Origin of the sequence: Pseudomonas sp. 2957 (assembly GCF_031456345.1) — a bacterium.
In the GTDB taxonomy this organism is placed as follows: Bacteria; Pseudomonadota; Gammaproteobacteria; order Pseudomonadales; family Pseudomonadaceae; genus Aquipseudomonas; species Aquipseudomonas siliginis.
Genome location: NZ_JAVDUL010000005.1, coordinates 346030 through 403700 on the forward strand (window position 1 = coordinate 346030; position 57671 = coordinate 403700).

50 protein-coding genes and 1 pseudogene (2 of these 51 only partly in view) are annotated in these 57671 nt (G+C 61.3%); 22 read left to right on the forward strand and 29 right to left on the reverse strand.

What is annotated here, in order from left to right; translation table 11 throughout:
- The 9 genes from gltB to J2Y39_RS19800 all read right to left on the reverse strand — a co-directional run.
- On the reverse strand, nt 1–2132 hold the 5' portion of the coding sequence (gene gltB, locus J2Y39_RS19760; RefSeq protein WP_056787352.1) for a glutamate synthase large subunit. It extends 2314 nt beyond the left edge of the window; only the first 2132 of its 4446 coding nucleotides appear in the window; its start codon is at nt 2130–2132; its stop codon lies beyond the left edge, outside the window.
- 614 nt (nt 2133–2746) lie between these two features.
- Complete coding sequence (locus J2Y39_RS19765; protein ID WP_056787348.1) at nt 2747–4333, reverse strand: AAA family ATPase; 1587 nt, start codon at nt 4331–4333, stop codon at nt 2747–2749.
- A gap of 10 nt (nt 4334–4343) precedes the next feature.
- The gene (aroB, locus tag J2Y39_RS19770; RefSeq protein WP_056787345.1) at nt 4344–5444 is read right to left on the reverse strand and encodes a 3-dehydroquinate synthase; all 1101 of its coding nucleotides are present in this window, start codon (nt 5442–5444) and stop codon (nt 4344–4346) included.
- A gap of 152 nt (nt 5445–5596) precedes the next feature.
- Nucleotides 5597–6115, reverse strand: a complete 519-nt coding sequence (gene aroK / locus J2Y39_RS19775; protein ID WP_024011270.1) for a shikimate kinase AroK — start codon at nt 6113–6115, stop codon at nt 5597–5599.
- A gap of 4 nt (nt 6116–6119) precedes the next feature.
- On the reverse strand, nt 6120–8198 hold the full coding sequence (pilQ, locus tag J2Y39_RS19780) for a type IV pilus secretin PilQ (protein WP_150638039.1): 2079 nt from the start codon (nt 8196–8198) through the stop codon (nt 6120–6122).
- Nucleotides 8199–8211: 13 nt separating this feature from the next.
- Nucleotides 8212–8736, reverse strand: a complete 525-nt coding sequence (locus J2Y39_RS19785) for a pilus assembly protein PilP (protein ID WP_041477571.1) — start codon at nt 8734–8736, stop codon at nt 8212–8214.
- Nucleotides 8733–9356, reverse strand: a complete 624-nt coding sequence (gene pilO, locus J2Y39_RS19790) for a type 4a pilus biogenesis protein PilO (protein WP_041477570.1) — start codon at nt 9354–9356, stop codon at nt 8733–8735. Before pilO ends, J2Y39_RS19785 begins: the two co-directional genes overlap by 4 nt.
- Nucleotides 9353–9919, reverse strand: a complete 567-nt coding sequence (locus J2Y39_RS19795; RefSeq protein WP_056787334.1) for a PilN domain-containing protein — start codon at nt 9917–9919, stop codon at nt 9353–9355. Before J2Y39_RS19795 ends, pilO begins: the two co-directional genes overlap by 4 nt.
- Entirely contained in the window at nt 9919–10983 is a 1065-nt protein-coding gene (locus J2Y39_RS19800) for a pilus assembly protein PilM (protein WP_252883035.1), read from the reverse strand. The genes J2Y39_RS19795 and J2Y39_RS19800 overlap by 1 nt, the downstream gene beginning before the upstream one ends.
- Before the next feature lie 219 nt (nt 10984–11202).
- Between J2Y39_RS19800 and J2Y39_RS19805 the strand changes: the two genes are divergently transcribed.
- Entirely contained in the window at nt 11203–13647 is a 2445-nt protein-coding gene (locus tag J2Y39_RS19805) for a penicillin-binding protein 1A (protein ID WP_371857552.1), read from the forward strand.
- Between the two features lie 320 nt (nt 13648–13967).
- Here the strand turns inward: J2Y39_RS19805 and J2Y39_RS19810 are convergent, their stop codons facing one another.
- From J2Y39_RS19810 to rpmE, 3 genes are all read right to left on the reverse strand, one after another.
- Nucleotides 13968–15236, reverse strand: a complete 1269-nt coding sequence (locus tag J2Y39_RS19810; RefSeq protein ID WP_016772053.1) for a malic enzyme-like NAD(P)-binding protein — start codon at nt 15234–15236, stop codon at nt 13968–13970.
- A 184-nt stretch (nt 15237–15420) separates the two neighbouring features.
- Entirely contained in the window at nt 15421–16203 is a 783-nt protein-coding gene (locus J2Y39_RS19815; protein WP_310219301.1) for a thermonuclease family protein, read from the reverse strand.
- A gap of 41 nt (nt 16204–16244) precedes the next feature.
- Nucleotides 16245–16466 (reverse strand): 50S ribosomal protein L31, encoded by a 222-nt coding sequence (rpmE, locus tag J2Y39_RS19820; protein ID WP_041477565.1) that lies wholly within the window; start codon nt 16464–16466, stop codon nt 16245–16247.
- 284 nt (nt 16467–16750) lie between these two features.
- On the opposite strand from rpmE, the gene J2Y39_RS19825 reads away from it, so the two are divergent.
- Nucleotides 16751–18970, forward strand: a complete 2220-nt coding sequence (locus J2Y39_RS19825) for a primosomal protein N' (protein WP_252887191.1) — start codon at nt 16751–16753, stop codon at nt 18968–18970.
- A gap of 119 nt (nt 18971–19089) precedes the next feature.
- Here the strand turns inward: J2Y39_RS19825 and J2Y39_RS19830 are convergent, their stop codons facing one another.
- Nucleotides 19090–19212, reverse strand: a complete 123-nt coding sequence (locus J2Y39_RS19830) for a hypothetical protein (RefSeq protein WP_016772057.1) — start codon at nt 19210–19212, stop codon at nt 19090–19092.
- Between J2Y39_RS19830 and argS the strand changes: the two genes are divergently transcribed.
- The 9 genes from argS (at nt 19211) to J2Y39_RS19875 (ending at nt 29885) form a co-directional block, all read left to right on the forward strand.
- Nucleotides 19211–20947: an arginine--tRNA ligase gene (argS, locus tag J2Y39_RS19835; RefSeq protein WP_310219303.1), complete on the forward strand. Its 1737-nt coding sequence runs from the start codon at nt 19211–19213 to the stop codon at nt 20945–20947. The two genes, J2Y39_RS19830 and argS, sit on opposite strands and share 2 nt — an antisense overlap.
- 1 nt (nt 20948) lies before the next feature.
- On the forward strand, nt 20949–21659 hold the full coding sequence (locus J2Y39_RS19840; RefSeq protein ID WP_041477562.1) for an SPOR domain-containing protein: 711 nt from the start codon (nt 20949–20951) through the stop codon (nt 21657–21659).
- Between the two features lie 290 nt (nt 21660–21949).
- Entirely contained in the window at nt 21950–22480 is a 531-nt protein-coding gene (gene hslV, locus J2Y39_RS19845) for an ATP-dependent protease subunit HslV (RefSeq protein WP_007968352.1), read from the forward strand.
- 55 nt (nt 22481–22535) lie between these two features.
- Complete coding sequence (gene hslU, locus J2Y39_RS19850; protein WP_122693250.1) at nt 22536–23873, forward strand: ATP-dependent protease ATPase subunit HslU; 1338 nt, start codon at nt 22536–22538, stop codon at nt 23871–23873.
- 153 nt (nt 23874–24026) lie between these two features.
- Nucleotides 24027–24404 (forward strand): gamma-butyrobetaine hydroxylase-like domain-containing protein, encoded by a 378-nt coding sequence (locus tag J2Y39_RS19855; RefSeq protein WP_133337328.1) that lies wholly within the window; start codon nt 24027–24029, stop codon nt 24402–24404.
- Between the two features lie 257 nt (nt 24405–24661).
- Nucleotides 24662–26341 (forward strand): class II poly(R)-hydroxyalkanoic acid synthase, encoded by a 1680-nt coding sequence (gene phaC, locus J2Y39_RS19860; protein ID WP_071174139.1) that lies wholly within the window; start codon nt 24662–24664, stop codon nt 26339–26341.
- 215 nt (nt 26342–26556) lie between these two features.
- Nucleotides 26557–27411 carry a poly(3-hydroxyalkanoate) depolymerase gene (phaZ, locus tag J2Y39_RS19865; protein WP_016772063.1) on the forward strand — a complete coding sequence of 285 codons (855 nt, stop codon included), beginning with the start codon at nt 26557–26559 and terminating at the stop codon, nt 27409–27411.
- Nucleotides 27412–27551: 140 nt separating this feature from the next.
- The gene (gene phaC, locus J2Y39_RS19870) at nt 27552–29234 is read left to right on the forward strand and encodes a class II poly(R)-hydroxyalkanoic acid synthase (protein WP_310219307.1); all 1683 of its coding nucleotides are present in this window, start codon (nt 27552–27554) and stop codon (nt 29232–29234) included.
- 30 nt (nt 29235–29264) lie between these two features.
- Nucleotides 29265–29885, forward strand: coding sequence for a TetR/AcrR family transcriptional regulator (locus J2Y39_RS19875; RefSeq protein WP_024011259.1), 621 nt, complete (start codon nt 29265–29267; stop codon nt 29883–29885).
- 254 nt (nt 29886–30139) lie between these two features.
- Here the strand turns inward: J2Y39_RS19875 and J2Y39_RS19880 are convergent, their stop codons facing one another.
- The 3 genes from J2Y39_RS19880 to J2Y39_RS19890 form a co-directional block, all read right to left on the reverse strand.
- Complete coding sequence (locus tag J2Y39_RS19880; RefSeq protein ID WP_252877282.1) at nt 30140–31021, reverse strand: phasin family protein; 882 nt, start codon at nt 31019–31021, stop codon at nt 30140–30142.
- Between the two features lie 10 nt (nt 31022–31031).
- Nucleotides 31032–31454, reverse strand: coding sequence for a phasin family protein (locus tag J2Y39_RS19885; protein WP_076565216.1), 423 nt, complete (start codon nt 31452–31454; stop codon nt 31032–31034).
- Nucleotides 31455–31685: 231 nt separating this feature from the next.
- A complete protein-coding gene (locus J2Y39_RS19890) occupies nt 31686–31961 on the reverse strand; it encodes a polyhydroxyalkanoic acid system family protein (RefSeq protein ID WP_056787308.1) in 276 nt (91 codons plus the stop codon).
- A 154-nt stretch (nt 31962–32115) separates the two neighbouring features.
- Between J2Y39_RS19890 and ubiE the strand changes: the two genes are divergently transcribed.
- The 11 genes and pseudogenes from ubiE to J2Y39_RS26585 all read left to right on the forward strand — a co-directional run bounded on the left by ubiE (nt 32116) and on the right by J2Y39_RS26585 (nt 40330).
- Nucleotides 32116–32886: a bifunctional demethylmenaquinone methyltransferase/2-methoxy-6-polyprenyl-1,4-benzoquinol methylase UbiE gene (ubiE, locus tag J2Y39_RS19895; protein WP_016772069.1), complete on the forward strand. Its 771-nt coding sequence runs from the start codon at nt 32116–32118 to the stop codon at nt 32884–32886.
- Nucleotides 32886–33509, forward strand: a complete 624-nt coding sequence (locus J2Y39_RS19900; protein WP_150741727.1) for an SCP2 domain-containing protein — start codon at nt 32886–32888, stop codon at nt 33507–33509. The genes ubiE and J2Y39_RS19900 overlap by 1 nt, the downstream gene beginning before the upstream one ends.
- Nucleotides 33506–35110, forward strand: a complete 1605-nt coding sequence (gene ubiB, locus J2Y39_RS19905; RefSeq protein WP_056787303.1) for a ubiquinone biosynthesis regulatory protein kinase UbiB — start codon at nt 33506–33508, stop codon at nt 35108–35110. The genes J2Y39_RS19900 and ubiB overlap by 4 nt, the downstream gene beginning before the upstream one ends.
- A 120-nt stretch (nt 35111–35230) precedes the next feature.
- Complete coding sequence (gene hisI, locus J2Y39_RS19910; RefSeq protein ID WP_007899278.1) at nt 35231–35632, forward strand: phosphoribosyl-AMP cyclohydrolase; 402 nt, start codon at nt 35231–35233, stop codon at nt 35630–35632.
- The gene (locus J2Y39_RS19915) at nt 35625–35957 is read left to right on the forward strand and encodes a phosphoribosyl-ATP diphosphatase (RefSeq protein WP_003220849.1); all 333 of its coding nucleotides are present in this window, start codon (nt 35625–35627) and stop codon (nt 35955–35957) included. Before hisI ends, J2Y39_RS19915 begins: the two co-directional genes overlap by 8 nt.
- Nucleotides 35958–35982: 25 nt before the next feature.
- Nucleotides 35983–36264 (forward strand): twin-arginine translocase TatA/TatE family subunit, encoded by a 282-nt coding sequence (locus tag J2Y39_RS19920; protein WP_016772073.1) that lies wholly within the window; start codon nt 35983–35985, stop codon nt 36262–36264.
- Nucleotides 36265–36274: 10 nt separating this feature from the next.
- Entirely contained in the window at nt 36275–36718 is a 444-nt protein-coding gene (gene tatB / locus J2Y39_RS19925) for a Sec-independent protein translocase protein TatB (RefSeq protein WP_095181038.1), read from the forward strand.
- Complete coding sequence (gene tatC / locus J2Y39_RS19930) at nt 36715–37506, forward strand: twin-arginine translocase subunit TatC (RefSeq protein WP_016772075.1); 792 nt, start codon at nt 36715–36717, stop codon at nt 37504–37506. The genes tatB and tatC overlap by 4 nt, the downstream gene beginning before the upstream one ends.
- Entirely contained in the window at nt 37503–38210 is a 708-nt protein-coding gene (locus tag J2Y39_RS19935) for a 16S rRNA (uracil(1498)-N(3))-methyltransferase (RefSeq protein ID WP_056787298.1), read from the forward strand. Before tatC ends, J2Y39_RS19935 begins: the two co-directional genes overlap by 4 nt.
- A gap of 320 nt (nt 38211–38530) precedes the next feature.
- A pseudogene (locus tag J2Y39_RS26580) lies at nt 38531–39475 on the forward strand (methyl-accepting chemotaxis protein); the annotation flags it as partial.
- A 141-nt stretch (nt 39476–39616) separates the two neighbouring features.
- Nucleotides 39617–40330, forward strand: a complete 714-nt coding sequence (locus tag J2Y39_RS26585) for a methyl-accepting chemotaxis protein (protein WP_370593502.1) — start codon at nt 39617–39619, stop codon at nt 40328–40330.
- 250 nt (nt 40331–40580) lie between these two features.
- Here J2Y39_RS26585 and mdoH read toward each other — a convergent pair whose 3' ends face one another.
- From mdoH to hutU, 13 genes are all read right to left on the reverse strand, one after another.
- On the reverse strand, nt 40581–43151 hold the full coding sequence (gene mdoH / locus J2Y39_RS19945) for a glucans biosynthesis glucosyltransferase MdoH (RefSeq protein WP_150638015.1): 2571 nt from the start codon (nt 43149–43151) through the stop codon (nt 40581–40583).
- On the reverse strand, nt 43144–44925 hold the full coding sequence (locus tag J2Y39_RS19950; protein WP_162098724.1) for a glucan biosynthesis protein G: 1782 nt from the start codon (nt 44923–44925) through the stop codon (nt 43144–43146). Before J2Y39_RS19950 ends, mdoH begins: the two co-directional genes overlap by 8 nt.
- A gap of 305 nt (nt 44926–45230) precedes the next feature.
- Nucleotides 45231–45668, reverse strand: a complete 438-nt coding sequence (gene dtd, locus J2Y39_RS19955; protein ID WP_310219321.1) for a D-aminoacyl-tRNA deacylase — start codon at nt 45666–45668, stop codon at nt 45231–45233.
- Nucleotides 45665–46636 carry a prolyl aminopeptidase gene (gene pip, locus J2Y39_RS19960; RefSeq protein WP_095181041.1) on the reverse strand — a complete coding sequence of 324 codons (972 nt, stop codon included), beginning with the start codon at nt 46634–46636 and terminating at the stop codon, nt 45665–45667. Before pip ends, dtd begins: the two co-directional genes overlap by 4 nt.
- Nucleotides 46637–46881: 245 nt before the next feature.
- Nucleotides 46882–47685, reverse strand: coding sequence for an N-formylglutamate deformylase (hutG, locus tag J2Y39_RS19965; RefSeq protein WP_310219323.1), 804 nt, complete (start codon nt 47683–47685; stop codon nt 46882–46884).
- A gap of 10 nt (nt 47686–47695) precedes the next feature.
- A complete protein-coding gene (gene hutI, locus J2Y39_RS19970; RefSeq protein WP_310219324.1) occupies nt 47696–48901 on the reverse strand; it encodes an imidazolonepropionase in 1206 nt (401 codons plus the stop codon).
- Between the two features lie 244 nt (nt 48902–49145).
- Nucleotides 49146–50678 carry a histidine ammonia-lyase gene (gene hutH, locus J2Y39_RS19975; protein WP_056787278.1) on the reverse strand — a complete coding sequence of 511 codons (1533 nt, stop codon included), beginning with the start codon at nt 50676–50678 and terminating at the stop codon, nt 49146–49148.
- 116 nt (nt 50679–50794) lie between these two features.
- The gene (gene hutH / locus J2Y39_RS19980) at nt 50795–52318 is read right to left on the reverse strand and encodes a histidine ammonia-lyase (protein ID WP_310219326.1); all 1524 of its coding nucleotides are present in this window, start codon (nt 52316–52318) and stop codon (nt 50795–50797) included.
- Nucleotides 52319–52502: 184 nt separating this feature from the next.
- Entirely contained in the window at nt 52503–53333 is an 831-nt protein-coding gene (locus J2Y39_RS19985) for a glycine betaine/L-proline ABC transporter ATP-binding protein (protein ID WP_016772086.1), read from the reverse strand.
- Complete coding sequence (locus J2Y39_RS19990) at nt 53330–54181, reverse strand: proline/glycine betaine ABC transporter permease (protein WP_016772087.1); 852 nt, start codon at nt 54179–54181, stop codon at nt 53330–53332. The genes J2Y39_RS19985 and J2Y39_RS19990 overlap by 4 nt, the downstream gene beginning before the upstream one ends.
- A gap of 70 nt (nt 54182–54251) precedes the next feature.
- Nucleotides 54252–55220 (reverse strand): ABC transporter substrate-binding protein, encoded by a 969-nt coding sequence (locus tag J2Y39_RS19995; protein ID WP_041477544.1) that lies wholly within the window; start codon nt 55218–55220, stop codon nt 54252–54254.
- Nucleotides 55221–55291: 71 nt separating this feature from the next.
- Nucleotides 55292–56764 (reverse strand): cytosine permease, encoded by a 1473-nt coding sequence (locus J2Y39_RS20000; RefSeq protein ID WP_310219328.1) that lies wholly within the window; start codon nt 56762–56764, stop codon nt 55292–55294.
- Between the two features lie 148 nt (nt 56765–56912).
- A protein-coding gene (gene hutU / locus J2Y39_RS20005; protein WP_310219330.1) for a urocanate hydratase crosses the window boundary here: on the reverse strand, nt 56913–57671 show its 3' portion. The gene runs 930 nt beyond the window's last position; only the last 759 of its 1689 coding nucleotides appear in the window; its start codon lies beyond the right edge, outside the window; the stop codon is at nt 56913–56915.

A 57671-nucleotide genomic window follows, 5' to 3' on the forward strand; every position in this document is an offset into this window, starting at 1 on the left:
TTGAGCAGGCCTTTGGTGATGCCCTTGCGGTAGTTCTTGAACACCTCATAGAGGTCGCCCAGTACTTCACCGGTACGGATCAGGTCACCCAGCACTTCGTAGGCCAGGAACGGATACACCGCCGAGGCGCCGAAACCGATCAGCACGGCGAAGTGATGCGGGTCACGGGCGGTCGCGGTTTCAACGAGGATGTTGGAATCGCAACGCAGGCCTTTTTCGGTCAGACGGTGGTGCACTGCACCGGTCGCCAGCGAAGCGTGGATCGGCAGCTTGCCCGGGGCGATATGACGGTCGCTGAGGACGATCTGGGTACGCCCGGCGCGCACGGCTTCTTCAGCCTGATCGGCAACGTTGCGGATCGCCGCTTCGAGGCCAAGGCTTTCGTCGTAGTTGAGGTCGATGATCGCCCGTTCGAAACCCGGACGGTCGAGGTTCATCAGCGAGCGCCACTTGGCCGGAGAGATCACTGGCGAGCTGAGGATCACGCGCGAGGCGTGTTCCGGCGACTCCTGGAAAATGTTGCGCTCGGCACCGAGGCAGATTTCCAGCGACATCACGATCGCTTCACGCAGCGGGTCGATCGGCGGGTTGGTGACCTGCGCGAACTGCTGGCGGAAATAGTCGTACGGCGTGCGCACACGCTGGGACAGCACAGCCATCGGCGTGTCGTCGCCCATCGAGCCCACGGCTTCGTAACCTTGCTCGCCAAGCGGGCGCAGCACCTGATCACGCTCTTCGAACGTGACCTGATACATCTTCATGTACTGCTTGAGCTGGTCGACGTCGTAGAAAGCCGAACCGTGGTCGTTGTCTTCCATGGTCGCCTGAATGCGCAGGGCATTCTTGCGCAGCCATTGCTTGTACGGATGACGGGATTTAAGACGGTTGTCGATCGCATCGGTGTCGAGGATCTGCCCGGTTTCGGTATCCACGGCGAAAATCTGGCCCGGGCCGACGCGACCCTTGGCGAGCACGTCTTCAGGCTGGTAGTTCCACACGCCGATTTCCGAGGCGAGGGTGATGAAACCATTCTTGGTGGTCACCCAGCGCGCCGGACGCAGACCGTTACGGTCGAGCAGGCACACCGCGTAGCGACCGTCGGTCATTACTACGCCGGCCGGGCCGTCCCACGGTTCCATGTGCATCGAGTTGTACTCGTAGAACGCACGCAGATCCGGGTCCATGGTTTCGACGTTTTGCCACGCAGGCGGAATGATCATCCGCACGCCACGGAACAGGTCGATGCCACCGGTGACCATCAGTTCGAGCATGTTGTCCATGCTCGAGGAGTCGGAACCGACACGGTTGACCAGCGGGCCGAGCTCTTCCAGATCCATCAGATCATTGGTGAACTTGGTCCGACGGGCCTGCGCCCAGTTGCGGTTACCGGTGATGGTGTTGATTTCGCCGTTGTGGGCGAGGAAGCGGAACGGCTGCGCCAGCGGCCATTTCGGCAGGGTGTTGGTGGAGAAGCGCTGGTGGAACACGCAGATCGCGGTTTGCAGGCGCTCGTCACTCAGGTCCGGATAGAACGCGGCCAGGTCGGCCGGCATCATCAGGCCTTTATAGATGATGGTCTTGTGCGAAAAGCTGCAGATGTAGTGGTCGGTGTCAGCGGCGTTGGCCACCGACGAACGGCGACGGGCGCTGAACAGCTTCACCGCCATGTCCTGATCGCTCAGGCCTTCGCCGCCGATGTAGACCTGCTCGATCTGCGGCAGGCGCTCAAGGGCCAGGCGGCCGAGGACGCTGGTGTCGATCGGCACTTGGCGCCAGCCGATCAGTTGCAGGCCTTCGGCGAGGATCTCGCGGTTCATGTTCTCGCGAGCGGCTTCGGCCTTGGCCGGATCCTGATTGAAGAACACCATGCCCACGGCATATTGCTTGGGCATTTCGACGCCGAAGCTTTCCTGGGCAATGGCTCGCAGGAAGGCGTCGGGTTTTTGAATCAGCAGACCGCAACCGTCACCGGTCTTGCCGTCGGCATTAATCCCACCGCGGTGGGTCATGCAGGTCAGGGCCTCAATGGCCGTTTGCAAAAGGGTATGACTGGGCTCGCCCTGCATATGAGCTATCAGGCCGAAACCGCAGTTATCCTTGAATTCATCTGGTTGGTACAGACCTGCTTTCATAGACACTTTCTCACCAGGCTGCCTCTACTCGAGGCAAATTTCTTTTCAATTCAACCACTTGCGTTCCGCGCCGAACGTACGCCGGCTTAGCGGGGGCAAAAGGGTGGTCATTGTACACAGCGACACAGAGGCTCACAAATTTGACGACGAACCGTCGCAAATTCATGTCGCATTTGTGAAAGGTTTAAAGCGATCTGCTGTGCTAGTCAAAACTTTTTTAATTTTGACCGCAACGACTCAAAGACTACTGTGACGCAGACACCACAAGGCACGCGACCGCAGGGACGGTTGGCGCTTGCTGGCGAACCGCGTTGCACGCCAACGTGTGCGAGGCAAGGCGCGGGATGCTGCCAATGGTTGTTCCCTTGGCAAATCCCGCAACGCAGCCTCGCACACGTTGGCGCGCAACCCGAAGGGACGCGCCCCATTTTTCGCTGGGCAGCGTTGCTCGGAACTTATTTGGAAAAACCAAACTGCGTTCCTCGCGCCTTGCCCAGCAAAAAATGGGGCGGCGTCGCGGTCGTCAGCAAGCGCCAACCGTCCCTAGAGGCGGCGCGCACTCGTAGAAATTTTGAGGTGCTTGGAGAGGCGGCCTGGGTAAGGCCGCCGAATCTTCAGCGAGTTGTTGCCAGTTCCTGTTGGACGCTGGCGACAGTGCGAGGCCAAGGTTTACCAGCCTGAACCTTCGCTGGCAAGGCCTTGATGGCAGAAACGGCCGCATCACGATTGGCAAAGTTGCCGTAGGTGATCACGTAAAGCGGCTTGCCGTTGAGGACTTTCTTGAAATAACGGTACTCGCCGCCCTGCTCCTTGACGAAGTTCTGCGCGGCGGTCTCCGAGCTGGTGCCGAGGATCTGCACGACATAGTTGCTGGTCGGCTGACCGGCGTACCAGCTGCCACCGGCAGCCTTGGCCACGGTAACGGGCTTGTCGGCAGGCTTGGCCGGAGCAGGAGCCGGTTTCGCAGCTGGCGCCGGGGTGGCCGGAGCAGGCTTGGCTGTGGCGATCTGCGTCGGTGCCGGGGTTGGCGCCGGTTTGGCGGCAGGAGTCGGAGCCGGTGTCGGCGCGGGACCGGCCGGAACGCCCGCAGGCGGTGCGGAGGTGGTTACGGTCGGCGGCGTATCGCTGGAGCCTTCCAGGGGCACGCCGTCGTCGCCTTCGGTGATGCCACCGGCGGCTTCTGCCAGCGGGCCACGCATGACCGGCTGCGAGTTGCCGACCAATGGCAGCGGCATCGGCTGGGTGTTGCCGGCGAATTCGACGGACGGGTTGGCGCCGTTCGCTGCACCCTGACCCAATGGCAGTTGCGCCTGTTCATTGGCCGGAGCACCGGTGGTCGGTGCCTTGCTGCGACCCGGCATCAGCCAGGCGGCGGCAACCGCGACCACAACGACGGCGGAAATCGCCAATACGTGTTTCTTCGGCATGTTGAACCCCATACTTGGACGCTTGACCGCGGAGCGGCTGGCAATCATGACTTCGATCAGTGCATCGCGAGCGACCTGGTTGATGTTGCCCGGCCAGCCCTCGGAGCTTTCGTGAATATCAGAGATCTGATCTGCGGTGAAAAGTTCGACACCCCGGCCCGCGCCTTCCAGCCGCTGGTCGAGATATTCGCGGGTCTCTTCTTCGGTGTACGGCTGCAATTCGATGACGTGGAAACGCTCTTCTTCGAGCTGCAACGCCTCAAGCTGAGCGATCAGCGACGACTCGCCGAACAGGAACACATGCGGACGACCTTCCGGCGTGCCGGCGCCGAGCGCCATCAATGCTTCCAGCGCGGACTCGTCGAGCTGCTCGGCATCGTCCACGAGCAGATAGACTTCCTGCCCGGTCAGACCCAGTTGCACCACCTGCTCGAGAATCGCGCCGACTTCGGCCTGAGCGACATCTAGCGCCTGCGCCACCTGGCGCAGCACGCCGGCCGCATCACCGGCGCCACGGGCGGAAACCACCACGCTCTGCACCGATTGCTTGTTGGTACTGGCAACGAGCGCCTGCCGCAGCAGGGTCTTGCCGCTGCCTTGCGGGCCGGTGACCACCAGCAGCAACTGGCTGTAACGCGCCAAGTGATGCAGTTGACCCAGCACCGGTTTGCGCTGGGCCGGGAAGAATTTGAAGCCCGGCACCCGTGGCGCGAACGGGTCGTGACTTAACTGGAAATGGCCGAGAAACGCCTCGTCGGCATGCAAACTAGTCATCGGAATCGTTTTAACCTTTAAGCTGAGCCAGGGCGCGGTAATCCGCTCCCAGCGTGGCCTGTAGAACCTCTTTCGGATAATCGTCGGTCACTACCGCTTCGCCCATCCGGCGCAGCAGCACCAGGCGCAGACGACCGTCGATCACTTTTTTATCAATTGCCATGTGTTGGAGAAAATCGGCTTCGCTCATCTCTTCAGGCGGAATGACCGGCAGACCGGCCCGCTGGAACAGACGAATGCCGCGATCACGCTCCTGTTCGCTGATCCAGCCCAGGCGCGCGGACATTTCCAGCGCCATCACCGTGCCCGCCGCCACCGCCTCGCCATGCAGCCAGACACCATAGCCCATGTGGGTTTCGATGGCGTGGCCGAAGGTGTGGCCGAGGTTGAGCGTAGCGCGGACGCCGGTCTCCTTTTCATCGGCGCCGACCACCGCAGCCTTGGCCGCGCAGGAACGCTCGATCGCATAGGTCAGCGCGGTTTGATCCAGCGCGCGCAGGGCGTCGACGTTTTCTTCGAGCCAGGTCAGGAATGGTTCGTCGCAGATCAGGCCGTACTTGATGACTTCCGCCAGGCCCGCCGACAGCTCGCGCTGCGGCAGGGTTTTCAGCGATGCGGTATCGATCAGCACCACGTTCGGCTGATAGAACGCGCCGACCATGTTCTTGCCCAGCGGATGGTTGATGCCGGTCTTGCCGCCGACCGACGAATCGACCTGCGACAGCAGCGTGGTAGGAATCTGGATGAAATCGACACCGCGCTGATAGCAAGCGGCAGCGAAACCGGCCATGTCGCCGATCACCCCGCCGCCCAGGGCGATCACGGTGGTGCGGCGGTCATGACGGGCGGTCAGCAGACCGTCGAAAATCAGTTGCAGGGTTTCCCAGTTCTTGAAGGCTTCGCCGTCAGGCAACACCACCGAGATAACCGAAAACTGCGCAAGGCTGCGGGTCAGACGTTCGAGATAGAGCGGCGCGACGGTTTCGTTGGAGATGATTGCCACCTGCCGCCCGTGGATATGCGGCGACAGGAGTTGGGGCTGATCCAACAGACCTTCGCCAATATGAATCGGGTAGCTGCGCTCGCCTAGATCGACCTTGAGTGTCTGCATGTGTCCCCACAGTGAAGATGGAAGCAGGCATCCTGCCCTGAAATTATTGGTGTTCTGCGGCCTGTAGCGGTATGACGCCGCTCGCCCGGCATCCGCCACACCCTCGGCGGGCGCTGACAGGACGCCGAGGATAGCGCATTTCGGGCGATGCTTTAACGGGGTGGCAACTGCGCGAGACGGTCGAGAATGTCGAGCACCACCATGCGTGGCGGCCGCTCGTCGGTTTCCACCACCAGATCGGCAATTTCCCGATAAAGCGGATCACGGATCTCGAGCAGGTCGCGCAGGGTTTTCGCCGGATCGGCGGTACGCAGCAGCGGCCGATTGCGGTCGCGGGAGGTGCGGCCGACCTGCTGCTCGACGGAGGCGTGCAGATACACCACGCGCCCGCCTTCATGCAGGGCCTTGCGATTGGCATCACGCATCACCGCGCCGCCGCCGGTCGCCAGCACCACACCATCGAACGCGCACAGCTCGGCGATCATCGCCTGCTCGCGGTCACGAAAGCCGGGCTCGCCTTCCTTGTCGAAGATCCATGGGATATTGGCACCCGTGCGCAGCTCAATTTCCTTGTCGGAATCCTTGAACGGCAGGCGCAGCTCTTTGGCCAGCAATCGGCCGATGGTGCTTTTGCCAGCACCCATCGGTCCTACAAGTATCAAATTTCGCACAGAATCAACGACTCACAGCAATCGCCTGGTTATTCATGATACGCGGAGTGAGAAATACCAGCAGCTCGGATTTTTTCTCCGAAACCACATCACGCCGGAAAAGGCGGCCAAGATACGGCACATCGCCAAGAAATGGCACCTTATCTACGACCTTGCTCTGAGTATTTGAAAAAACACCGCCGATTACGATGGTCTCGCCGTCATTTACCAGCACTTTGGCGTTGACCTCGTTTTTCTTGATCGGCGGCACATCCTGCACTTTGTTCAGGTAGTCCGGCTCATCCTTGGTGACCTTGACCTCCATGATGATGCGGTTGTCCGGGGTGATCTGCGGGGTGACTTCCAGTGACAGCGAAGCCTCCTTGAACGACACCGAGGTCGCGCCGCTGGAGCTCGCCTCCTGATAGGGAATCTCGGTGCCTTTGAGGATCTTCGCGGTTTCCTTGTCCGAGGTGACCACCTTCGGCTGTGAGACGATTTCGCCGTTGCCGGTTTTTTCCATCGCCGTCAGTTCGAGATCCAGCAGTACGTTGTCGGTGATGAAAGCAATGCCGATCCCCGAAGTGTTATTGACCGTGCCCATGTCGACGAACGGCGAGTTGGTGCCGGTGCTGCCCGGCGTACCGATAGTGCTCGACGAACCGTTGACCCCGGACGCGTTCCAGTTGCCCTTGTTCTGCACCGAACCACCCCAGCGCACGCCCAGGCTCTTGTCATAATCGACGTTGGCCTCAACGATGCGCGCCTCGATCATCACCTGGCGTACCGGAATATCCAGCTGCGCGACGATCCGCCGCAGTTCATCGAGGCGATCCTGGGTCTGGTAGGCAATGATGTTGTTGGTTCGCTCATCGACGGTAATCGAACCGCGCTCGTCGACCTTGGCCTCGGCACTGGTCACCGACTGGAACAGCTTGGCAATGTCCGCTGCCTTGGCGTAATTGACTTGCAGCAGCTCACGACGCAGGGGCGCCAGCTCGGCGATCTGCTTCTGCGATTCCAGTTCCTGGCGCTCGCGGGCAGCAATTTCATCGGCCGGCGCGACCAGCAGCACGTTGCCGATCTTGCGCTTGTCCAGCCCCTTGGTTTTCAGCACCAGATCCAGTGCCTGATCCCACGGCACGTTTTGCAGGCGCAAGGTGATACCGCCCTGCACCGTATCGCTCGCCACCAGATTGAGATTGGTGAAGTCCGCGATCAGTTGCAGCACCGAGCGCACGTCGATGTCCTGAAAATTCAGCGAGAGCTTGTCGCCGACATAGGCCTGACGGTCGGCGTTGCGCTTTTGCAGGTCGTCGATGCTCATCGGCCGAACGCTCACGGTGAGCTTGTTGTCGGTCTGAAACGTGGAGTAGTCGAAGGTGCCGCTGGGCTCGACACTGATCACCGTACGATCGCCGGTGAGCGCTGCGTTGACGAATTGCACCGGGGTGGCGAAGTCCTTGACGTCGAGGCGCACGCGCAGTTTTTCCGGCAGTTGCGTACGGGCGAAGCTGAGGATGATCTTGCCGTCGTGCTCCTGGATATCCGGGGCGATGGTCGGATCAGAGAGATCGATGACCACATTGCCCTCGCCCTCGGTGCCGCGCTGGAAATCGACGCCGCGAATCGCCCTGCTGCGTTGCGCGGCCGGTCTGGCCGGTGCTGCGGCGGCCGTGGCGGCACGCGGTGCAGCGACGGCCGGGCGCGGCGCAGTCGCGGAAGCGCCCTGACCGACCACCACAAACAGATTATTGCCCTCGACCCGCGTGCTGTAAGGCGCCAACTGCGTCAGGCTGACAATCAGCCGCGTGCGATCCTTGGCTTCGGCCACCGTGGCCGTGCGCGCGTTGCCGCTGCCCAGATCAAGATTCTTGTTGGTCAGCTGGCTGGTCACGCCCGGCAGATCCAGTGCAATGCGTGCCGGTGACTCGGTTGTGTAGCCCTTGGGCTGCGGTGGCGGGCCGTCGAACGACAGCTTCAGTTCGACGCGGTCACCCGGCAGCGCGGCGACATCCAGCGCTTTCAGACTGGCCGCCATTACCATCGGTGACACCAGCGCTATCCATAGCGAAAAACCGAGGGTGGAGAAAATCCTGTTCATTATTCGACTTCCACTATGAGTGCTCTTTCAAAGGAATGGTGCGCGGCCGCTCCAGCCAGGCGCCGGCGCCGTCGGGCACGATTTCCACGACATCGACCTGGGTAGGGCTGATGGCGACGATGCGGCCGTCGTTGCGGCCCAGGTAGTCGCCGACCTTCAGGCGATGCACCCCGCCTGCGCCGCGCAACAGCGCAAACGAGCCCGAGGCATTGGCGATCGTGCCGACCATTTCGAACTGCTCGATATTGAATCCTTCAAGATATTGCTTGACCCGGTTAGGGTCGGGTTTGACGTTGCGCGAGCCGTGTTTCTGCCCGGCCAGATCGACCCGCGCCTGCCGCGAAAACGGGCTGCGCAGGTTGGCGGCGCTGTAAGTGAATGTGGGGTAAGACCGGAATGTCGGCGTTGGTTCAATCCTGCCCGCCGGACGCAGGCGCACTTCGTTGAGGTACGCGTCGAGGTCGCTGAAGTCATCGCCGCCACCGCAGCCGCTTAACGCCAGCATCATGGGCAGGACGAGATAACGAATCGGGGTCATTTCTCCAGCCCCTTGTCGTTATAGCGGTACGTCTTGGCAAGAATGCTCATGCGCAGCTTCGTCCCGCCCTCGGGATTGGCTGGCGCCAGTTCGAAATCGTGCAGAGTGACAATTCGTGGCAGCCCGGCGACGCCGCTGACGAAGGTCGCGAGGTCGTGATAGGCGCCTGTCACGGTGATCTGGATCGGCAGCTCGATGTAGAACGGCTGGGTCACTTCCGGCAGCAGCTTGATCTCTTCGAATTCCAGGCCGCTGCCCAGACCGGTGCGAGTGATGTCTTCGAGCAGGCCCGGCACTTCGGTGTCGCTGGGCAATTGCCGCAGCAGCACGCCGAAGGTGTTTTCCATTTCCTTCATTTGCTGGGTATACAGCTCAAGGTTCGCCGACAGCCGCGCCTTGCTGGCGAATTGTTCCTTGAGGGTGGTTTCCTCTTCGCGCTTGAGGTCGAGCTGATTTTCCATATCGCTGATAAAGAAGTAATAGCCAAGCGCGAGGATCAACACCATCACCAGCGCACCGCACAGGGTTTTTACCGCCGGGGGCCAGGAGCCGATGTTGCTGGTGTCGAGGTCGTTGAAATCGATATTGCGCAGGCTTTGCAGCCATTCGGAGGCGTTCATTGCTCGTCCTCCACAACCTTGGGCTGGGTCTGACGAACGGTCAGCTGGAAGACGTTGGCCTGTTCGACCTGATCGGCGCTGGTGGCCTTGACCTCATTCAGGCTTGGCGCGTCGAACCAGTCGGACGCGTCGAGATTGCGCATCAGCTCGGAGACCCGGTTGTTCGACTCCGCCGCGCCACTGATGGACAGGGTCTTGCCGGCCATTTTCACATCGGTGAAATACACGCCGTCCGGCAGGGTACGCGCCAGTTGGTCGAAGACCCGCCCGCTGATCTGCCGATTGCCCTGCAGGTCCTGGATGATGCGCATGCGCTCGACCAGTTGCTGGCGGCGCGCCTTGAGTTCGCTGATCTGTTTGATGCGTTCGTCGACCACGGCAATCTGTTTGCCGATGTAATCGTTGCGCGCCATCTGCCGCTCGATCGCTGCGGTGATGATCTGGTCGGCAATCAGCACCGCGCCGATCGAGCCGGCCAGCACGCCGATAAGTACCAGCAGAAAGCGTTTGCGCCGTTCTTCGCGGCGTTCCTCGCGCCAGGGGAGAAGGTTGATCCGCGCCATCAGTCGAAACTCCTGAGCGCGAGCCCGCAGGCAATCATCAAGGCTGGCGCGTCGCTGGCCAGCGCTCCTGCGTTGACCTTGCTGCCCAAGGCCATGTCGGCGAATGGGTTGGCGACCTGCGTCGGCGTGTCCAGCCGCTGTTCGATCAGACGGTCCAGGCCGGGCACCGAGGCGGTGCCGCCGGCCAACAGGATATGGTCGACCGCGTTGTACTGCCCGGAGGCGAAGAAGAACTGCAGCGAACGCGAGACTTGCTGCACCAGCGCCTCGCGAAATGGCTGCAAGACCTCGCTGACGTAATCGTCAGGCAGCCCGCCCTGTTTTTTCGCCAGGCCCGCCTGTTCGACCGTGAGGCCGTAGCGGCGCTGGATCTCCTCGGTAAGCTGGCGTCCGCCGAATAATTGCTCACGGGTGTAGATGATCTTGCCGTTGTGCAGCACGCTGAGGGTGGTCATCGTCGCACCGATGTCGACCACCGCCACGGTCAGGCGCTCCTGGGAGGCCGCCAGATGCGTCGCCAGCAGACCGAACGAGCGCTCGAGGGCGTAGGCCTCGACGTCCACCACCCGCGCGGTCAGGCCGGCGAGCGCCAGCGCCGCTTCACGCACCTCGACGTTTTCCTTGCGACAGGCGGCAAGCAGCACGTTGACCCGTTCCGGGTTGCGCGGCGAGACGCCCTGGACTTCAAAATCGATGGCGACTTCGTCCAGCGGATAGGGAATGTATTGGTCGGCCTCGATCTTGAGCTGGTTTTCCAGTTCGTCGTCGGACAGCCCGGCGTCCATCTCGATGACCTTGGTGATCACCGCAGAACCGGCCACTGCCACCGCCACGCTCTTGACCCCGGTTCGCGCTTTCACCAGCAACCGGCTCAGCGCCTGGCCGACGCCTTCGAGGTCGGCGATGTTCTTTTCGACCACGGCGTTCGCCGGCAACGGCTCCACCGCATAGGCCTCGACCCGGTAGCGCTCGCCCTGACGGCTCAGTTCCAGCAGCTTCACCGACGTGGAGCTGATGTCGATCCCCAGTAACGCATTGGTCTTTTTATTGAAGAGTCCCAGCACTACCAATTCCCTATGACTTTCCGTGAGTTACGGACTCTGTAATACGCATTGCGTTCCTTCACCCCCGTCTTGACAGAAGCGCCAATGACGCCCCCGACGGAAAAGTGCTTATAATGCCCAGCGATTTTTTCCGCTTTTTACTGCCAGCGCGGATGGCTCTGTGTGTAACCGCAGCCCCGTGCCAAATTCATTCTTTGCCCTGGATGTCCAAAAGCCTTGATTCGTCTGCTGAAATTTTTCGGTTGGTCCATCGTCGCCGTTTTCTGCGGACTGCTCTTAGGTCTCAGCGGCGCCTTTCTTTACCTTAGTCCGGGTTTGCCGTCTGTGGAGGCGCTGAGAAGCATTCAGTTGCAGATTCCTCTGCGCGTCTACAGCAGCGACAACAAGTTGATCGCAGAATTTGGCGAAATGCGCCGTACACCGATTCGTTTCGCCGACATTCCGCCCAACTTCATCAATGCGTTACTAAGTGCTGAAGACGACAATTTTGCCAACCACTATGGCGTCGACCCGAGCAGCCTGATGCGCGCGGCGACGCAACTGGTCAAGAGCGGACATATTCAGTCCGGCGGCAGCACCATCACCATGCAGGTGGCGAAGAACTTCTTCCTCACCAGCGAGCGCAGCTTCTCGCGTAAAACCACAGAAATTCTCCTCGCCTTGCAGATCGAGCGACAGCTGACCAAGGACGAGATTCTTGAGCTGTACGTCAACAAGATCTACCTGGGCAACCGCGCCTACGGCATCGAGGCGGCGGCGCAGGTGTATTACGGCAAATCGATCCGTGACATCAGCCTGGCGCAGATGGCGATGATCGCCGGTCTGCCAAAAGCTCCGTCTCGCTTCAACCCGCTGGCCAACCCGGCGCGCAGCAAAGAACGCCGCGACTGGATCCTCGGGCGCATGTACAAGCTGGGCAAGATCAGCGAAGCCGACTACACCGCGGCGATCAACGAGCCGCTGAACGCCAGCTACCACGTGCCGACCCCGGAAGTGAACGCACCGTACATCGCCGAAATGGCCCGTGCCGAAATGGTCGGTCGTTATGGCAGCGAGGCCTACACCGAAGGCTTCCGCGTCACCACCACGGTGCCGAGCAACCTGCAGGAAATGGCCAACACCGCGCTGCACGAAGGTTTGATGACCTACGACCAGCGTCATGGCTACCGTGGCCCCGAGTCGCGCCTGCCGGGCAAGACCCGCGAAGCCTGGGCCAGCGAACTGACCAAGCAGCGCACCATCAGCAGTCTCGAACCTGCGATCGTTACCCAAGTCGATAAAACCGGCCTGCAAGTGTTGACCCGCACCGGTGAAGAGCACGTTGCCTGGGACACGATGAAATGGGCGCGACCGTTCCTCAATACCAACAGCATGGGCGCCAATCCGCGCCAGCCGTCGGATGTCGCGCAGGTCGGTGATCTGATCCGCGTACAGCGCCAGACCGACAATTCGCTGAAATTCAGCCAGATTCCCCAGGCTCAGGGCGCACTGGTGTCGCTGGATCCGCAGAATGGTGCGATCCGTTCGCTGGTGGGTGGCTTCGCTTTCGAGCAGAGCAACTACAACCGGGCCATGCAGGCCAAGCGTCAGCCGGGTTCGAGCTTCAAGCCATTCGTTTACAGCGCCGCGCTGGATAACGGCTACACCGCTGCCAGCCTGGTCAACGATGCGCCGATCGTGTTCGTCGACGAGTACCTGGACAAGGTCTGGCGGCCGAAGAACGACACCAACACCTTCCTCGGCCCGATCCGCCTGCGTGAAGCGCTGTACAAGTCGCGCAACCTGGTGTCGATCCGCCTGTTGCAGGCCATGGGCGTGGGCAAGACCATCGATTACATCACTCGCTTCGGCTTCAACAAGCAGGATCTGCCGCCGAACCTGTCGCTGGCACTCGGCACCGCAACGCTGACACCAATGGAAATCGCCACTGGCTGGAGCACCTTTGCCAACGGCGGCTACAAGATCACCCCGTATATCATCGACAAGATCGAAAGCCGTAACGGCGACACGCTGTTCGTCGCCAACCCGCCGACCGTGCCACAGGGTGGCGCGGCGACCGACGGTATCGCTGCGCCGGCTACCGAGTCGTTCACGGTCAATGCCGCTCCGGTTGCCGGTGAAGCGTCGGCCAATCCGGCAGTGCCGCAAGCGCCGGCCGTGGCCGAACGGATTGTCGATGGACGTACCACCTACATCCTCAACAGCATGCTGCAGGACGTAATCAAACTCGGCACCGGCCGGCGCGCACTGGCCATGGGCCGCAGTGACATCGCGGGCAAGACCGGCACCACCAACGAATCGAAAGATGCCTGGTTCTCTGGCTACAACGCTGATTACGTAACCACGGTGTGGACCGGTTTCGACCAACCGGAAAGCCTCGGTCGCCGTGAGTTCGGCGGTACTGTGGCGCTGCCGATCTGGATGAATTACATGTCGGCCGCGCTGAAAGACAAGCCGCCGCATGTACAGCCTGAGCCAGAAGGCTTGCTCAGCCTGCGGGTAGACCCGGTCAGCGGCCGTGCAGCAACACCGAGCACACCGGGTGCGTACTTCGAACTGTTCAAGGCCGAAGACACGCCGCCATCGGTGAACGAGCTGGGCAACGGCGCCGTACCGGGCAGCCCGCTGCCGGCGGATGAACAGGCGCCGATCGATTTGTTCTGATCCTGATGCCGCAAAAAGGCCCCGCCTTCGTGAGAAGTGCGGGGCTTTTTATTACCCGAAGATCAAAAGCCCCTCACCCTAACCCTCTCCCAGAGGGAGAGGGGACTTACCGAGTTGTCTGGGGTCAAACACCGACCTGAAAGTGTGGTGTCGATTATGGATTCAAAACCATACATTCAGGTCGGCGTAGCTCCCAAGCGTCCCCCAATCAGTCCCCTCTCCCTCTGGGAGAGGGTTAGGGTGAGGGGCTCTTGATCTTCAGGCATAAAAAAGCCCCGACTCTCACGAGCCGGGGCTTTTGTTTGACACGCTACAACGACTTAGCCGTTGAACACGTCATCCACGCTTTTCAGCGGGTAGTTCTTCGGATACGGCAGAGTAGCAACGCCGGTCTCGATCGCAGCCTTGGCCACGGCGTCGGAGATCAGGGTGATCAGGCGCTTGTCCATTGGCTTCGGAATGATGTACTCACGGCCGAATTCCAGCGGAGCGCCACCGTAGGCATCGCACACGTCCTGTGGAACAGGCAGTTTGGCCAGTTCGCGCAGGGCGTTGGCAGCAGCGACTTTCATTTCTTCGTTGATGCGCTTGGCGCGAACGTCCAGGGCACCACGGAAGATGAACGGGAAGCCGAGTACGTTGTTGACCTGGTTCGGGTAGTCCGAACGGCCGGTAGCCATGATCACGTCGCTACGGGTGGCGTGCGCCAGTTCCGGGGAGATTTCCGGATCCGGGTTGGAGCAGGCGAAGACGATCGGGTTGGCCGCCATCGACAGCAGGCCTTCGGCGCTCAGCAGGTTCGGACCGGACAGACCGACGAATACGTCAGCGCCTGCCAGTGCGTCTGCCAGGGTGCGCTTTTCGGTAGCGTGGGCGAATACGGCTTTGTACTGGTTCAGGTCGTCACGGCCGGAGTGGATCACGCCGGTACGGTCAACCATGAAGATGTTTTCGATGCGAGCGCCCATGCTCACCAGCAATTTCATGCAGGAAATGGCGGCAGCGCCGGCGCCCAGGCAGACGATTTTCGCTTCCGGCAGGGTTTTGCCAGCGATTTCCAGGGCGTTGATCATGCCCGCAGCGGTCACGATCGCGGTGCCGTGCTGGTCATCATGGAACACCGGAATGTCGCACTGCTCGATCAGAGCGCGCTCGATCTCAAAGCACTCTGGCGCCTTGATGTCTTCCAGGTTGATGCCACCGAAGGTGATGGAGATGCGCTTGACGGTGTCGATGAAGGCTTGCGGGCTTTCCGAGTCGACTTCGATGTCGAATACGTCGATGCCGGCGAAGCGCTTGAACAGTACGCCCTTGCCTTCCATTACAGGCTTGGAAGCCAGTGGGCCGAGGTTGCCCAGGCCGAGAATCGCGGTGCCATCGGAAATGACTGCCACCAGGTTGCCCTTGCCGGTGTATTTGTAGGCCAGTTCAGGATCGCGAGCGATCTCGCGTACTGGTTCAGCTACGCCGGGGCTGTAGGCCAGCGACAGGTCGCGGGCGGTAGCAGTGGCCTTGGTGAGCTCGACACTCAGCTTCCCCGGACGAGGATTGGCGTGGTATTCGAGAGCGGCAGTTTTCAGATCAGACATTTTGGCATTCCGCTTTTTTACTGTTGGACAGACTGGTCAGCGAGGATACGCGCCTCGCAAAGTCCCCACAAGACTGGGCAGTCACCGCTGTCAAGCGCCCTGCCCTACGACTTTGGGCCAAGAGCCACGGCGCACAAGGGCTGGACTGTTCACAATCAGCTGTAAAAATGTCTACAATTTTTCTTCAACGCGGTACGTGCAGCATCGAAGGATCGGTCAACGGCAACAACCAGCGCGCCTGACCTTTTTGCAATCCACCGCGCCGGGATCGGTCAACCACCCAACCACGCGCCTCGATCTGCCTGCCTTTCAGCGCTTCCAGATCAGCACTGTCAAATCGTCCGAGCAGATTGGGTGCAACCCGCAATACAACCCTGTCCTGCAACTCGATCCAGATTCCGCCGCGATTGCGCTGCACCTTGCTCACCCGACCGCTGACTACGGCAAAGCCTGAACGCTGGATCTCCTGCGCTTTCCGCACCGGCGATTGCCGCCAGAGACCAACCCCGGCCTGTCGAGCGCTGCGTTCGGCGGCGTGCTGGCAGGCGACCAGGTCGACATTCGGCGCGACCGCAACGTGAAAACCCAGGCCATCGGCAAGCATTTGCGCTTCGAGATTCACTCCGCTGGCGCTGTAAACATGCGCGAGCGTACGGCCGTAATGGTCTTTCGCCTGCTTGCCGGGCCGCAAGCCGACCCGGCCGCCGCTCTCATCCACCAGCGCTTGCAGGCGTTTACGCGCCGCCACGGCGAACGGTTCGTCGCTGCGGCCCTGCTTGCCCAGCTCCGGCGTATTGAGGCCGATCATGCGCACATTGCGCCCGTCGCTCAGGCGCAGGGTGTCGCCATCGACCACCCGCTGCACGCTGACGCTGGTCAGCCCTGCGGGTGTCGGGCAGAACGCCTGGGCGGCGGACAGCCAAATCGCAGACACAAAAAAGGCGCCCGCAAGGGACGCCTTTTTCATCAGTCTGGAGAAGTCGAAACGACCATCCAAAATGATCAGCCTCAGGCTTTTTTGCCGACGCCGAAAGTAGCGAAACGGTCTGCGAACTTCTGCACACGGCCGCCGGTGTCCAGAGTCTTCTGCTTACCGGTGTAGAACGGGTGGCATTCGTTGCAAACGTCGATCGCCAGGGCTTTGCCGTAGGTCGAACGAGTTTCGAACTTGTTACCGCAGCTGCAGGTAACAGCAATTTCCGGGTAGTTCGGATGGATATCGGCTTTCATGGTGTCTTCCTCAGGCTAGCGTGCCGCCACCCAACACTATTGTTGAATACCGCACGTAATTAGGCCGCGGATTCTACCAGACCTTTTCAATCGCGCAAGCTGTCACCGAGACCGACCGTCTGCTAGGCTCCCGGCCTTGAACGCACTTCCCTGTGGGAGCGAGCCTGCTCGCGAAGGCGCCATGGCAGTCGACACATGTGTTGCCTGACCCACCGCCTTCGCGAGCAGGCTCGCTCCCACAGGTCATGCATATCCGATCATTTTGCGTATCGAGATCCCCCCGCGTGCCCGACGCCATTTTGCGCCTTGCCCTGCCTTCGCCTCTGCGCCGCCTGTTCGATTACCGGGCGCCGGCCGGGGTGCGGCGTGAGCAATTGCAGCCGGGCATGCGCTTGCGGGTGCCGTTCGGTCGGCGCGAGATGATCGGGATTCTGGTCGAGGTCACCGACACCAGCGAGGTGCCGGCAGAAAAACTCAAACCGGCACTGGCCCTCCTCGACTCGACTTCACCGCTGCCGCCGGCGCTGTTCAAGCTGTGCCTGTGGACGGCGCAGTATTATCAGCACAGCCTCGGCGACACCTTGAACTGGGCCTTGCCAGTGCTGCTGCGTCAGGGCGAGCTGGCCGAAGCCCGCCAGGAACGCTTCTGGTCGGTGGCCCCCGGCGCCAGCGTCGATGACCCGCGAGTGGCCCGTGCGCCACGCCAGCGCGAGGCGCTGACCACGCTGGCCCAGCACCCCCACGGCGTCGCCCATCAGTTGCTGAGCAAACTGATGCTGAGCAAGGACAGCCTCGATCTGCTGCTGGCCAAGGGACTGGTGCAAGTCGAAATCCGCCGCCACGCCCCCGGCGTCCGCCATGAACACTGGCTGGCACAACCGGAGCTGCCGCTCAACAGCGAACAACGCGCGGCGTATGAAGCGATTCGCGCCGGTTTCGACAGTTATCACGCGTTTCTCCTGGCCGGCGTCACCGGCAGCGGCAAGACCGAAGTCTATCTGCAACTGATCCGCGAAACCCTCGAAGCCGGCAAGCAAGCCTTGGTGCTGATTCCGGAGATCAACCTCGGCCCGCAAACCCTGGCGCGTTTCGAACAGCGCTTCAATGCGCGTATCGCCCTGCTGCATTCGGCAGTGAATGATCGCGAACGCCTCGACGCGTGGCTCGCCGCCCGTGATGGCGAGGCCGACATTATTATCGGCACCCGCTCGGCGCTGTTCACGCCAATGAAAAATCCCGGGCTGATCATCATCGATGAAGAGCACGACGGCTCCTATAAACAGCAGGAAGGTCTGCGCTACCACGCTCGCGATCTGGCACTGGTACGCGCGCGGCAGGAAAACATCCCGATCGTGCTCGGCTCCGCCACGCCGTCGCTGGAAAGTCTGCATAACGCTTACACCGGTCGCTATGGCCTGTTGCGCCTGAACGAACGCGCCGGCGGCGCCAAGCAACCGCGCTTCCTGCGGCTGGACGTGAAAAGCCGGCCGCTCGACAGCGGTATTTCCGGGCCGATGCAGCAAGCCATCGGCCAGACCCTCGCCAACGGCCAGCAGGTGCTGGTGTTCCTCAATCGTCGCGGCTTTGCCCCGACCCTGCTCTGTCACGATTGCGGCTGGATGTCCGAGTGTTCGCGCTGCGATGCGCGCATGACCGTGCATCAACGTTACGGCGAATTGCGTTGCCACCACTGCGGCAACGTCGAGCGCACGCCGCGCCAGTGCCCGAAGTGCAGCAAGGTCGATCTGCGCCCGGTCGGCGCCGGCACCGAACGCGCCGAAGAGCGTTTGGCGATTCTGTTCCCGGATTACCCGGTACTGCGCGTCGATCGCGACAGTACATCGCGCAAGGACGCGATGAATCAGCTGTTTGCGACGATTCAAAAGGGTCAGCCGTGCATTCTGGTCGGCACGCAGATGTTGGCCAAAGGGCACCATTTCCCCCGGGTGACGCTGGTATCGATTCTGGATGCCGACGGCGGCCTGTTCTCCGGCGACTTCCGCGCCAGCGAGCGCATGGCACAACTGATCGTCCAGGTCGCCGGGCGCGCCGGCCGGGCTGAGGAGCCGGGCAGGGTGATCATCCAGACGCATTTGGCCGACCACCCTTTATTGGTGCAACTGACCGAGCAGGGTTATTTCGCCTTCGCCGAACAAGCCTTGAGCGAGCGCCGCGCGGCCGGGTTGCCGCCGTTTGCCCATTTGGCGCTGTTGCGTGCCGAAGCGCACAAGCCGGGGCAGGCGGAAGGTTTTCTCGATGAAGCGTGCAGCGAAGCCGAACGCCTGCTGGCCGAATTGAATCTGAGCGGCATCGAGTTGCTCGGGCCGGTGCCGGCGCCGATGGAGCGCCGAGCCGGGCGTTATCGCGCCCAGCTGTTGTTACAGGCGACCGCGCGGGCACCGTTGCACCGGTTGCTGGCGAGCTGGATGCTGGTGCTGGAGCAGATGCCGAGTGGGCGGGCGGTGCGCTGGTCGCTGGATGTTGATCCGGTGGATCTGTATTGAGCTGAAGATCGCTTTCGCGAGCAGGCTCGCTCCCACAGTGGATCAGCGCCGTACATACCTTGTGTGTCCTGCGCAAAAACCTTGTGGGAGCGAGCCTGCTCGCGAAAGCGGACTTTTTGTCACCACATATCCACATCCTGCCTGCTAAGGTTGGCAAGCCCGTCTTCGCAACGGATAATGCCCAGTTTTTCCACCCGCGCATCGATGCGCCCGCCGCGCTTGCGGTCGAAAGAGAAGACCATGAAAGACACCATTCGCCAGCTGATCCAGCAAGCCCTCACCCAACTCGTCAACGAAGGTGTGTTGCCTGAAGGCCTGACGCCGGCGATCCAGGTGGAGAACGCCCGCGACAAGACCCACGGCGACTTCGCCAGCAACATCGCCATGATGCTGGCCAAGCCGGCCGGCATGAAGCCACGGGATCTGGCGGAGAAAATCATCGCCGCCCTGCCCTCTGACGAGAACGTCACCAAGGCCGAAATCGCCGGCCCGGGCTTCATCAATTTCTTCCAGAACACCCAGGCACTGGCCTCGCGCCTCGACGCCGCACTGGCCGACGCCCATGTCGGCGTGCGCAAGGCCGGCCCGGCGCAACGCACCGTGGTCGACCTGTCGGCGCCGAACCTGGCCAAGGAGATGCACGTCGGCCACTTGCGCTCGACCATCATCGGCGACGGCGTGGCCCGCGTGCTTGAGTTCCTCGGCGACGAAGTGATCCGCCAGAACCACGTCGGCGACTGGGGCACCCAGTTCGGCATGTTGATGGCGTACCTGCAGGAAAACCCGATCACCAGCGACGAATTGTCCGATCTGGAAAACTTCTACCGTGCGGCCAAGCAGCGTTTCGACGAGTCCGAAGAATTCGCCGATCGCGCGCGTGGCCTGGTGGTCAAGTTGCAGGCTGGCGATGCCGAATGCCTGGCACTGTGGACCAAGTTCAAGGACATCTCGCTGTCGCACTGCCAGAAGATCTACGAACTGCTCAACGTCAAACTGACCATGGCCGACGTGATGGGCGAAAGCGCCTACAACGACGACCTGATCAACGTGGTCAACGACCTGAAAGCAGCGGGCATGCTGGTCGAGAGCAACGGCGCCCAGTGCGTGTTCCTCGACGAGTTCAAGAACGCCGATGGCGACCCGCTGCCGGTGATCATCGTCAAGGCCGATGGCGGTTACCTGTACGCCACCACTGACCTGGCGGCCGTGCGCTACCGCAGCGGCAAGCTCAAGGCTGATCGCGCGTTGTATTTCGTCGACCAGCGCCAGGCCCTGCACTTTCAGCAGGTCTTCGCGGTGGCGCGCAAGGCCGGTTTCGTCACCCATCCGATGGAAATGGAACACATGGGGTTCGGTACCATGAACGGCGCCGATGGCCGTCCGTTCAAGACCCGTGATGGCGGCACCGTGAAGCTGATCGACCTGCTGACCGAAGCCCAGGAACGTGCCTACAACCTGGTGAAAGAGAAGAACCCGACCCTGGCCGAAGACGAGTTGCGCAACATCGCCAAGGTCGTCGGCATCGGCGCGGTGAAATACGCCGACCTGTCCAAGCATCGCACCAGCGACTACAGCTTCAACTTCGACCTGATGCTCAATTTCGAAGGCAACACCGCGCCGTATCTGCTGTACGCCTACACCCGTGTGGCCGGTGTGTTCCGCAAACTGGCCAAGGACTTCAGCGAAGTCGACGGCCAGATCGTCCTCGAAGCGGCGCACGAGCAGGAGCTGGCGGCGAAGCTGGCGCAGTTCGGCGAAGTGCTGAACAACGTGGCTGAAAAAGGCACGCCGCACATTCTCTGCACCTACCTGTACGACGTCGCCGGCCTGTTCTCCAGCTTCTACGAGAACTGCCCGATCCTCGCCGCCGACACCCCGGCGCAGATGCAGAGCCGTCTGCGCCTGGCCGCACTGACCGGTCGCACCCTCAAGCAAGGCCTGGAGCTGTTGGGTCTGGAAACTCTGGAGCGTATGTAAGTTGGCTGCGAAGAAAAAACCTGCACCCAAACGCGGCGCCAGCCGCTATCAGGCCCCGGCGAAACAACCGATTCCGGGCTGGCTGTGGATGGCCATCGGCCTGACCGTCGGCGCGTTCATCGTGTTTCTGATGAAACTGGAACCGGGCAAGGGCAGCGACACGGTCAAGCGCGAGAAGGTCGAACAGCAGCAGAAAGCGTCAAAGATCGCCGAGGCCAACAAGACCCCGCCGAGCCCGACGCAACCGGTGAAGCCGAAGTACGACTTCTACACCCTGCTGCCGGAATCGGAAGTGATCGTGCCGCCGGACGCGGTGCCGGAGAAGACCCTGCCGACGCCGCAAGTGCCGGCCGTCCCGACCACGCCGGTAACCCCGGCCGAAGCGGCGAAGATCGACACCGCACGGGCTCAAGCGGCTCTGGCCGGGATCACGCCGCCGCCAGCGCCACCGGTGAGCAAGGCCGCGCCAGTGACCAAGTTTTTCCTCCAGGCCGGTTCGTTCCGCAAGGAAACCGATGCCGACAAGGTTCGCGCGCAGATCATTCTGCTCGGCCAAGCCGTGGCGGTGGAGTCCGGCACGGTCAAGGATGAAACCTGGTATCGCGTGCTGGTCGGCCCGTTCAGCAACCGTGAACAACTGACCACGGCGCAGAAACAACTGGCTGGTGCCGGCTTCAGCAACCTGTTGTTACAACAACGCCAGAGCCGCTAAGGCTCTCAGAGGTCAGCTGCAACTTGCAGGTGACCTTCAAACTTTGTGGCGAGGGGATTTATACCCGTTTGGCTGCGGAGCAGCCCTGAAACCAGCCATTGCGGTGCAGCAGGCATACCGCAAATGATGGTTTCGCGACTGCTCCGCAGCCGAACGGGGATAAATCCCCTCGCCACAGTCATCACACACACCATTCGTCTCCCATCGTCCCTGCCGGTTGAAATCCCCTCCAGCACCCCCATATGAATGGGCATAAGGCATTTTCGCCCCGCTGCGTGGAGACTCTTCCCTTGACCACCATCGTTTCAGTCCGCCGCCACGGCAAAGTCGTCATGGGCGGCGACGGCCAGGTTTCTCTCGGCAACACCGTGATGAAAGGCAACGCCAAAAAGGTCCGTCGCCTGTACCACGGCCAGGTCATCGCCGGTTTCGCCGGTGCCACCGCCGACGCCTTCACCCTGTTCGAACGTTTCGAAGGCCAGCTCGAAAAACATCAGGGTCACCTGATCCGCGCCGCCGTCGAACTCGCCAAGGAATGGCGCACCGACCGCTCCCTGAGCCGCCTCGAAGCGATGCTCGCGGTCGCCAACAAGGACGCCTCGCTGATCATCACCGGCAACGGTGACGTGGTCGAACCCGAAGATGGCCTGATCGCCATGGGTTCCGGCGGCGCCTACGCGCAAGCCGCCGCCAGCGCCCTGCTGAAAAAGACCGACCTGTCGGCGCGCGAGATCGTCGAAACCGCTCTCGGCATCGCCGGCGACATCTGTGTATTCACCAACCACACCCAGACCATTGAGGAGCAGGATCTCGCTGAATAAGCCTGTTGCGGCCCGTGTGCCACGGCTTGTTTCTGCTTGAGGACCGTCAATTACTATGTCCATGACTCCCCGCGAAATCGTCCACGAACTCAACCGCCATATCATCGGCCAGGACGATGCCAAGCGCGCCGTCGCGATTGCCCTGCGCAACCGCTGGCGCCGCATGCAGCTGCCTGAAGAGCTGCGCGTTGAGGTGACCCCGAAGAACATCCTGATGATCGGCCCGACCGGTGTCGGTAAAACCGAGATCGCCCGTCGCCTGGCGAAACTGGCCAATGCGCCGTTCATCAAGGTCGAAGCGACCAAATTCACCGAAGTTGGTTATGTCGGCCGTGACGTCGAGTCGATCATCCGTGATCTGGCCGATGCCGCGATCAAAATGCTCCGCGAACAGGAAATGACCCGCGTACGTCACCGCGCCGAAGACGCCGCCGAGGATCGCATCCTCGACGCGTTGCTGCCGCCAGCACGCATGGGCTTCAGCAACGAAGAAGCGCCGAGCTCCGATTCCAACACCCGTCAGCTGTTCCGCAAGCGCCTGCGCGAAGGCCAGCTGGACGACAAGGAAATCGAAATCGAAGTCGCCGAAGTCTCCGGCATCGAAATCGCCACGCCGCCAGGCATGGAAGAGATGACCAACCAGCTGCAATCGCTGTTTGCCAACATGGGCAAGGGCAAGAAGAAGTCGCGCAAGCTCAAGGTCAAGGAAGCGCTGAAATTGGTGCGTGATGAAGAAGCCGGGCGTCTGGTCAACGAAGAAGAACTGAAGGCCAAGGCGCTGGAAGCGGTCGAGCAGCACGGTATCGTCTTCATCGACGAGATCGACAAGGTCGCCAAGCGCGGCAATGTCGGCGGCGCCGATGTCTCCCGTGAAGGCGTACAGCGCGACCTGCTGCCGCTGATCGAAGGCTGCACCGTCAACACCAAGCTGGGCATGGTCAAAACTGACCACATCCTGTTCATCGCTTCCGGCGCGTTCCACTTGAGCAAGCCAAGCGATCTGGTGCCGGAGCTGCAAGGTCGTCTGCCGATCCGCGTCGAGCTCAAGGCCCTGAGCCCGGAAGACTTCGAACGCATCCTCAGCGAACCGCACGCCTCGCTCACCGAGCAATACTGCGCGCTGCTGAAAACCGAAGGCCTGAACATCCAGTTCCAGCCCGAGGGCATCAAGCGTCTGGCGGAGATCGCCTGGCAGGTCAACGAGAAAACCGAGAACATCGGTGCCCGTCGCCTGCACACCCTGCTTGAGCGCCTGCTCGAAGAGGTGTCGTTCAGCGCCGGCGACCTGGCCAGCGCCCACGATGACAAGGCGATTCTGATCGACGCCGAATACGTCAACAGCCACCTCGGCGAATTGGCGCAGAACGAAGATCTGTCCCGTTATATCCTGTAAGCCATACTTACAGCGGTAGCGGACCCTGTGGGAGCGAGCCTGCTCGCGAAGAGGTCGTGTCAGGCGGTATCAATGCCGTCTGACCCGCCGCTTTCGCGAGCAGGCTCGCTCCCACATTTGAATCAGGGTCGCCCACACATCGGACGCCAGCCCATGAATCGAATCCCCACCGACATCAAACTGCACAAAGCCTCGAAAACCCTGACGCTCACTTACGCGTCCGGCGAGGAATTCACCCTGCCCGCGGAGTTTCTGCGCGTGCACTCTCCCTCCGCCGAGGTCCAGGGCCACGGCAAACCGATCCTGCAATTCGGCAAGCTCAACGTGGGTCTGAGCAAGCTGGAGCCGGCCGGCAACTATGCACTGAAACTGACCTTCGACGATGGTCACGACAGCGGCCTGTTCACTTGGGAATACCTCTACGAACTCGGCAAGCGCCAGAACGAACTCTGGGACGATTATCTTGCCGAGCTGCGCGCGGCCGGAAAATCCCGCGATCCGAACGAGTCGTTCGTCAAGCTGATGCTCTAGGCCGTGGCTCTCGCTCTTTAGAGGGCATTTTCTAACTTCATCTGTTTGAATGCTCCGCGCATATGGCCCCGGATCGGCCGCTTGCGAAAAAAATTAAACTCGGGTAACCAATGGAGCTGGCAAGTTCCCTGCAGTGCTCTACGACTGTAAAGCAGCTATGCAGAATCAACGGTCACCCGAGCAGTAGTACCCGGCATTGGCTGTGGAAGCGACAGCGTGAAACCGGGTACTCGTCTCAGGACAATGGAGCGTCGTAGATGAGTGACAAGAATAACGATGACCTGAAGTACCAAGCCTCGGAAAACACTCTGGGGCTTAACCCCGTCGTCGGGCTGCGCGGAAAGGATCTGCTGGCCTCTGCTCGAATGGTGCTGAAACAGGCCATCAGACAACCGATTCACAGCGTCAGGCACGTGACCCATTTCGGCCTCGAGCTGAAGAACGTGCTGCTGGGTAAGTCCGCGCTGCAACCGGCCGGTGACGACCGCCGTTTCGCCGACCCGGCGTGGAGCCAGAACCCGCTGTACAAACGTTATCTGCAAACCTACCTGGCCTGGCGCAAGGAACTGCATGCCTGGATCGATGACAGCAGCCTGTCCCCCAAGGACATCGCTCGCGGGCATTTCGTCATCAACCTGATGACCGAAGCCATGGCGCCGACCAACACGGCGGCCAACCCGGCGGCGGTCAAACGCTTCTTCGAAACCGGCGGCAAAAGCCTGCTCGATGGCCTCTCGCATCTGGCCAAGGATCTCGTGCACAACGGCGGCATGCCGAGCCAGGTCAACATGGGCGCGTTCGAAGTCGGCAAGAGCCTCGGCGTCACCGAAGGTGCTGTGGTGTTCCGCAATGATGTGCTGGAGCTGATCCAGTACCGGCCGATCACCGAGCAGGTCCACGAGCGCCCGCTGCTGGTAGTGCCGCCGCAGATCAACAAGTTCTACGTTTTCGACTTGAGCCCGGACAAGAGCCTGGCGCGCTTCTGCCTGCGCAACAACGTGCCGACCTTCATCATCAGCTGGCGCAACCCGACCAAGGCCCAGCGCGAGTGGGGCCTGTCGACCTACATCGAAGCGCTGAAAGAAGCCGTCGACGTAGTCACGGCGATCACCGGCAGCAAAGACGTCAACATGCTCGGCGCCTGCTCCGGCGGCATCACCTGCACCGCCCTGCTCGGCCACTACGCCGCGCTCGGCGAGAACAAGGTCAACGCCCTCACCCTGCTGGTCAGCGTGCTCGACACCACCCTGGACAGCGACGTCGCCCTGTTCGTCGATGAGCAGACCCTGGAGACCGCCAAGCGCCACTCCTACCAGGCCGGCGTGCTCGAAGGCAAAGACATGGCCAAGGTCTTCGCCTGGATGCGCCCCAACGATCTGATCTGGAACTACTGGGTCAACAACTACCTGCTCGGCAACGAGCCGCCGGTGTTCGACATCCTGTTCTGGAACAACGACACCACCCGCCTGCCCGCCGCGTTCCACGGCGACCTGATCGAGATGTTCAAAAACAATCCACTGATCCGCCCCAATGCACTGGAAGTGTGCGGCACGCCGATCGACCTCAAGCAGGTCACCGCCGACATCTTCTCGCTGGCCGGCACCAACGATCACATCACGCCGTGGAAGTCCTGCTACAAGTCGGCGCAACTGTTCGGCGGCAAAGTCGAATTCGTGCTGTCGAGCAGCGGCCATATCCAGAGCATCCTCAACCCGCCGGGCAATCCGAAATCGCGCTACATGACCGGCGAAGAGATGGCGCCGACCGCCGATGACTGGCAGGAAAATTCGACCAAGCACACCGATTCCTGGTGGCTGTACTGGCAGGCATGGCTGGCCGAACGCTCGGGCAACCTGAAAAAAGCCCCGACGAAACTGGGCAACAAAGCGTACCCGGCAGGCGAGGCTTCGCCGGGCACTTACGTTCACGAGCGTTAACTGACACCACCCATTGTGGGAGAGGGCCTTGTGGCGAGGGGATTTATCCCCGTTCGGCTGCGAAGCAGTCGTGAATCGACTAGCCGCGATCAGTCTGACAAATCGCGGTTTCAGGATTCGGGGTCGCTTCGCAACCCAACGGGGATAAATCCCCTCACCACAAGGCCCGCTCCTACAGGAATACGGGTGGACTTGAAATCTACAGGGCCTCACGCATGCCGCAACCGTTCATATTCCGCACCGTCGATCTGGATGGCCAGACCCTTCGCACGGCGGTGCGTCCCGGCAAGCCTCATTTGACGCCTCTGCTGATTTTCAACGGCATCGGCGCCAACCTGGAGCTGGTGTTCCCGTTTGTCGCGGCGCTCGACCCGGATCTGGAAGTGATCGCCTTCGACGTGCCCGGGGTCGGCGGCTCCTCGACGCCCAACCGGCCGTATCGCTTTCCCGGCCTGGCCAAACTGACGGCGCGGATGCTCGACTATCTCGACTACGGTCAGGTCAATGTGATCGGCGTGTCGTGGGGCGGCGCCCTGGCGCAGCAGTTTGCCTACGACTATCCCGAGCGCTGCAAGAAACTGGTACTGGCGGCGACCGCGGCCGGTGCGGTGATGGTCCCTGGCAAACCGAAAGTGCTGTGGATGATGGCCAGCCCGCGCCGCTACATTCAGCCATCCCATGTGATCCGCATCGCACCGATGATCTACGGCGGCTCGTTCCGTCGCGACCCGACGCTGGCTGCCAGCCACGCGGCGAAAGTGCGCTCGGCGGGCAAGCTCGGTTACTACTGGCAGCTGTTCGCCGGCCTCGGCTGGACCAGCATCCACTGGCTGCACAAGATCCATCAGCCGACGCTGGTGCTGGCCGGCGATGACGACCCGCTGATTCCGCTGATCAACATGCGCATGCTCGCCTGGCGCATTCCCAATGCGCAGTTGCACATCATCGATGACGGCCATCTGTTCCTGATCACTCGCGCCGAAGCGGTGGCGCCGATCATCATGAAGTTTCTCGAAGAGGAGCGTCTGCGCGCAGTCATGCACCCGCATCCGACCCCGCTCGGCGGCTGATCGCGGCGGCCTGCTTTATGCAGCACTTTCCAAATCAAGCGCGCGGCAGGACGCCGCGCAGGCAGCAACCGGTAACAGCGTCTATGGTGTTCTGGTTCGGTGAGTGTGTTTTTGCCCTGAAGACGAAGGAGTGTTGAGTCATGCGCGAAAAACCAGCGACGGGCGTGGTGCCCAGCCCCGCCGTGTTTATCAACGCCCAAAGTGCGATCGCCGGTCTGCGTGGCAGGGATCTGCTGTCGACACTGCGCAGCGTCGCCGCCCACGGCTTGCGCAATCCGTTGCACAGCGCCAGGCACGCGCTGAAGCTTGGCGGGCAGTTGGGGCGCGTGCTGCTCGGCGAAACCCTGCACCCGACCAATCCGCAAGACAGCCGCTTCGCCGATCCGGCGTGGAGCCTCAACCCGTTCTACCGACGCAGCCTGCAGGCTTATCTGGCCTGGCAGAAACAGGTCAAGAGCTGGATCGATGAAGGCGACATGAGCCCTGAAGATCGTGCCCGTGCGCACTTCGCTTTCACTCTGCTCAATGACGCCGTAGCGCCCTCCAACACCCTGCTCAATCCGCTGGCGGTCAAGGAGTTGTTCAATTCCGGCGGGCAGAGTCTGGTGCGTGGTCTGAGCCATCTGTTCGATGATCTGTTGCACAACGACGGCCTGCCACGGCAAGTGACCAGGCAGGCGTTCGAGGTCGGCAAAACCGTAGCGACCACCACTGGGGCTGTGGTGTTTCGCAATGAAATGTTCGAGTTGATCCAGTACAAATCGATGAGCGAAAAGCAGTACGCCAAGCCCTTGCTGGTGGTGCCGCCGCAAATCAACAAGTACTACATCTTCGATCTGAGCCCGCAGAACAGCTTCGTCCAGTACGCCCTGAAAAACAGCCTGCAGACCTTCATGATCAGCTGGCGCAACCCTGATGTGCGCCATCGCGAGTGGGGCCTGTCGAGTTACGTCGAAGCGGTCGAAGAAGCGATGAACATCTGCCGGGCGATTACCGGCGCCCGCGAAGTGAACCTGATGGGCGCCTGCGCCGGCGGCCTGACCATTGCCGCCCTGCAAGGGCATTTGCAGGCCAAACGGCAACTGCGCCGGGTCGCCAGCGCGACCTATCTGGTCAGTCTGCTCGACAGCCAGATCGAGACCCCGGCCACGCTGTTCGCCGACGAGCAAACACTGGAAGCGGCCAAACGTCGCTCGTACCAGCGAGGCGTGCTCGACGGTCGCGACATGGCCAAGGTCTTCGCCTGGATGCGCCCCAACGATTTGATCTGGAGCTATTTCGTCAACAACTACCTGCTGGGCAAGGAGCCGCCAGCCTTCGACATCCTCTACTGGAACAACGACAACACGCGCCTGCCGGCGGCGCTGCACGGCGATCTGCTGGACTTCTTCAAGCACAACCCGCTGATCCACGCGGGCGGTCTCGAGGTGTGCGGTACGCCGATCGATCTGCAGAAGGTCAATGTCGACAGCTTCAGCGTCGCCGGCATGAACGACCACATCACGCCGTGGGACGCGGTGTATCGCTCGACCCTGCTGCTCGGTGGCGAACGACGTTTCGTGCTGTCCAACAGCGGCCACGTGCAGAGCATCCTCAACCCGCCGAGCAACCCGAAAGCTGCCTACGTCGAGAACGCCAAACTGAGCAGCGACCCGCGTGCCTGGTACTACGATGCCAAACACGTCGACGGCAGCTGGTGGCCGCAGTGGCTGGAATGGGTCGCCCAGCGCTCCGGCGCCCTGAATGAGACTCGCACCACCCTCGGCAATCCGAACTATCCACCGATGGAAGCAGCACCTGGCACCTATGTGCATGTGCGCTGACGCTCAACCGAAATTTTCTAAGAAGACTGGATGAAAACCCGCGACCGGATCCTCGAATGTGCGCTGCAACTGTTCAACGAAAAGGGTGAACCGAACGTTTCCACCATGGAGGTGGCCAACGAAATGGGGATCAGCCCGGGCAATCTCTACTACCACTTCCACGGTAAGGAACCGCTGATTCTCGGCCTGTTCGAACGCTTCCAGCACGAGCTCGCGCCCCTGCTCGACCCGCCGCCGGACGTGGAGCTTGCACCGGAGGATTACTGGCTGTTTCTGCATTTGATCGTCGAGCGCCTGGCGCAGTATCGGTTCCTGTTCCAGGACCTGTCGAACCTCGCCGGGCGCTTGCCGAAACTGGCCAAGGGGATTCGCAATCTGCTCAATGCGCTGAAGCGCACGCTGGCGTCGTTGCTGGCGCGATTGAAGGCTTCGGGGCAACTGGTCAGCGATACCCAGGCATTGGGGCAACTGGTGGAGCAGGTGACCATGACGTTGCTGTTCTCGCTGGATTACCAGCGGATTCTTGATCGTGAGGGAGAGGTTCGGTTGGTGGTTTATCAGATCATGATGCTGGTGGCGCCGCATTTGCTGCCGCCAGTGAAGGTGGCGACAGAGCGGATGGCCTTGCAATACCTTGAGGATCACGACTGACCCGAAAAGCCCCTCACCCTAACCCTCTCCCGGAGGGAGAGGGGACTGATTGGGGGATGTTCGCGAGCTACGCCGACCTGAGCGAGCTTCTTTGAATCGATAATCGACTCGATTTGTTCAGGTCGACGTATGACGCAGGACACCTCGGTCGGCTCCCTCTCCTTGGGGAGAGGGCTGGGGTGAGGGGCCGCTTGGAATGCACAAACAAAAACGCCCGACCTTCACAGGCCGGGCGTTTTTGATTTGCCCTGAAATCAGGACTGACTGGATGGCGTCGACGGTGTCGATGCCGCAGTCGGAGTAGCTGCTGCCGTGGGTGCCGCAGCGGAGTTTGCCGCGTTGGCCAGAGCTGTTGGCGCAGTCGATGGTGCGGCGGCCGGTTTCGGCGCAGCGGCTTTCGGCGCGGCCGGCTTTTTCACTGCTGGCTTTTTCGCCGCAGCCGGTTTGGCCGCAGGCTTCGCAGCGGGTTTGGCGGCAGCAGTTTTCGCTGCTGGCTTGGCCGCTGGTTTTGCTACTGCTTTAGCCGCAGGTTTTGCTGCTGCTTTGGCGGCAACCGGTTTGGCTGCCGCTTTGGCCGCAGGCTTGGCGGCTGCAGTTTTTGCCGCAGCTTTCGCAGCCGGTTTTGCCGCCGCTTTGGCCAGTGGCTTGGCTGCGGTTTTCGCCGCAGGTTTGGCCGCTGCAGTTTTACTGGCAGGTTTCGCCGCAGCGGTTTTCGCCGCTACGGGCTGAGCTTTCAGACCGGTGAGTTTTTCGATCTGCTTTGTCAGCGTATCGACCTTGGCGTTGAGCGCCTTGACCTCATTGCGGCTCGGCACACCCAGGCGCGAAATCGCGCTGTTCAGGCGCTTGTCGAAAGCCCCTTCCAGCTCGTCCCACTTGCCCAGTGCGCGATCTTTCACGCCGCTGATACGCGACTTGGCCGAGGAGGTCGAGTCCTCGACTTTCTTGCCGACGGCAGTCTTGGTGAGCTTCTCGGCTTTCTCGCCGTCTTTGACCAATGCATCGAAGAGTTTGCTGCCGTCAGTGTCGATCTTCGAGTACACGCCTAAACCAGCCAGCCAGATTTTGCGGGAGTAGGACTCGACCTTCCCGACCCACGAGCTGCTTTCTTTATCGGTGTTCTTTTTGCCAGCCATCCCGTTCTCCTTAAGATTTTCGCGCGACGCGTTCGAGCAATGCCGTCAGCTCATCGAGCTTAGCAGAGAGTGCCTCAACGTCATGTTTAGACGGAATGCCGATCCGATTCAAGGCGCTGGCCACACGGTTGTCGAAGGCCTTCTCGACCTTGTCGAGCTGAACTTCAACGCGACCCTTGAACGAGCTGACCTGAGTGGCCGCATCATCGATCTCGGCGTTGGCCGCATGGAGTTTTTCGCTGACGGCTTTTTTGCCTTTCTTTTCAACAGTTTGACCGGCGGCTACGAGCTCTTGAAAGTACTCGCTGCCCTCTTGGCCGACCTTGGTGTAGGCGCCCAGGCCTGCCAGCCAGATCTTGCGGGCATAGGATTTGACGTCGCTCAGGGTAGAAGTCGGAGCGTCGATTTTTTTCTTCAAAATGACTTTGGCCATGGTGCACCTCACGCGCAGAAGGTTTGAGGAACTGCCGGACGAGTGTCGGGCTCAGGCACAAAATAGGGAGAAAAATTAGAAAGGGCACCCTAACCAGCGGGAGCATCACAAAACAAATGTGGGAGCGAGCCTGCTCGCGAATGCGTCATATCAGCCAACATTTCAGTCAACTGATACACCGCTTTCGCGAGCAGGCTCGCTCCCACAGGGGACTGGATTTCAATCTGGAAATCAGGCCAGGGCTTTGTCGAGGGCTTTCTCGATCTCGGCTTTGATCATGCCGCTCATGGCCGACATCATCAGGCCCAGTTCGACGTCGACCCTGATCGAATCGTCCGCCACATGCACTTCGCCTTTCACGCCGGAGCGCTTGAGGTTCAGGGTGTCGCCCGACCACTGCGGCTCCAGGCCGTATTGTTCGTTGAGCTTTTTGGCCAGTTTGTCGGCCTTTTCGCGGGCGGCTTCCTTGCCCAGGGTGTGGGCGCGCTCAACACTGATTTTGGCCATGGAATGACTCCTGATGATTGAATAGCTGACGTTGAATCTTGACCGCATCTGCGGCAAATCGTCCCGAAGGTTGCCCATCTTACCTTTAGCCATTCCAAGACAAAGCATGGCTTGGGGATTAGAATGTCGCGCATTCTCTTTTGGTGACAGCGATATGACTGATCAGCGCAAAGGCAGCGATGCCGAACCCACCACTCACTTCGGCTTCAAAAACGTTCCGGAAAGCCAGAAAGCGGAAAAAGTCGCTGAGGTTTTCCATTCCGTAGCCGCTAAATACGACCTCATGAACGACCTTCTGTCGGGCGGCATGCACCGTCTGTGGAAGCGTTTCGCGATCGAGCTTTCCGGCGTGCGCAGCGGCAACCGCGTACTCGACATCGCTGGTGGCACCGGCGACCTGACCCGCAAGTTTTCGAACCTCGTCGGCCCGACCGGCCAGGTCGTGCTGGCCGACATCAACGAGTCGATGCTCAAGGTCGGCCGTGATCGTCTGCTCGATCTGGGCGTTGCCGGCAACGTCGAATTCGTCCAGGCCGACGCGGAAAAACTGCCGTTCCCGGACAACCATTTCGACTGCGTGACCATCGCCTTCGGCCTGCGCAACGTCACGCACAAAGAGGACGCGCTGCGTTCGATGCTGCGTGTGCTCAAGCCTGGCGGCCGTCTGCTGGTGCTGGAATTCTCCAAGCCGACCAACGCGCTGATGTCCAAAGCCTACGACGCCTACTCGTTCGCCTTCATGCCGCTGATGGGCAAGCTGATCACCAATGACTCGGAAAGCTATCGCTACCTGGCCGAATCGATCCGCATGCACCCGAATCAGGAAACCCTGAAGTCGATGATGGTCGAGGCCGGTTTCGACCGCGTGACCTATCACAACATGACCGCAGGCATCGTCGCCCTGCACCGCGGCATCAAGCCCTGATGTTGCTTACCGGGCTGCTCGCAAGCGTCGAACTCGGCCTCAACCGGGTGCTGCGTCTCGACAGCACGGCGCTGCCGCGCCTGGCGCATCTGACCGGCAAGGTGATTGCCGTCGACTGCCGCAGCCCGGCCCTGCAACTGTTCATCCTGCCCAGCGACGAAGGCTTGATGCTCGCCTCGCAGTGGGCAGCGGACGTCGATTGCACGTTGCGTGCACCGGCCTCGAGCCTGGTGAAACTGGCCCTGAGCAAGGACAAGACCGCCGTGCTGCATGCACCGGAAGTCGAGCTCGATGGCGACAGCGGTGTGTTGCTGGAGCTGGCCGGCGTGCTGCAGGATCTTGAGCTGGACTGGGAGTACGAACTCTCGCGCTGGCTCGGTCCGGTCGCCACGCAATTGCTCGGTGGCCATATGCGCAGCCGCGCACGCTGGTATCAACAAGGATTTGCCAGCCTCAACCAGAATCTTGCCGAATACCTCGCCGAAGAATCGCGCACCCTCGTCGGGCAACGCGAAGCCGAAGCGCGGTTCAGCGAACTGGACCGGATCAAACTTGATCTGGAACGTCTCGAGGCGCGTTTCGAGCGCCTTTCCCGATCCCTCGACCCAAGCGATAACGCATGAAGCTGCTTGCCGTCCGCCGTCTGTTGCGCATCCAGCGCGTCGTGATCCGCTACCGCCTCGATGACCTGCTGTTCGATCTGCCGCTGCCCTGGTTCCTTCTGGCCGTGCGCTTTTTGCTGCCGTGGCGCTGGCTGCCGCGCAAGCCGCTGGAACTCAACCGTGGTGCGCGCTTGCGTCTGGCGTTGCAGGATCTGGGGCCGATCTTCATCAAGTTCGGGCAGATTCTTTCGACCCGCCGTGACCTGCTGCCGGAGGACATCGCCGATGAGCTGATGCTGCTGCAGGACCGCGTGCCGCCGTTCGACTCGCAGCTGTCAATCAAGCTGATCGAAGAACAGCTGGGCAAGAAAATCAGCGAAGTGTTCAGCCGTTTCGACGTCGCCCCGCTGGCCTCGGCCTCGGTGGCGCAGGTGCATGCGGCGCAGCTCAAAAGCGGCGAAGAAGTCGTGGTCAAGGTCATTCGCCCGGGCCTGAAACCGATCATCGCGCAGGATCTGGCGTGGCTGTTCATCCTCGCCCGCGCCGCCGAGAAGTTCTCCGCTGACGCGCGCCTGCTGCACCCGGTCGATGTGGTGCAGGACTACGAAAAAACCATTTACGACGAACTCGATCTGTTGCGCGAGGCGGCCAACGCCAGCCAGTTGCGCCGCAACTTCGAAGGCTCGCAGCTGCTGTACGTGCCGCAAGTCTATTGGGACTGGTGCCGGCCGAAAGTGCTGGTGATGGAGCGCATCTACGGCATCCAGGTCACCGATCTGGCGACCCTTGCCGACCAGCGCACCGACATGAAGATGCTCGCCGAGCGCGGCGTGGAGATTTTCTTCACTCAGGTGTTCCGCGACAGTTTCTTCCACGCCGACATGCACCCGGGCAACATTTTCGTCAGCACCGTCAATCCGTGGAGCCCGCAATACATCGCGATCGACTGCGGCATCGTCGGCAGCCTGACCCCGGAAGACCAGGACTATCTGGCGCGCAACCTGTTCGCCTTCTTCAAGCGTGACTACCGTCGTGTGGCGCAACTGCACATCGACTCGGGCTGGGTGCCGGCGGAAACCAAACTCAACGAATTCGAAGCGGCGATCCGTACGGTGTGCGAACCGATCTTCGAAAAACCGTTAAAAGATATTTCATTTGGCCAGGTGCTGATGCGCCTGTTCCAGACCGCACGCCGCTTCAACATGGAAGTGCAGCCGCAACTGGTGCTGTTGCAGAAGACCTTGCTGAACATCGAAGGCCTCGGTCGTCAGTTGTATCCGGATCTGGATCTGTGGAACACCGCGCAGCCGTTTCTCGAGCGCTGGATGCGCGAACGCGTCAGCCCGAAAGCCTTGCTGGGCAACGTGCAGAGCCAGCTGGAGCAGATTCCGCACCTGTCGAACATGGCCCGCGATCTGCTCGAACGCATGTCGCAACCCCACGCCAAAGATCCTCCGCCGCCGTGGCACAAACGCAAGGACGACTGGTTCCTGCGCCTGCTCGGCTGCGCGCATCTGGCCGGCGGCGCGATCCTCGCTGCGGGTGGTCCGCTGACCGAGTGGGCGCACTGGCCCGCCGGAATCATGATCGCGGTCGGTTTGTATCTGGTCGTTCGCCGATAGCACGATTGAGCTGCAAGTTATAAGCTGCCAGCTCCAAGCTTGACGCTACTGGCACACCGCAACGTGCGTTTACTTGCAGCTCGAAGCTCATGGCTTGCTGCTGCTTTTCGAGATTTGACGATGAAAAACTGGCTGGACGAGATCAAGTGGGATGCTGACGGCCTGGTGCCGGCGATTGCCCAGGATCACAAGACCGGGCGCGTATTGATGATGGCCTGGATGAACCGCGAAGCGCTGGAACTGACCGCTGCGGAGAATCGTGCAATCTACTGGTCACGTTCCCGTGGCAAGCTGTGGCGCAAGGGCGAAGAGTCCGGCCATGTGCAGACCCTGCATGAAATGCGCCTGGACTGTGATGCCGACGTGATCATCCTGATGGTTGAACAGATCGGCGACATCGCCTGCCACACCGGCCGTCAAAGCTGCTTTTACCGGGTCTTCGAAAACGGCGACTGGAAAACGGTCGATCCGGTACTGAAAGACCCGCACGCTATCTATTCCGCAGGACACACACATGAGTGACACCCTGACCCGCCTCGCTCAGGTACTTGAAGAGCGCAAAGGCGCAGCCGCCGACAGTTCGTATGTCGCCAGCCTGTATCACAAGGGGCTGAACAAGATTCTGGAGAAAGTCGGCGAAGAGTCGGTCGAAACCATTATTGCCGCCAAGGATGCCGCCATCAGCGGCGATTGCAGTGATGTGATCTACGAGACCGCCGACCTGTGGTTCCACAGCATGGTCATGCTCGCCCAACTGGGGCAGCATCCGCAGGCCGTGCTGGATGAACTGGACCGTCGCTTCGGCCTGTCCGGACACGTCGAGAAAGCCTCGCGTCCGTCCGCCTGAACAACTTTTAGAGAGGAATCGCCACATGGGCATTTTTGACTGGAAACACTGGGTCGTCATTCTGATTGTCGTGGTGCTGGTATTCGGTACCAAAAAACTGAAAAACCTCGGCACCGACGTTGGCGAATCGATCAAGGGCTTTCGCAAAGCCATGAACGACGACGAAAAACCGGCCGAGCCGAGCGTGACCCCGCCGGCCCAGCCTGTGCCACCGGTGCAGCCGCAAACCACCGCTCAGGCCAACCCGCCGCACACCATCGATGTGCAGGCGCAGAAAGTCGAAGAGCCGATCCGCAAAGACGTGTGAGCACTGACTAATGTTTGGTATCAGCTTCTCTGAACTGCTGCTCGTCGGCCTCGTCGCCCTGCTGGTGCTCGGCCCCGAGCGTCTGCCGGGCGCGGCGCGCACCGCCGGTCTGTGGGTCGGCCGCCTGAAGCGCAGCTTCAACGCGATCAAACAGGAAGTTGAACGTGAAATCGGTGCCGACGAGATCCGTCGGCAACTGCACAACGAACATATTCTGTCGCTGGAGCAAGAGGCGCGGAAGATCTTCAATCCGAACCAGCAGGAGCCGACGCCGGTCGAGCCTGTGGGCGAGCAGACGATTCACAGCGCTGCCGCTCCGACTCCTGCACCTGTTGTAACACCGCCAGGACCGGCGCCGGTTACCACAGACACATCGGTTGAACACGTAGCGCCCTCCGCCGCGCCGACTACACCAGCGCCTCAAGACCCTACACTGCCGCCGCGAGCCCCATGAGCGATCTTCCGGAAAACGACCAGCACATGCCGCTGGTATCGCACCTCACCGAGTTGCGCACCCGCCTGCTGCGTTGCGTGGCGGCGATCTTCATCATCTTTGCCGGGCTGTTCGCGTTCACCCAGCAGATCTACACCTTCGTCTCGACGCCGCTGCGCCAGTACCTGCCGGTCGGCGCGACGATGATCGCCACAGACGTGTCGTCGCCGTTCCTGACGCCGCTGAAACTGACGATGATGGTTTCGCTGTTTCTTGCGATTCCGGTGATCCTGCATCAGATCTGGGGCTTTATCGCTCCGGGCCTGTACAAGCATGAAAAACGCGTCGCGGTACCGCTGCTGATCTCCAGCATCCTGCTGTTCTACATCGGCATGGCGTTCGCCTATTACTTCGTCTTTCCATTGATCTTCAAATTCTTCGCCGCTGCCACCCCGGCCGGCGTGGAAATGATGACCGACATCGCCAGCTACCTCGATTTCGTCATGACGCTGTTCTTCGCTTTCGGCGTGGCGTTCGAGATTCCGGTGGCCGTGGTCCTGCTGGTGTGGATCGGCGTGGTCGACGTCAAATACCTGAAGAAGATCCGCCCGTACGTGATCATCGGCTGCTTCGTGGTCGGCATGATCCTGACCCCGCCGGACATCTTCTCGCAGACCCTGCTGGCTGTGCCGATGTGGATGCTGTTCGAGATCGGCATCCTCTTCGGCGCGCTGGTCAGCAAGCGCGAACGCCCGGACGAAACGCCGGCCGACGACCACAACGACCAGCCGCCAGCGACCCAGGCATGAACCTGCTGCTGCTCGAAGAGGCCGACTTCATTGCGGCCGACCGCGTGGTCCTGCGCGACCGGCGCCTGACCCACATGCAGGAAGTGCATCGCTCGGAAGTCGGCGACAGCCTGCGCGTCGGGCGCATCAACGGACTGATGGGTTCGGCTGAGCTGCTGCGTCTGGAAGCGGGCGAAGCAGAGTTGCGTGTCAGCCTTGATCAGCCACCGCCGGCCAAGCTGCCGCTGACCCTGGTGCTGGCCCTGCCCCGGCCGAAAATGCTGCGCCGCGTGTTCCAGACCGTCGCGACCATGGGTGTGGCCAAGGTGATTCTGGTCAACAGCTATCGCGTCGAAAAAAGCTTCTGGCAGACGCCGTTTCTGGAGCCGGAAGCGATTCGTGAGCAGTTGATCCTCGGGCTCGAACAGGCTCGCGATACGGTATTGCCGGAGATCGTCATCGAAAAGCGCTTCAAGCCTTTCGTTGAGGATCGGCTGCCGGCGATCAGCGCGGGCACCCTCGGCCTGGTCGGGCACCCCGGCCACTTCCCGCCCTGCCCGCGCGCCCTGAACGAACCGGTGACCCTGGCCATTGGCCCCGAGGGTGGCTGGATTCCCTACGAAATCGATCTGCTGGCCAAATCCGGCCTGCAACCGGTGCAATTGGGCGAGCGCATCCTGCGCGTCGAAACCGCCGTCACCGCCCTGCTCGCACGCCTGTTCTAGCGCGACACCGATCCTGTGTAGGAGCTGCCGAAGGCTGCGATCTTGATGTTGTTTTAAAAGCAAGATCAAAGGATCGCAGCCTCGTTGCACTCGTCAGCTCCTACAAGCCCCTACAGTCGCAGACAAGTGGCGTTACAGATTGCCACCACCCAGCCGATACAGCCCCTATAAGTCCAATTAAGTGGTCCGAAGGGAGTGGTCGCATGTACCGTTGGTTAGCCGAGAGTCTTGGAAACGTCAGCGTCAAACGCAAGCTGGGCATCGGTTTCGGCCTGGTGCTGTTGCTGACGCTGTTGATCACGTTCACCGGCTGGACCGGCATGAGCGGCATCATCAGCCGTGGCGACAAGCTCGGCTTCATTTCCAGCCTCAATGAGCTGACCAAAGACCTGCGCCTGGCGCGCATGGACTACGACATGCGTCGTGGTGAACAGGGTCCGGGCGCGGTCAATGAATTGCTCAGCAAACTCGAAAGCGGTCTGCAGTCGGCACGCGGCATGATCGAGCAGCCGTCCGATGTGGCGATGGTCGACCAGCAACTGGCTGCGGTTGCCGAATACAAACGCGCTTTCGGCGAAATGACCCAGGCCACCGTGCACCGTGAAGATGCGCGCAGCAAGCTTGGCGCCAACGCTGACAATGCTGTGGCCAAGGTCGGCGAAGTCGAAAGTGCGCTGCTGCAAGGCGACAGCGTTGCGCAGTACAACGCTGTCATCGAGCTGAGCAAACTGTTGCAGCAGGCGCGCTATCAGGTGCGCGGTTACACCTACAGCGGCAAGGCCGATGCCGAGCAACCGGCGCTGACCGCCATCGACAACGCCTTGAAGAACCTCGAAAGCCTGCCGACCCGCGTGCCAGAGCAGCACATCGCCAACCTGCAGCAAGCCACCGATTCGCTCAAGGCTTACCGCGCCGCCGTCGCTCAGTTCCGTGATTCACAAATCAAGAACGCCGCCGCACTGGCCAACATGTCGGCTCAGGGCGACATCCTGATCGCGGCCAGCAAGAAGCTCACCGAATCGCAAACCGTGGTGCGCGACACCGATGCCGCCCATGCCAAGAACATGCTGCTGATCGCCACTGCGCTGGCGCTGGCCTTCGGTCTGATTGCCGCTTGGGCGATCACCCGACAAATCATCATTCCGCTGACCCAGACCCTGAAAGTCGCCGAGCGCGTGGCCGCCGGTGACCTGACGCACAACCTGGTGTCCCTGCGTCGCGACGAACTCGGGCAATTGCAGCGCTCGATGCAAAGCATGACCCAAGGCCTGCGCGAGTTGATCGGCGGTATCAGCGACGGCGTCACGCAGATCGCCAGCGCCGCTGAAGAACTTTCGGCGGTGACCGAGCAGACCAGCGCCGGGGTCAACAATCAGAAGGTCGAGACTGATCAGGTCGCCACCGCCATGAACGAAATGGCCGCCACCGTGCAGGAAGTCGCACGCAACGCTGAAGAAGCCTCAGAGGCCGCTGTCGCCGCTGACCAACAGGCCCGTGAAGGCGACAAGGTCGTCGGCGAAGCCATCGCCCAGATCGAGCGTCTGGCAATCGAGGTGGGTCACTCCACTGAAGCCATGGGCGAGCTCAAGCGTGAAAGCGACAAGATCGGCAGCGTCCTCGACGTGATCAAGTCTGTCGCCCAACAAACCAACCTGTTGGCCCTCAACGCTGCCATCGAAGCGGCCCGTGCCGGGGAAGCCGGACGTGGTTTCGCCGTGGTTGCCGACGAAGTGCGCAGCCTCGCCCAGCGCACCCAGAAGTCCACCGAAGAGATCGAAGAGCTGATCGTCGGCCTGCAAAACGGCACTCAGCAAGTGGCGACGATCATGGACAACAGCCGCAGCCTCACCGACAGCAGCGTCGAACTGACCCGGCGTGCCGGTGGCTCACTGGAGAGCATCACCCGCACCGTCTCGGCGATCCAGGCGATGAACCAGCAGATCGCCGCCGCTGCCGAGCAGCAGAGCGCCGTGGCCGAAGAGATCAACCGCAGCGTGCTGAACGTGCGCGATGTGTCGGATCAGACCTCGGCGGCGAGTGAAGAGACCGCTGCGTCCAGCGTTGAACTGGCGCGGTTGGGCACGCATCTGCAGATGCTGGTAGGCCGTTTCAAAGTCTGAGTTGATGCACGACTGCGGTTCGCCTGTAACCGAGGTGATGCCATTCGCGAGCAGGCTCGCTCCCACCTTGGAATGCGTTTCCCTGTGGGAGCGAGCCTGCTCGCGAAGGCAGCGGCGCTGTTTGCGCGTCGTAGGTAACGGGCGCGCCAATTTGGCGACGGATGCTATGCACTGGTTTTAGGCTTTATCCGGATTTGTTCGCAAATCAGCGGACATAAAAAAACCCCGCTGAATCAGCGGGGTTCTTTTATCAGGCCGGCTGAGCCTGCAGGCTCACCGGTCGCAGCGGCAGCAACGGCGCATGCGGATCAGCTTTCACCGAAGCGCGCCAAGCATCGAGCCACTCGGCAAGCCCTTCGGCCCAGACCTGCTCGTGCAAACGTGCCAGTGCAACAGGGTCGCTGAGCAGTTGCAGACGATCATGGTTGTTCAGCCCGGCCGGGCCGACCTTGATCGCGTGGCGCACACGTTCCTGACGCAGCCACTCGATCGGCTCGGCCTGACCGTGACGCGAAGTCGCCAGCGAGCACGCCAAGGCGTTCTGCTGAGGATCGACCACGGCGCGGACGAAGCCGTCGTTGAGGGCGTGATAGCGGTTTTCGTGGGTGTACTGATCGGTTGCCAGCAAGGCCTGTGGCGGATTGTATTCCTCAGGGATGAGGAACAGGCTCTCGTCACGGGTCTTCAGACCAAGGCCGACACGGCTGGAGATCACCGATACCGGGATCGACAGCATCAGCGAACCGACGATCGGCACCAGCCACCAGAGGAAGCTCGGGTTCAGCCAGATCACCAGCAGCGCCCAGAAGAAGCCTAGCAATGTCTGCGGACCATGGCGCTTGACCGCTTCGCTCCACGGCGTCGAGTCGTCGTCACGCTGCGGCGAGTTCCAGGTCGCGGCCCAGCCGAGGAACGCGGCCAGTACGAAACGGGTGTGGAAAATCATCCGCACCGGCGCCAGCAGCATGGAGAACAGCATCTCCAAGAGCATCGACAAGGTCACCTTGAACTTGCCGCCGAACTCTTTCGCGCCCTTGGCCCAGATCAGGATGATGCTCAACAGCTTCGGCAGGAACAGCAGCACGATGGTCGTCGAGAACAGCGCGATGGCCTTGTCCGGGTGCCATTGCGGCCACAGCGGATAGAGCTGGCGCGGTTCGAGGAAGTACTGCGGCTCCATCAGCGTGTTCACCGCCAGCAGCGCGGTCGACAACACCAGGAAGAAGAACCACAACGGCGCCGACAGGTAGGACATCACGCCGGTGAGGAACACCGCGCGGTGCACCGGGTGCATGCCCTTGACCAGGAACAGGCGGAAGTTCATCAGGTTGCCGTGGCACCAGCGCCGGTCACGCTTGAGTTCGTCGAGCAGGTTCGGCGGCAGCTCTTCGTAACTGCCCGGCAGGTCGTAGGCAATCCACACGCCCCAGCCGGCACGGCGCATCAGCGCAGCTTCGACGAAGTCGTGGGACAGGATCGCACCGGAGAACGCGCCTTTGCCCGGCAACGGCGCCAAAGCGCAGTGGTCGATGAACGGCTTCATGCGGATGATCGCGTTGTGACCCCAGTAGTGCGATTCACCCAACTGCCAGAAGTGCAGACCGGCGGTAAACAGCGGGCCGTACACGCGGGTGGCGAACTGCTGCATGCGCGCATACAGGGTGTCCATGCCCGACGCACGTGGCGCGGTCTGGATGATCCCGGCGTCCGGCGTGGCTTCCATCAGGCGCACCAGACTGGTCAGGCACTCGCCGCTCATCACCGAGTCGGCGTCGAGCACGACCATGTACTTGTAGTCACCGCCCCAACGACGGCAGAAGTCGTCGAGGTTGCCGCTCTTGCGTTTCACACGACGGCGACGACGGCGATAGAAGATCTTGCCGAAGCCCTTGGCCTCGCGGCAGACATCCAGCCAGGCCTGTTGCTCGGCGACGCAGATATCGGTGTCGTTACTGTCACTGAGGACGAAGAAGTCGAAGCGATCCAGATCACCGGTGGCCGCTACCGATTCGAACGTCGCACGCAGACCGGCGAATACACGCGGCACGTCTTCGTTGCAGATCGGCATCACCAGCGCAGTACGCGCATCTTTCGGAATCGGCTCGTTACCCGCGCTTTTCCCGGAGATACGGTATTTATCGTGGCCAGTGAGCAACTCGAGGAAGCCCATCAGTGCGGTCCAGAAACCGGCCGATACCCAGCAGAACAGAATCCCGAACAGAATCAGGATGCTGGTTTGCAGCGCATACGGCAGCACTTGCGTGGCGGTTTGCAGCAGCGGCTGATGCAGGACTTCTTCCAGATCGACGAACGACCAGCCCTGGTACGGCATGATGCCTTTCATGTACCAGCCGGCAACGATGGTCTGGCCGAGCATCAGCAGCAACAGAATGTAGCGACGGATCGAGCCGACCGTGCGCCAGCGCGCGGCCGGCAGGACGTTGGCGTCCTTCGGCGGCTGCGGCGGGTTGGTGCGCCCGGTCAGACGGCGCCAGCCACGCACCAGAATATTGGTGCGCCATGGCTCCGGCACGACCTTGGTGCGGCGGATCGGCGGGGTCGCCTTGAGGCTGACCCGACCACTGGCGTCGAGCACCAGCATTTCCGCTTCGGCCAGTTCTTCGGCAGTGCTCAGGGTCAGGCGCTTGCCCACCGAAGCCTGGGCGGCTTCGGCAGGGGCGTCGAATGTCGAGGACGACAGGCGTTCATGCAGCTCGCTGAACGACTGGCAACCCGCGAGTTCCGCGCGTTGCTCGTCGGTCATCGGCAGATGCGCCAGATACTCGGACAGAGTCTCTGGCTGTACTGGTGAATTACTCATCGGCAGGCAACTGATAGCTCCAGGTCTCGGTCAGGACTTCTTCAGTCGGCGCCGATTCCGGTGTGGCAGGGGCCGCGTCGGCAGCGACTGGCTGCTTGGCGTCTTTGTTGGCCTTGTCCTTGGCGTCGGCTGCAGGCTTGGCTTCAGCCTGTTTGGCTTCGGCGGCCTTGGCTTCCTTGTCGAGTTTTTCCTGTTGCTTGGCGGCCACCTTGTCGGCCTTGGCGACCGACGAATTGGACGCCGGCACCGATTTGCCCAGATCTGCGGTGACCACCGGCTGAACCAGGGCAGCGCGCATCTCGGTCGCTTTGCTCGGATCCTTGATCTTCATCCGCAGGGTCAAGCGCCAGCCCTTGGTTTCCGGGTTGTAGCGCACGCTGTTCTCGACCAGTTCGGCATTGTCGCCGACGCTGACCTGACTGCGCACGTCGGCATCCGGCGTCAGTGCCGCCAGCGATGGACCTTCGAAGTCGACCAGATAGGCAACGCTGCCGTCGGGCTGACGGATCAGGTTCGATTGCTTGACGTCACCGGTCGAACGCAGGGTCTGCGCCACCCAGGCGCTGTCCGGCGCATGGAGTGCTGCTTCGTCCATGGTCCAGTGCATGCGGTAGGCGAAGTCCAGCGGCTGGCCTGGCTCCGGCATTTTTTCCGGGCTCCAGAACGCAACGATGTTGTCGTTGGTTTCGTCAGCGGTCGGAATCTCTACCAGATCGACAGTGCCCTTGCCCCACTCGCCCTTCGGCTCGATCCAGGCACTTGGGCGCTTGTCGTAGCGGTCGTCGAGGTCTTCGTAGTGGCTGAAATCGCGGCCACGCTGCAGCAGACCGAAACCACGCGGGTTCTCGACGCTGAAGTTGCTCACGGCCAGGTGTTTCGGGTTGTTCAATGGACGCCAGATCCACTCACCGTTGCCGGCATGGATCGACAGACCGCTGGAATCGTGCAGTTCACGACGGTAGTTGAGGACTTTCGACGGCTGGTTGGCGCCGAACAGGAACATGCTGGTCAGCGGCGCGATACCCAGTTTGCCGACCTTGTCACGCAGGAACATCTGCGCTTTGACGTCGACAATGGTGTCGCTGCCCGGACGCAGGATCAAACGGTAGGCACCAGTGGCACGCGGCGAGTCGAGCAGAGCAAAGATCACCAGGTGCTTGTCGCCCGGCTTGGGCTGCTGAATCCAGAACTCGCGGAAACGCGGGAACTCTTCACCCGACGGCAGCGCGGTATCGATCGCCAGACCACGGGCCGACAGACCATAGGTGTGGCCCTTGCCGACGACGCGGAAGTAGCTCGCGCCGAGCATGGTCATGATCTCGTCTTGCTTGTCGGCCTTGTTGATCGGGTACAGCACACGGAAACCGGCATAACCCAGTTGCTCAGTGGCTTTCGGATCGAATTTCAGATCGCCGAAATCGAAGCGGCTCGGATCGTATTTGATCTCCGAGACGGTATTGGTGGTGATTTCGTTGATTTTCACCGGTGTATCGAAGTGCATACCCTGGTGATAGAAGGAGAGCTTGAACGGCGTCTTCTGATCGGCCCACTCAGCCTTTTCGGTGAGGAAGCGGATCTTCTGGTAGTCCGCGAACTTCATTTCGCGGAATTCGTTCGGCAGGTTGCTGCGCGGGGCTTCGAACTTCTGCCCGGCCAGCTCTTTGGCCTTGGCCGATACGTCGTCAAGATTGAACGCCCAAAGCTGACCGGCGCTGAGCAGGCACAGGAGCGCCGAACCCGCTACCAGAGCACTTCGCATGCGTTTGGCAGACATTTTTGCTGCATTACAGGGACTAACAATCACGAGCAACCCTCGCCGAAAACAGATCAATAAACCAACGGCCAGCTATCTTTATGCCAGGTTGGCGAGCATTGTTCCGACTCCGCCGGGGCAAAATGATTCCCCAATCGGATCCAGACAAGTCTCTACCTAAGTCAAAACGGATCAACGAATGTCGATCCCCGCAGCGCGCGATTATCTAGTAGCCCGGATGACAACGCATCAGGGGTAACAAAGTATTTATCGCGAAAACAGCCTAAAAACAGTCGAAATTTCCGAAAAAGGTGTTTCAGGCACTGTCAGGTCTGTAACAAAAAGGTAACCGGGCCATCGTTGACCAGGTGCACCTGCATATCGGCGCCGAATCTACCTGATGCCACAGTGCCATGCACCTGTTTCGCCTGGCTCAATAAATAGTCGAACAATTCCTCACCCAGTGCCGGCGGTGCGGCCGTGGAAAAGCTCGGGCGCAGGCCGCTTTTGGTGTCGGCGGCAAGTGTGAACTGAGAGACCAGCAGCAACCCGCCACCCACATCCGCCAGGGACAGATTCATCTTGCCCTGGGCGTCACTGAATACTCGATAGTTAAGCAGCTTATGCAGAAGTTTGTCGGCGCTGGTACGCGTATCGTCGGGTTCTACCGCGACCAGCACGAGCAAACCCTGATCGATTGCGCCGACTACCTCGCCGGCGACCTCTACCCGCGCGCCGCTTACGCGTTGTAACAGCGCCTTCATGCTTCTTCGAGTGGCAAGTCGAGCAGGCGCTGGGCCATTTTGCTCGCCGCGCGCACCAGCGCATCGGTGATGCCCGGCTCGGACGCGGCGTGGCCGGCGTCGCGGATCACCTGCAATTCGCTGTTCGGCCAGGCCTGGTGCAATTCCCAGGCATTGTCGAGCGGGCAGATCACGTCATAGCGACCGTGAATGATCACGCCGGGCAGATGAGCGATCTTGCCCATGTCGCGGATCAGCTGGTTAGGTTCAAGGAAGGCATTGTTGGTGAAGTAGTGGCATTCGATCCGCGCAATCGACAGCGCGCGCTGCGGCTCGGAGAAACGATCGACCACCAGCGGGTTTGGCCGCAGGGTCGCGGTACGCCCTTCCCAGGTCGACCACGCCTTCGCTGCATGCATCTGGGCGATCTGGTCGTTGCCGGTCAGGCGTTTGTGGAAAGCACTGAGCAGGTCGTCGCGCTCGTCCAGCGGGATCGGCGCGATGTAGTCCTGCCAGTAATCCGGGAATAGACGGCTGGCGCCGGCCTGATAGAACCATTCGATTTCCTGCGGACGGCAGAGGAAAATCCCGCGCAGAATCAGACCGTGCACGCGCTCCGGGTGGGTTTGCGCGTAGGCCAGGGCCAGGGTCGAACCCCAGGAGCCGCCGAACAACACCCACTTTTCAATGCCCAGGTGTCTGCGGATGCGCTCAAGGTCTTCGACCAGATCCCAGGTGGTGTTGTTTTCCAGGCTGGCGTGCGGGGTGGAGCGACCGCAGCCGCGCTGGTCGAAGGTGACGATGCGATACAGATTCGGATCGAAATAGCGTCGGCTCTGGGCGTCGCAGCCGGCGCCGGGGCCACCGTGGATGAATACAACCGGCAATCCTTCCGGCGAGCCGCTTTCATCGACGTACAGCGTATGGGTGTCATCGACAGCCAGATCGTGCCGGGCGTGGGGTTTGATCTGCGGAAACAAAGTCTGCATTGCGCGCTCCGTAAGGGGTCGAGGTCATCCCTGGGGGGACTCGTATTATTCTGCCGTTGGGCATCATAAACCCGATTTGCGTCAATGAGCATGCTCCGGGGCCTGATCGTTCCCACGCTCTGCGTGGGAACGCCTCTTGGGACGCTCCGCGTCCAGTGACGCGGAGCGTCACGGGCTGCATTCCCACGCAGAGCGTGGGAACGATCAAACGGACGCCTTCGCGAGCAGGCTCGCTCCCACAGGGGTTAGGCGCTGTAGTGAGATTTTGCCCAGGCCAGATAGCCCTGCAGCAATTCCCTGAGCACCACCTGCGTCGGCTCGGCCAGGTCAGCGCGGTAGCGGAACGGTTCGAACTCTTCCATGTAGGTGGACTGGCACAGTTCCAGCTGCACGGCGTGGATGTTCTGCGCCGGATCGCCGTACTGGCGGGTGATGTGCCCGCCTTTGAAGCGACCGTTCAGCACATGGGTGAACTGCGCGTGCTGCGCACAGATCGCTTCCAGTTGACTCGCCAGTTGCGCATCGCAACTGGCGCCATTGAACGTGCCGAGGTTGAAGTCTGGCAGTTTGCCGTCGAACAGGTGCGGGATGAGCGAGCGGATCGAGTGCGCATCGAACAACAGCGCGTAACCGAATTCGGCTTTCAGTCGCGCCAGTTCCTCCTGCAAGGTGCGGTGGTACGGCGTCCAGATCTGCTCCAGGTATGTTGCGCGCTCCTCTTTCGACGGTTCCAGACCTTCCTGAAACAACGGAATGCCGTCGAACAACGTCGCCGGATACAACCCGGTGGTCGCCCCGGCATACAACGGCTTGTCGTCGGACGGCCGGTTGAGGTCGATGACGAAACGCGAATACTCGGCAGCCAGGGTGCTGGCGCCCAGTTCCTCGGCAAAATCGTAGAGCAGCGGAATATGCCAGTCGGTGTCCGGCAGGCTTCTCGCAGCGGGGATCAGCCCGGCCTCGACCGTTGGGGTCAGACGCACACCCGCATGGGGCATGCTGATCAGCAGCGGCACGCGGCCTTGTTTGAAACTCAGAACCTTGTCCACAACCGCCCTCCTAGAAATTCGATTCGACGCCGTGACGCACGACGCGCTTGTCCAGATCGCCACCGAGCCAATAGGCCAGATCCGCTGGACGCTCGATGTCCCACGCCACGAAATCAGCGACCTTGCCGACCTCCAGCGAGCCATGGGTCTGCGCCATGCCCATCGCCTGCGCGGCATGGATGGTCGCCCCGGCCAGAGCTTCTTCCGGGGTCATGCGGAAACAGGTGCAGGCCATGTTCAGCATCAGACGCAACGACAGCGCCGGCGAGGTGCCGGGGTTGAGGTCGCTGGCGATGGCGATTTTCACCTTGTGCTTGCGCAGCGCTTCCATAGGCGGCAACTGGGTTTCGCGCAAAAAGTAGAACGCGCCCGGTAGCAGCACGGCGACGGTGTCGGCGGCGGCCATGGCGATGGCATCGTCCTCGTCCATGAACTCCAGGTGATCGGCGGACAAGGCTTTGTAGCGCGCGGCGAGGCTGGAGCCGTGCAGCGAGGACAATTGCTCGGCGTGCAGCTTCACCGGCAGTCCGAGTTGTTGCGCGGCGACGAAGACCCGCTCGACCTGCTCCGGCGAGAATGCCAGGTATTCGCAGAACGCATCCACGGCGTCGACCAGACCTTCGGCGGCAAGGGCCGGAAGCATCTGCTCGCAGACCAGATCGATGTAATCGTCGGCGCGATCCTTGTACTCCGGTGGCAACGCGTGCGCCGCCAGGCAAGTGCTGCGCACGCTGATCGGCAGCTCTTCGGCCAGGCGCCGGATGACCCGCAACAGCTTGCGCTCGTTGGCCAGATCGAGACCGTAGCCCGACTTCATTTCCACCGTGGTCACGCCGTCGCGCATCAGGCTTTTCAGGCGTTTGGCGGCGCTGGCGAACAACTCGTCTTCGCTCGCTTCACGGGTGGCGCGCACCGTGCTGGCGATGCCCCCGCCCTGCGCGGCGATCTCGGCGTAGCTGACGCCTTGCAGACGCTGCTCGAACTCGCCGCTGCGGTTGCCGCCGAACACGGTGTGGGTGTGGCAGTCGATCAGACCGGGGGTGACCCACGCACCCTGCAAATCATTGACCGCCGGGTATTCGCCTGACGGCAATTGAGTGCGCGGGCCGATCCACTCGATCAGCGTGCCGGACGTCACGATCGCGGCATCCTCGATGATCGAATAGGCGCCGTTGGCCATGGTTGCGACGTGGCAGTGTTGCCAGAGGGTTTTCACTGTTGGCCTCCGTTTGGGTTTGTATGGTGAGCAGCCTCAAAAGCCCCTCACCCTAGCCCTCTCCCAGAGGGAGAGGGGACTGACCGTGTTGTTCCGTCGAGATATGCCGACCTGAAATTTCTCAGCCGAACTCACGTTGCGAAAACAATGAAGATCGGCTCCCTTCCCCCTCTCCCCCTTGGGGGAGAGGGCTGGGGTGAGGGGGATCGATTTCACTAACAATACAAATCTCCCCGTAAAGCGCTTACAAACTAGGCAACAACTGCCCAGCAACAAGCTCGGTCAGACACCGCGACGCCAGCAATTCAGTCGCCGCATTGATGTCCGGGGCAAAGAAGCGGTCCTTCTCATAGAACGGCACTTCCTTGCGCAAGATCGCCCGCGCCTGTTCCAGCTTCGGCGAAGTCTTCAGGCCGTTACGCAGATCCAGGCCCTGCACTGCCGCCAGCCATTCCACGGCGAGAATGCCGCGAGTGTTCTCGGCCATTTCCCACAGCCGCTTGCCGGCGGCCGGGGCCATCGACACGTGGTCTTCCTGGTTGGCCGAGGTCGGCAGGCTGTCCACCGAATGCGGGTGGGACAACGCCTTGTTTTCGCTGGCCAGCGCCGCAGCGGTGACTTGGGCGATCATAAAACCGGAGTTCACCCCGCCATTGGCCACCAGGAACGGCGGCAGTTGCGACATGTGCTTGTCCATCATCAGCGAGATGCGGCGTTCGCTCAGCGAGCCGATTTCAGCGATGGCCAGGGCCATGTTGTCAGCGGCCATGGCTACCGGTTCGGCGTGGAAGTTGCCGCCGGAAATCACGTCGCCTTCAGCGGCGAAGACCAAGGGGTTGTCGGAAACCGCGTTGGCTTCGACCGCCAGCACTTCAGCGGCCTGGCGGAACTGGGTCAGGCAGGCGCCCATGACTTGCGGCTGGCAGCGCAGCGAGTACGGGTCCTGGACCTTGTCGCAGTTCTGATGCGAGGCGGAGACTTCGCTGCGCTCACCGAGCAGATCGCGGTAGGCCGCAGCGGCATCGATCTGCCCTCTCTGCCCACGTGCGGCATGAATGCGCGCGTCGAACGGCGAGCGCGAACCAAGCACGGCTTCTACGGTGAGACTGCCCAGCGCCACTGCACCGGCAAACAGATCTTCGCCTTCGAACAAACCGCGCAGGGCAAACGCCGTGGAAACCTGAGTACCGTTGAGCAGCGCCAGACCTTCTTTAGCCGCTAAAGTCAGCGGCGCCAGGCCTGCGACTTTCAGTGCTTCGGTGGCTTCAAGCCATTCGCCCTTGTAGCGCGCCTTGCCCTCGCCCAGCAGCACCAGCGACATGTGCGCCAACGGCGCCAGATCCCCCGACGCACCGACCGAACCTTTCAGCGGAATGTGCGGATAGACCTCGGCATTGATCAGCGCGATCAGCGCATCGATCACCTGCCGACGGATGCCGGAAAAACCACGGCTGAGACTGTTGACCTTGAGCACCATGATCAGTCGCACAAGGTCATCGCTGATCGGCTGGCCGACGCCGGCAGCGTGCGAGAGCACCAGCGAACGCTGCAGGTTCTCCAGGTCTTCGCTGGCGATGCGCGTCGAGGCCAGCAGGCCGAAACCGGTGTTGATGCCGTAGGCGGTGCGGTTCTCGGCGAGGATCTGTTCGACGCAGGCGACGCTGGCCTCGATCTGCGCGCTGGCGCTGTTGTCGAGGGTCAGTGTGACCGGGTTCTGATAGACGTCACGCAGTTGGGCCAGGCTCAGTTGGCCGGGGATCAGATTCAGCGCAGTCATTAAAATGCTCCTGTCAGGCATTGTTATTAACTACCAGTCGCTCCGGAGCATTCCGTTATCCGTCGTTTCTCGTCTTGTGAACGATCCACGCCTTGGCACGCTGGTATGGGTAGTTGTCAGTGCAAATTCGGTAGAACGTTGTGCGGCAGATTCGGGTCTTTCAGCACGGTCGCAGCGGCAGCGATATCCGGCGCCAGCCAGCGATCCTGATCGTAGGCGGGGACCGTTTCGCGCAGCAGTTTCCACGCGCGGTCAGTGCCCACGCCAAAGCGCTGTTCCTTGAGGAATTCAAACGCCTGCGCCGCCAGAAGGTATTCAATCGCGAGGATCTGCGTGCAGTTTTCCAGCGCGCGATGCAGCTTCAGCGCGGCGTTGGTGCCCATGCTCAGGTGATCTTCCTGCAGGCCCGAGGTGATGTAGTTGTCGAGTACCGCCGGTTGCGCCAATTGACGGTTTTCCGCACACAGCGAGGCGGCGACGTATTGCACGATCATCATCCCCGAGTTGACCCCGGGATTGGCCACCAGAAACGCCGGCAGACCGCTGACGTGCGGATTGACCAAACGGTCCAGACGGCGCTCGGCAATCGAGCCGATTTCGGCCATGGCAATCGCCAGCAGATCCGCCGCCATCGCCACGGATTGACCGTGCGGGTTGGCCTGCGACATCACCCGGAAATTGTCCGGTGTGCCGAGCAGTAACGGGTTGTCGGTGCAGCCGTTGAGTTCGGCTTCCACCTGTTTGATTGCGTGCTCCAGTTGATCACGCGCGGCGCCATGCACCTGCGGGATCGAGCGGATGCTCAGCGCGTCCTGAGTGCGAATGCCTTTGCTTGCGGCGATCACTTGGCTGCCATCGAGTAATGCACGCAGATTTTCGCCGACCTGCTGCATGCCCGGATGCGGCTTGAGCGCAATGATCTCGGCATCGAACGCATCGATCTGGCCGCGCTGGGCTTCGAAACTCATCGCACCAATGACATCGGCCCATTGCAACAGCCGCGTAGCATCAGCTATCGCCAGGCAACTGAGGCCGGTCATGCAAGGCGTGCCGTTGACCAGACACAAGCCATCCTTCGCGCCGAGCTGCACAGGTTGCAGGCCCTCTTCGGCCAGCGCCTGTTGCGCCGAAATGATCTGCCCGCGATAACTGACATTGCCAACGCCGAGCAGCGCGATGCCGATGTGCGCCATGTGCGTCAGGTAACCCACCGAACCCTGCGACGGCACCTGCGGGGTGATGCCGCGATTGAGCAGCGCCAGCAGCCCTTCGACCACACGCCGATGCAGGCCGGACTTGCCGTGGCTGTAGTTGTGAACAGCAGCGCAGATGATCGCGCGGGTCTGCTCGTCGCTGAGCACCGGGCCGACACCGCAGGCATGGCTGAGCAAGGTGTTGCGCGAGAGTTGGCTGAGCTGTTCGTCCTGCAGCGAGACGTTGGACAGACCGCCCAGACCGGTGTTGACGCCATAGGCGCGCTCGCCGCTGGCGACGATGCGCTGGACGATGGCCTGAGCGTTATCGAGGCGCGCCCAGGTTTCGCTGGACAGTTCCAGCAGCGCACCGTGCCGGGCGACGGCGACCACGTCCTGCCCACGCAGAGGGCTGCCTGTGATAACGATTTTTTCAGCCTGGGACATCTCTAACCTCATACCAATTCTGTTGATGCCGGTAACCCAGTGGTGAGGGGATTTATCCCCGTTGGGTGGCGAAGCCGCCCCAAACCATGCCCGCAAATCCGTCAGACAGACCGCAGTGGCCGGTTTTACGACTGCTTCGCAGCCGAACGGGGATAAATCCCCTCGCCACAACGGCCACTCAGCGTCACACCACCGCCGCGCGCCGCTGCACGAACCGGTCGACATACTCATCTGCCGGCGAGTGCAGGATCTCTCTTGGCGTGCCGACCTGAATCAGCCGGCCATCCTTGAGAATCGCGATGCGATTGCCGATGCGCACGGCTTCGTCGAGGTCGTGGGTGATGAAGACGATGGTTTTGTGCAGGGTCTTTTGCAGTTCCAGCAACTGGTCCTGCATTTCGGCGCGGATCAGCGGGTCCAGCGCACTGAACGCTTCGTCCATGAGGATGATGTCGGTGTCCGCCGCCAATGCACGGGCGAGGCCGACGCGCTGACGCATGCCACCGGAGAGCTGGTGCGGGTATTTGTTTTCGTAGCCTTTGAGACCGACGGTGTTGATCCAGTGCAGCGCGCGTTCGGCGCAGACCTGCTTGCTCTCGCCGCGCACTTTCAGGCCGTAGGCGACGTTATCGAGCACGGTCTTGTGCGGCAGCAGGCCGAAGCTCTGGAACACCATGCTGATCTTGTGCCGGCGAAATTCACGCAGGGCGTCCATGTCGTACTGCAGGATGTCCTCGCCATCGACCAGAATCGCCCCGCTGGTAGGATCGATCAGGCGATTGAAGTGGCGCACCAGGGTGGATTTGCCCGAGCCGGACAGGCCCATGATCACAAAGATTTCGCCAGTGCCGATACTTAGCGACAAGTCATTAACGCCGACCACGCAACCGGTTTCGTTGAGCACCTGATCCTTGCTCTTGCCCTGGCCGACCATGGCCAGCGCATCCTTGGCGCGGTTGCCGAAAATCTTGAAGACGTTGCGCACTTCGATCTTGCTCACGCTTGCGTTGCTCATTTGCTCACCTCGTGGCGTGGCCGACCGTACGCTTGAGTAATGCGGTCGATGACCACCGCGAGAATCACGATCGCCAGCCCGGCTTCGAGACCACGGCCGACGTTGAGCGTCTGAATGCCCACCAGTACGTCTTCACCGAGGCCGCGGGCGCCGATCATCGAGGCGATCACCACCATCGACAGGGCCATCATCGTGGTCTGGTTGATCCCGGCCATGATGCTCGGCAGCGCCAGCGGCAGTTGCACGCCGAACAGTTGCTGCCAGCGGTTGGCGCCGAAGGCATTGATCGCTTCCATGACTTCGCCGTCTACCTGGCGAATACCAAGGTCGGTCAGGCGAATCAGCGGGGGCGCGGCGTAGATCACCGTGGCGAAAATCGCCGGCACCTTGCCCAGGCCGAACAGCATCAGCACCGGAATCAGGTAAACGAAACTCGGCATGGTCTGCATGATGTCGAGCAGCGGCATCAGCACCGAACGCAGGCGATTGCTGCGCGCCGAGAGAATCCCCAGCGGGATGCCGATCAGCACCGAAATGATCGTCGCGACCATCATCAGCGCCAGGGTCTGCATGAGTTTGTCCCAGAGGCCGACCGCGCCCACCAGAAACAACAGACCGACAATCACGGCGGTGGTCACGACTTTGCGCGTGGCGTGCCAGGCGATGACACCGACGATTGCCAGCATCAACCACCACGGCGCCGCACGCAGCAAACCTTCGAGACTGACGATGGCCCACAACAGCGTGTCGGAGATATGCCGGAACACGTCGCCGTAGTTGGTCACCAGCGAATCGACCCAACCGTTGACCCAGTCGGCGATGGAAAAGGTAAAGCTTTCGGGAAACATAAGGGACTCTCAATCAAGGGGTTGCGATCAAGCGTCCGGCTGCCGTGGCTGGCAGCCGGGGAAACCTGACCTACAAGGCCGCGTCGATTTTCTTGGCTGCGTCGTCGCTCACCCATGCGTGCCAGACTTCAGGATGTTCCTTGAGGAAGATTTTCGCCAGTTTTGCCGACTCGATGCGTTCCTTGGCCATGCGGCCGAGGTTCTGATTGAGCAGGTCGATCGGCAGGTTGACCTTTTCCAGCACGGCGACCAGTTCCGGGGCTTCGTCGTGGAAGGTTTTCGACAGGCCGACCTTGATGCTGACGGTCTTGTCGACGCCGGGTTTCTCTTCCAGTTTGACTGCATCGATCTGGCCCATCAGCGGGGTCGGCGACCAGTAGTAGAAGAGGATCGGCTCGCCACGCTTGTAGCTCGACAGCACCGCTGCATCCAGCGCAGGTCCGGTGCCCGGACGGAAGTTGGTGTAGCTGTTTTCCAGGCCGTAGCTCTTGAGCATTTCGCTGTTGTCGAGCTCGCAGGTCCAGCCGGCCGGGCAGTTATAGAAGCGGCCCTTGGACGGCTCTTCAGCGTCCTTGAACACGGCGGAATACTTGCCCAGGTCAGCGATGTTTTTCAGGTCCGGGGCTTTCGCCTCGAGCTTGCGCTTGGCGTCGCCTTCGATCACGTAACGCGGCACGTACCAGCCTTCGACAGCGCCCACCACCGGTGCACCGACGCCAACGACCTTGCCGGCCTTCTCGGCCTTGTTCCAGACCTCGCTACGGCCGACCCACTCTTCGGCAAACACTTGAATATCGTTACTGCTCAGGGCGTTTTCCATGGTGATGGAATTGCCCGGCAGGCTGTCGGTCTTGCAGCCGTAACCTTTCTCCAGCACCACTTGCATAACGTCAGTCAGGAGCATGCCGCTTTCCCAGTTCAGCCCGGCGAATTTCACCGGTTTGCCCGATTCGCACCAGCCGGCGGCTTGCGTCGCACCGGCACTGGCCAACAGGCCCATGGACAGCAATGTGGTCAGCAGGGTCTTGTTCGATTTCATTGTCGTGACGCTCCTAATCATGAATGGGCTTACGGCAGTTCAAGAGGCATCCAGCCTGGTCCACGTCCAGATCAGGCCTGCGCCGCAGCGCGACCGGCCCCGCTCGTTTTTGCTTGTTGGGTGCTGTTCTGCTCGACCGGCAGAATCAGGCGATCGGGCACGGTGCTGTGCCATTTCTTTGCGCAGAGGTAATAGACAGCGGCCGGCAGCACCAGGCCGATGATCCAGGAAATGTCGACATCACCGAGGGCGGCTACCAGTGGGCCGGTGTAGAACTTGGTCGAGATGAACGGCAACTGCACCAACACGCCGAACACATAGACGCTGATACCGAGCAGGTTCCAGCGGCCGTAGCAGCCGTTCGGGTCGGCCAGCGCCGGCACGTCATAGCGCTCGCGGGTGATGCAGTAGTAGTCGACCAGATTGATCGCGCTCCACGGGGTGAAGAAGGCGAGCAGAAACAGGATGAACGACTTGAACGCACCGAGGAACGAGTGCTGCCCGAGCAGGGCAATCAGGGTTGCCGCGCCGACGATGAACAGCACGAACACCAGCCGTTGCATGCGGGTCACCGTCAGGTGCCCTTTGAAGCCACTGATGATGGTGGCGATGCACATGAAGCTGCCGTAGGAGTTCAGCGTCGAGATGGTCACCTTGCCGAACGCGATGCTGAAATACAGCAGCGCGGCGGTGGCGCCGGTGCCGCCTAAACCAACGATGTAAGCGACTTCGTGACCGGCGAATTGACCATTGGCCGAAGCGGCGGCAAATACACCGAGAATCATCGCCACCTGCGCGCCGATCACCGAGCCGGCACCGGCGGCGAAAAAGGTTTTCACCGATGAAGTGGCGCTCGGCAGGTAGCGTGAATAGTCCGCCACATACGGGCCGAAAGCGATCTGCCAGGACGCCGCCAGCGACACCGCCAGCAGAAAGCTGCTCCAGCTGAAATGACGAATCTGCAGGAGCGCACCAACGTCGGTCTGGCTCATCAGCCGCCAGAACAGGAACACGAAAGCGATCACGCCAATCACACTGGCGACGCGGCCGATCCAGTGGATTACCCGGTAGCCAAGCACCGTGACCAGCACGATGACGCTGGCGAAAATCAGGATGCCTACACTGTCGCTGACACCGAACAACTGGCCCAGCGCTTGCCCGGACAGCACCGTTCCGGTGGCGGTGAAGCCGAGGTACATCAGGCACACCAACACGATCGGAATCGCAGCGCCATAAATGCCGAATTGCACACGACTGGAGATCATCTGCGGCAAGCCCAGTTTCGGCCCTTGCGCGGCATGCAGCGCCATCACACCACCGCCGAGCAACTGACCGATCAACAGACCGATCAGCGACCAGAACACATCACCGCCGAGCACCACGGCCAAGGCCCCGGTGACGATCGCGGTGATCTGCAGGTTGGCGCCCATCCACAGGGTGAACTGACTGAACAGACGACCGTGTCTTTCCGCTTCCGGGATGTAGTCGATCGAACGCCTTTCGATCAACGGGGTACTGCCTGCACGTTCGTTGTTAACCGCCATGATTCAACCTCTGTGGATTGCTATTCGGGTTCACTGAAATTCCTCTGTGGGAGCGAGCCTGCTCGCGAATCGGTGTATCAGGCACAGCAGTAGCGACTGACACGACGCCTTCGCGAGCAGGCTCGCTCCCACATAAAACCAGAGCGTGTTACCCGCCAGTGATCATCGGCAGATTCAGCCCCTGCTCTTTCGCGCAGTCGATGGCGATCTGGTAACCGGCATCCGCATGACGCATGACGCCGGTAGCCGGGTCGTTGTGCAGCACGCGAGCGATGCGCTCGGCGGCTTCATCGGTACCGTCGCAGACGATCACCATCCCCGAATGTTGCGAGAAGCCCATGCCGACACCGCCGCCGTGGTGCAAAGACACCCAGGTCGCGCCGCTGGCGGTGTTCAGCAGCGCGTTGAGCAACGGCCAATCGGAGACGGCGTCGGAACCGTCCTGCATCGATTCGGTTTCGCGGTTGGGGCTGGCCACCGAGCCGGAGTCGAGGTGATCGCGACCGATCACCACGGGGGCCGACAGCTCACCGCTACGAACCATTTCGTTGAAGGCCAGACCGAGCTTGGCGCGCTGGCCCAGACCGACCCAGCAGATACGTGCCGGCAGACCCTGGAAGCTGATGCGCTCGCGGGCCATGTCCAGCCAGTTGTGCAAATGCGCGTCGTCCGGGATCAGCTCTTTGACCTTGGCGTCGGTTTTGTAGATGTCCTGTGGATCACCCGACAGCGCCGCCCAACGGAACGGGCCGATGCCACGGCAGAACAGCGGACGGATGTAGGCCGGCACGAAGCCCGGGAAATCGAAAGCGTTTTCGACGCCTTCTTCTTGGGCCATCTGGCGGATGTTGTTGCCATAGTCGAAGGTCGGAATGCCCTGCTTCTGGAACTCCAGCATGGCTTTGAC

What these genes read in the sequence shown, in the direction of transcription:
- pilO (WP_041477570.1), bottom strand. Translation starts at nt 9,356, where the DNA reads ATGAACGCCTCCGAATGGCTGCAAAGCCTGCGCAATATCGATTTCAAC.
- J2Y39_RS19880 (WP_252877282.1), bottom strand. Translation starts at nt 31,021, where the DNA reads ATGGCTGGCAAAAAGAACACCGATAAAGAAAGCAGCTCGTGGGTCGGG.
- hslU (WP_122693250.1), top strand. Translation starts at nt 22,536, where the DNA reads ATGTCCATGACTCCCCGCGAAATCGTCCACGAACTCAACCGCCATATC.
- J2Y39_RS19830 (WP_016772057.1), bottom strand. Translation starts at nt 19,212, where the DNA reads ATGGTCTTCTCTTTCGACCGCAAGCGCGGCGGGCGCATCGATGCGCGG.
- J2Y39_RS19890 (WP_056787308.1), bottom strand. Translation starts at nt 31,961, where the DNA reads ATGGCCAAAATCAGTGTTGAGCGCGCCCACACCCTGGGCAAGGAAGCC.
- tatC (WP_016772075.1), top strand. Translation starts at nt 36,715, where the DNA reads ATGAGCGATCTTCCGGAAAACGACCAGCACATGCCGCTGGTATCGCAC.
- aroB (WP_056787345.1), bottom strand. Translation starts at nt 5,444, where the DNA reads ATGCAGACACTCAAGGTCGATCTAGGCGAGCGCAGCTACCCGATTCAT.
- dtd (WP_310219321.1), bottom strand. Translation starts at nt 45,668, where the DNA reads ATGAAGGCGCTGTTACAACGCGTAAGCGGCGCGCGGGTAGAGGTCGCC.
- phaC (WP_310219307.1), top strand. Translation starts at nt 27,552, where the DNA reads ATGCGCGAAAAACCAGCGACGGGCGTGGTGCCCAGCCCCGCCGTGTTT.
- J2Y39_RS19985 (WP_016772086.1), bottom strand. Translation starts at nt 53,333, where the DNA reads ATGAGCAACGCAAGCGTGAGCAAGATCGAAGTGCGCAACGTCTTCAAG.
- J2Y39_RS19810 (WP_016772053.1), bottom strand. Translation starts at nt 15,236, where the DNA reads ATGTCTGATCTGAAAACTGCCGCTCTCGAATACCACGCCAATCCTCGT.
- J2Y39_RS19815 (WP_310219301.1), bottom strand. Translation starts at nt 16,203, where the DNA reads ATGAAAAAGGCGTCCCTTGCGGGCGCCTTTTTTGTGTCTGCGATTTGG.
- J2Y39_RS19920 (WP_016772073.1), top strand. Translation starts at nt 35,983, where the DNA reads ATGGGCATTTTTGACTGGAAACACTGGGTCGTCATTCTGATTGTCGTG.
- hisI (WP_007899278.1), top strand. Translation starts at nt 35,231, where the DNA reads ATGAAAAACTGGCTGGACGAGATCAAGTGGGATGCTGACGGCCTGGTG.
- ubiB (WP_056787303.1), top strand. Translation starts at nt 33,506, where the DNA reads ATGAAGCTGCTTGCCGTCCGCCGTCTGTTGCGCATCCAGCGCGTCGTG.
- phaZ (WP_016772063.1), top strand. Translation starts at nt 26,557, where the DNA reads ATGCCGCAACCGTTCATATTCCGCACCGTCGATCTGGATGGCCAGACC.
- J2Y39_RS19765 (WP_056787348.1), bottom strand. Translation starts at nt 4,333, where the DNA reads ATGACTAGTTTGCATGCCGACGAGGCGTTTCTCGGCCATTTCCAGTTA.
- J2Y39_RS19875 (WP_024011259.1), top strand. Translation starts at nt 29,265, where the DNA reads ATGAAAACCCGCGACCGGATCCTCGAATGTGCGCTGCAACTGTTCAAC.
- J2Y39_RS19785 (WP_041477571.1), bottom strand. Translation starts at nt 8,736, where the DNA reads ATGACCCCGATTCGTTATCTCGTCCTGCCCATGATGCTGGCGTTAAGC.
- rpmE (WP_041477565.1), bottom strand. Translation starts at nt 16,466, where the DNA reads ATGAAAGCCGATATCCATCCGAACTACCCGGAAATTGCTGTTACCTGC.
- J2Y39_RS19935 (WP_056787298.1), top strand. Translation starts at nt 37,503, where the DNA reads ATGAACCTGCTGCTGCTCGAAGAGGCCGACTTCATTGCGGCCGACCGC.
- J2Y39_RS19990 (WP_016772087.1), bottom strand. Translation starts at nt 54,181, where the DNA reads ATGTTTCCCGAAAGCTTTACCTTTTCCATCGCCGACTGGGTCAACGGT.
- mdoH (WP_150638015.1), bottom strand. Translation starts at nt 43,151, where the DNA reads ATGAGTAATTCACCAGTACAGCCAGAGACTCTGTCCGAGTATCTGGCG.
- J2Y39_RS19950 (WP_162098724.1), bottom strand. Translation starts at nt 44,925, where the DNA reads ATGTCTGCCAAACGCATGCGAAGTGCTCTGGTAGCGGGTTCGGCGCTC.
- pilQ (WP_150638039.1), bottom strand. Translation starts at nt 8,198, where the DNA reads ATGAACAGGATTTTCTCCACCCTCGGTTTTTCGCTATGGATAGCGCTG.
- J2Y39_RS19995 (WP_041477544.1), bottom strand. Translation starts at nt 55,220, where the DNA reads ATGAAATCGAACAAGACCCTGCTGACCACATTGCTGTCCATGGGCCTG.
- pip (WP_095181041.1), bottom strand. Translation starts at nt 46,636, where the DNA reads ATGCAGACTTTGTTTCCGCAGATCAAACCCCACGCCCGGCACGATCTG.
- J2Y39_RS19885 (WP_076565216.1), bottom strand. Translation starts at nt 31,454, where the DNA reads ATGGCCAAAGTCATTTTGAAGAAAAAAATCGACGCTCCGACTTCTACC.
- hutH (WP_310219326.1), bottom strand. Translation starts at nt 52,318, where the DNA reads ATGTCCCAGGCTGAAAAAATCGTTATCACAGGCAGCCCTCTGCGTGGG.
- ubiE (WP_016772069.1), top strand. Translation starts at nt 32,116, where the DNA reads ATGACTGATCAGCGCAAAGGCAGCGATGCCGAACCCACCACTCACTTC.
- J2Y39_RS20000 (WP_310219328.1), bottom strand. Translation starts at nt 56,764, where the DNA reads ATGGCGGTTAACAACGAACGTGCAGGCAGTACCCCGTTGATCGAAAGG.
- hutH (WP_056787278.1), bottom strand. Translation starts at nt 50,678, where the DNA reads ATGACTGCGCTGAATCTGATCCCCGGCCAACTGAGCCTGGCCCAACTG.
- J2Y39_RS19900 (WP_150741727.1), top strand. Translation starts at nt 32,886, where the DNA reads ATGTTGCTTACCGGGCTGCTCGCAAGCGTCGAACTCGGCCTCAACCGG.
- J2Y39_RS19915 (WP_003220849.1), top strand. Translation starts at nt 35,625, where the DNA reads ATGAGTGACACCCTGACCCGCCTCGCTCAGGTACTTGAAGAGCGCAAA.
- tatB (WP_095181038.1), top strand. Translation starts at nt 36,275, where the DNA reads ATGTTTGGTATCAGCTTCTCTGAACTGCTGCTCGTCGGCCTCGTCGCC.
- J2Y39_RS19795 (WP_056787334.1), bottom strand. Translation starts at nt 9,919, where the DNA reads ATGGCGCGGATCAACCTTCTCCCCTGGCGCGAGGAACGCCGCGAAGAA.
- phaC (WP_071174139.1), top strand. Translation starts at nt 24,662, where the DNA reads ATGAGTGACAAGAATAACGATGACCTGAAGTACCAAGCCTCGGAAAAC.
- J2Y39_RS26585 (WP_370593502.1), top strand. Translation starts at nt 39,617, where the DNA reads ATGAACGAAATGGCCGCCACCGTGCAGGAAGTCGCACGCAACGCTGAA.
- argS (WP_310219303.1), top strand. Translation starts at nt 19,211, where the DNA reads ATGAAAGACACCATTCGCCAGCTGATCCAGCAAGCCCTCACCCAACTC.
- J2Y39_RS19855 (WP_133337328.1), top strand. Translation starts at nt 24,027, where the DNA reads ATGAATCGAATCCCCACCGACATCAAACTGCACAAAGCCTCGAAAACC.